This is a genomic window from Janthinobacterium lividum (assembly GCF_011601275.1).
GTDB lineage: Bacteria > Pseudomonadota > Gammaproteobacteria > Burkholderiales > Burkholderiaceae_D > Janthinobacterium > Janthinobacterium lividum_E.
On record NZ_JAAOLY010000026.1, the window covers coordinates 1 to 56,031 of the forward strand.

Here is a 56,031-nt window from a genome sequence, read left to right on the forward strand (position 1 = left end):
GACCATGTATGCCTGGCGCGACCAGGCCAACTACAAGCCGGTGTTTGGCGCGCGCGAAAAAGTGGCCGTGACGGACATGATGGCGACCCTCGACGCCGAGCACATCCCCTACCGCTTACATCCGGACAGCGGCCAGGTGCTGGTGCCCGACGCCATGCTGGGCAAGGTGCGCATGCTGCTCGCCTCGAAAGGCGTGACGGCGCAGCTGCCGGCCGGCCTGGAGCTGATGGACAAGAATGACCCGCTGGGCGTCTCCCAATTCGTGCAGGACGTGCGCTTCCGCCGCGGCCTGGAAGGCGAACTTGCGCAAAGCATCATGACGATGGACGCGATCGCTTCGGCGCGTGTCCATCTGTCGATTGCCAAGTCGACCTCGTTTGTCGCCAGCGACGGCGACAAGTCGTCGGCTTCCGTCGTGGTGGCACTGAAACCGGGCCGCACCCTGGCGCCGGAACAGATCGCCGCCGTCATCAACATGGTGGCCGGCAGCGTCGCCAGCCTGGCGCCCACGCGCGTGAGCCTGGTCGACCAGGGCGGCAACCTGCTGTCCGCGCACATCGACCTGACGGACGGCTTCGACGCTTCGGCCGCCGGCAATGAAGGCGCGAAACGCTTCCAGGATGAAATCCGCCACAACGTCATGGGCTTGCTGGGTCCCGTCATCGGCGAAGACAACTTCAAGCTCAGCGTGACGGCCGCCGTGAACAACGACCGCGTCGACGAAACGCTGGAAAAATACGGCGAAGCCCCGAAAGTAACGAGCGAGGCGATGCGCGAAGAGCAGGAACGCAACCGCACCGTGGCCGGCATCCCCGGCAGCCTGTCGAACCGTCCGCCAGCAGCCGCCGTGCCGGCACCGGCCGACGCCGCCGGCGCAGCCCCTGCCGATGGCGCGCCGAAGCCGTCCGACGATGGCACGGCCCGCAAGAACGCCACCACGCGCCAGTACGCCTACGACCGCAGCATCACGCAGATCAAGCGCAGCCGTGGCCGCCTGGAAAAACTCAGTGTGGCCGTCGTCCTCAACAGCGCCGCCGCACCGAATCCGAAAACGGGCTGGACCCCTGCCGAACTGGGCAATATCGAAAAAATGCTGCGCAGCGGCCTGGGCATCAACGCCCAGCGCGGCGACAGCCTGAGCCTGACGGCGCTGGCCTTCCCCGCCAAGCCGCCTGTGGCGCAGTGGTGGGAAGAGCGCGATACCGTCGTCGACTTCAGCGGCTGGCTGCTGTACGCCCTGGGCGCCGTGCTCGGCTACTTCCTGATCCTGCGTCCGCTGCTGCGCCTGCTGACCTCGCGCCTGGCGCCGCCGCCACTGAAGCAGCTCGATCCAGCCCTGGCACTGGGCGGCAGCAACGCCGCCGCCGGCGCCAATGGCGCCGCCGCTGCCGGCGCGCCGGCCTTGGGCGTGAACGGCAGCCCGCTGGCGCTCGAAGGCGAAGCGGCCGCGCCTGGCAACATGCCGGTCGTGCCGCTGCTGGAAAACTATGATTTGCCGCCGCCAGGCTCGGCGGTCGACGTGATGGTCGACCACCTGAAAGTACTGGCGGAAAAAGAACCCGAGCGTGTCGCCGAAGTCGTCAAACAATGGATGCAGAAAAATGGCCGAACTCAACAACAATAATCCCTCCGACGGCGCCGAATACGAAAGCGTCAGCCTGAATCCCGTGGAACAGGCCGCCATCGTACTGCTGAGCATCGGCGAAGAACAGGCGGCCAACGTGCTGCGCTGCCTGTCGCGTGAAGAATTGCTGGAAGTCACGCAAGTGATGTCGCGCATGAGCGGCATCAAGGTCGAATCCGTGAAAACGGCCATGCAGACCTTCTTCGACGACTACCGCCAGCAAAGCGGCGTGCACGGCGCCTCGCGCAGCTACCTGAAGCGCTCGCTGGACATGGCGCTGGGCAGCGATATCGCGAATAGCGTGCTGAACAACATTTATGGCGACGCGATCCGTCCAAAAATGGCGCGCCTGCAGTGGGCCTCGCCAAAATGGCTGGCCGAATACATCGTCAACGAGCACGTGCAGATGCAAGCCGTGTTCCTGGCCTTCCTGCCGCCCGCGCTGGCTGGCCAGATCCTCGACGCCCTGCCCGCCGAAGGCCGCGACCTGGTCTTGCTGAACCTGGCGCGCCTGGACGAGATCGACCGCGACCTGCTGGTCGAGCTTGACGAACTGGTGGGCCGCTGCCTGGGCACGCTCGACACGCAAAGCACCAGCGTGGAAGGCATCCGCCAGGCCGCCGAGATTCTCAACCGCATGCCGGGCAACCGCGCCGCGCTGGTCGAACTGCTGCGCGCGCACGACCCGGACGTCGTCTCGGAAATCGAACTGAGCATGTACGACTTCCTGATCCTGGCCACGCAGAGCGATGTCACGCTCACGCGCATCCTGGAAGACGTGCCGATGGAACAGTGGGCCATCGCCCTCAAGGGCGCGGAACCGGCTATCCGCGACGCCGTGCTGAAAACCATGCCGCGCCGCCAGGCGCAGAGCTTCGAAGACATGATGCGCCGCTCCGGCCCCGTGCCGCTGTCGCGCATCGAACAGACGCGCCAGGAAATCATGGCCACCGTCAAGGGCCTCGCCGATGCGGGCGAGATCGAAGTGCAACTGTTTGCTGAAGCGGTGATCGAATGAAACACTTCCGCTCGTATCGTTTCCCGCCCCTGTCGCAATTCATCGCCGCCGGCCAGCGTGCCTCCAACGAGGACACGGATGGCCAGTGGCAGGCGTCCGTCTCGGAAGGCTTCGAGCAGGGCCAGCGCGACGGCTACGAAGTGGGCCTGGTGCAAGGCCAGCAGGATGGCTACGACACCGGACGCAACGATGGCATGGCGCAGGGCCGCGAAGAAGGCCGCAATGAAACCCTGGTGGCGCTGGACCGCCTGGCCCGCCCCGTCGACGCCATCTTGCGCGACCTGAAAAAAGTGCGCGCCGATTACCGCGAAGCGCAGCGCAAGGAAGTGGTCGACCTGGTGGCCAAGGTGGCGCGCCAGGTGATCCGTGCGGAACTGGCGCTGCAGCCGGTGCAATTGCTGGCCCTGGTCGACGAGACCCTGGCCTCGATGCCGCCCACGCGCGAGGAAATCGACGTCTTCCTCAATCCGGAAGAATTGAAACGCATCAGCGAACTCGATCCGAAGCGCGCCAAGCGCTGGAACCTGATCGCCGACGCGCGCCTCGACGCGGGCGAATGCCGCATCAAGGCGGGCGACAATGAGGTCGACGCGGGCTGCCATCAGCGCCTGTCGGCCTGCATGGAACAGGTCAGCAGCCACCTGGCGCTGGCCGCCGAACACGCGGATCAGGGCGCGCCTGCATGATCGCCGACACGCTGCGCAGTTTCGAGATCGGCGATATCCCGGTCGCGACCCCGACCGGCCGCCTGGTCGGCGCTTCCGGCCTGCTGCTGGAAAGCGCCGGCTGCCGTTTGCACACGGGCCAGCGTTGTCAGATTGAAACTGTGAGCGGCGAGTGGCTCGATGCGCAAGTCGTCGGTTTCCGCGAAAAACTGTCCTACCTGATGCCCTTCAAGAAAGCGACGGGACTGACCACCGGCGCGCGCGTGCTGCCCCTGCCCGACAAGGCCAGCCTGCAGATCGGCCCGTCGTGGCTGGGCCGCATGGTGAATGGCCTGGGCGAGCCGATCGACGACCTGGGCCGCCTCGGCGGCGAGCACGTCCTGGAAGTGACGCCACCGAAGATCAATCCCCTGAAGAAACAACCGGTTGTCGAGCCCCTGGACGTGGGCGTGCGCGCCATCAACAGCATGCTGACCCTGGGCAAGGGCCAGCGCGTGGGCCTGATGGCCGGTTCCGGCGTGGGCAAGAGCGTGCTGCTGGGCCTGATCACGCGCCAGACGGTGGCCGATGTCGTCGTCGTCGGCCTGATCGGCGAACGGGGCCGCGAAGTGCGCGAATTCGTGGAAAAGTCGCTCGGCGCCGAAGGTTTGAAGAAGGCCGTACTGGTGATCGCGCCTGCCGATGAATCGCCATTGATGCGCATCATGGCCACCGAACTGTGCCACTCGATCGCCGCCCATTACCGCGACCAGGGCAAGCACGTGCTGCTGCTGGTCGATTCGCTGACGCGCTATGCGATGGCCTTGCGCGAAGTGGCGCTGGCCCTGGGCGAGCCGCCAGCCACGCGCGGCTATCCGCCGTCGGTCTTCTCGAACTTGCCGCAACTGGTGGAAAGCGCCGGCAACGGCGCCCACCCGGAAGGCAGCATGAGCGCCATCTACACGGTGCTGGCCGAAGGCGATGACCAGCAGGACCCGGTGGTCGATACGGCGCGCGCGATTCTCGACGGCCACATCGTGCTCACGCGCGAACTGGCCGAGCGGGGCCACTACCCCGCCATCGACATCGCCGCCTCGATCAGCCGCTGCATGGCGCAGGTGATCACGCCCACGCACATGCAGGCGTCGCGCGCGCTGAAAGCGTCGATGGCGCGCCATGCGCGCGTGCGCGACCTGATCCCGCTGGGCGCCTATGTGCCCGGCGCCGATCCGATCACCGACCGCGCCGTGCAGCTGCACGCGCCCATCGAAGCCTTCCTGTGCCAGGGCACCAAGGAAGAAGCGCCGATGGGACCGTGCATCGAACAACTTGAACAGATCATGGCCTAGGAGCATACGTGAGCGACGCGCATACCATCCGCAACCTGACCACCCTGGTCGGCCTGCGCAGCACCGAAGTGGAACGCCTGCAAGGTGAAATGGCGGCGCAGACGGCCGTGCGCGAGCGCTACCAGAAAAACCTGGAGCGCCTGACGGGCCTGTACACGGATAGCGGCCCCAGCGGCGCCCTGCCCCTGGCCCTGTCCGTCAACTGCGGCAACTTCAAGCAGGCCGTCATGCAGATGGCCGACCAGCACCGTACCGACTTGCATTTGCACGAAGCCAACATGGCCGTTTCGCAGCGCGCCCTGAATACGGCCTGGGCCAAGCGCGAGGTGCTGGACCAGGTGCTGACGCAAAAACAAAAGCATGTTGCAAATGAGCAACACCGAGTCGACGCCAAGCGGCAAGACGAGCTTGCGACGCAATTCTGGTTCCGCGGGCAGGTAAAATGAGGTTTGTGTAAGTTTCTTTCAGGAAAACTTCACGAAACGGGAATGGGGGTCGCCTTGTACCGGTATATCCCTTTATTCAGGAGTCTGGCATGGCAAATGTAATTACCGCACCACGATACGATCCGCTGGTCACAGCACAACAACTGGCGACCAAAGCGGTGGCCGCGCAAAAGGCTGCCTTGGCGGCTCAGACGACACTTGCCAGCAATACCTCTAGCGCGCTGGGTAACCTGAAATCGGCCATCTCGGCATTCCAGCTGGCGATGTCGTCCATGACGTCGAGCAAATCGGTACTGAGCCAGTCCGCCACCTTCAGCAATACCGCGTATGGCAGCGGCACGGCCGGCATCAAGGCTGCACCGGGCAGCTACGCCTTCTTTGTCGAACAGCTGGCCACGGCCAGCCAGGCGTCGTATGGCGGCTTGAGCAGCACCATGCCGGCCAACGGCGGCAACATGACCATCCGCATCGGCGACCCGGCAGCGGCCGTGACCGCCGACAACGCCTTCGACATCGACCTGAGCGCCGCCAACAAGGATGGCGACGCCTACCTGACGCCGCAGGAAATCGCCGCCGCCATCAATGGCAACAGCAAGAATAATGCGCGCGTCACCGCTTCCGTCATCAATGTCGGCAACCAGGCGCAACTGGTGCTGACATCGAATCTCACCGGCGTCGCCAATGCCGTCTCGATCGACACCAATAGCGTGACGGATGCGGCGCTGAAGACAACGCTGCAGAGCGACATGAAAACCCTCGTGGCGCCCAAGGATGCCATCGTCTGGCTGGGCGCCCAGGGCACGGGCACCAAAATTACCCAGGCGTCGAATACCTTCACCAACGTGCCCGACGTGAAAATGACGTTCACCAAGGCCATGACGGCTGGCGAAAGCCCGGTTACCGTCACCGTCGGCACCGACAGTGCCGGCACCATTGCCAATGTGCAAGCGTTCGTCGACGCCTACAACAAGCTGAAAAGCGTGATGGATGGCCTGGCCAGTCCCGGCAATCCGGAGAAAGGTATCGCTGCCGGCATTTTTGCGCACGACTCCGGCCTGAACGCCCTGCGCTCGAGCATGGGCGATGCCTTGCGCCTGAACGTCGACGGCGTGTCGCTGGTGGCGTATGGCATTACCGCCCAGCGCGACGGCACGATCAGCCTGAATACGGCCAAGCTGACGGCCAAGCTGGCCGACAACCCTGCCGGCCTGGACAAACTGTTCGGCAACAACAGCCTGTCGGCCCCGGCCGGCGTGCTCGGCGGCCTGGACAAGGTGCTGGGACAGTGGAGCAATGTCACCAAAGGCCAGATCACCCAACGCCTGGCGGCGACGGACAAGTTGCAGAAAAGCCTGGCCCAGAGCAGCGAACGCCTGACGAACCAGTACAACACGGCTTACAGCCGCTTCCTGGACCAGTATTCGCGCCTGCAGGTATTGCAAGAGCAAATGACGCGCAATTCCGACATGTTCGATGCCATGTTTAATGACAGTAAATCCTAAGGCGGACGTGCCTGCCGCGCCGCCACAGTTAACATAGCGAGAAGATAATAATGTTGAACAATGAAGCTTACGGCAGTTACCACGCCGTCAACCTGGACTCCCAGACCGCCCGCGCCACACCGGTCGAACTGGTACTGGTGCTGACGGACGGCCTGCTGGAAGAACTGGCGCGCGCGCGCGGGCACATCGTGGGCAAGCGCTACGAGCAAAAGGCGATCAGCCTGGACAAGTGCACGCAAATCATCAACGGTTTGTCGAGCTCGCTCGATTTCGACAATGGCGGCGAAGTAGTCGTCAACCTGGCGCGCCTGTACGACTATTGCGTGGCGCGCCTGTACACGGCCGGCATCAAGCTCGACCCTACCCTGATCGACGAAGTGACGACCTTGATGACAACCATCAAGCGCGGCTGGGTGGGCGTCCAGGCCAACAATGCCTAGGCGCGCCGCGCTGCAGCAGCTGAGCCGGCAATTAAGCGCGGCGCTTGCGCAGCCGGACTGGGCGGCGATGGAACAACTGTCGGCCAGCCTGGCGAAAAACATCCCGTTGCTGGCCGAACGGGGCGCATGGAATGCGCAGGAACAAACAGAATTGTTGCATTTGCGCAAAATTCACGCGCAAGCGGTTAAAATTTGCTCTGAGGAAAAAGAACGCCTGGGTCAACACCTGGGTGCATTACAGGCAAATAAGGAAGGTTGGGTCGCCTACGCCGCGCTCGGCGAATACGACTCGGACGGGAATCAAGCATGATCATGAACTTCAACACGGCGCCGGCCGCTCCGGCACGGGCGGCTTCGGCAGCACCTGCACCAGCAGCGGCGCCAGCGCAGCCACAGGCCGCCGCTTTGCCCGGCACGCCCGGCTATGGCAGCAATGGCGCCGCCCCTTCCGCCCTGCCCCTGTTTGCGCAGGTGCTCGATGTGACGGGCGTGGAGACGGCCGACGCCGGCACGCCTGCGTCCGCGCCCGCGCCCGCCAAGGATGGCGATAGCGACAGCCAGGCCGACAGCAGCCTGCCAGCCATGGTCGCCCCCGTCATCGGCTTGCCGGTGACGATGCTGCCGCCAACGGATGCGGCCGCGGCCGAAGCGCGCGCCGCCGCCCAGGCGCAAACACAGACATCAGTGCAGGCGAACGTGGCGCAAGCCAACCCGGCACTCAACATCAGCCTGCATCCAGCGGCAATCACCATCACGGCACAGGGAACGGCGCAACCGGCAAGCCGCGATACGCGCGAACCGCTGGCCGCCGCCAACCCGGCCGCGCCCGCCAAGGGCAGCGCGCCGGCACAGCCGTTCGAATCGCTGCTGCAGCAAGGCGCGCCGGCAACAGCCGTCGCCGCCCCTGCTGCCGCGCGCGAAGGCGAACGCAGCGCCGCGACGCCGGCCCCAGCCACGCCCAATCCGGGTTTGACGGGCGCCATCGGCAATACGGCTGCGGCGGCGCCATCCGGCGACACCATCAAGCTCAACGGCCCTGCCCAGCAATGGCAGGAACCGCTGCGCGAAGCGCTGGGCGAACGCCTGCAGACGCAGATCGGCCGCAACAGCGAACACGCGACGATCCGCCTCGACCCGCCCATGCTGGGCCGCATTGAAATTTCCATCCGCCATACGGCCGGCGCGCTGCAAGTGAACGTCACGGCGTCGAACTCGGAAGTGTTGCGCCAGTTGCAAGGCATCGGCGAGAACATGCGCAGCGACCTGGCGCAGCGCCAGTACACCGAGGTCGCCGTCAATATCAGTGCCACCCCGCGCAGCCCCGCCGCCCAGGCGTTTGCCGAAGGCGATGCGCGCGGCCAGCGTCAACCGGGCCGCCAGCACGATGATGCCGAACCGGGCCGTGCCTTGTCCGATGGCAGCACTGCCAGTACCACTTACGCCATGCACGAGCGAGAGAGCGCCTGATGAATACGAAAATGAAACTGATCGCCGGCTTTGTCGCCGTGGCGGTGCTGGCCGCCGGCGCGGCTGGCGGCGCCATGTGGTATTTGGCCAAGCCGGTCGCAGGCCATGCCGATGTCGCCGAAGCAAAAGCCCCGCCGCCGCCCGCCACGGGCAAGAAGGCGCGCAAGTTCCTCACGCTCGACAAGGTCATCGTGATGCTGCGCCGCGGCCCTGGCGATGGCGAAACACATTACCTGTCGGCCGACCTGGTGATCGCCACCACCGAGGAAAAAGAAAAGCTGACCAAGGACCACTTGCCGCTGATGCGGTCGATCGCCGTCAGCACCCTGTCGAGCTTTCCGCTGGACAAGGCGCAGACAATGACCGTGGAACAGTATGCCGAGCAGATCAACAAGGCCTTCAACGTCAGCTACGAGCGCGAACAGATGGAAAAACCGTTCACCGAAGTCATGGTCGGCAAGCTGATCATTGAATAAGCCAACACGCCAGCCGACCTAGTGGGAGATCCCTTGGCCTATGTAGAGCAATACCAGGAAGCGTATGGCGCCGGCGAATATGCCGCCGCCAGCGCTTGCGCGGCCGTGCTCAGCGTTGCTGAAGAGCAACAACATCTGGTGGCGTACTCCCCGCTGGTGAAACGCATCGTGCGCCAGCTCAATTCGCAGGTGTCGGGCGCCATCGACCGCGACGACATGGAACAGATCGGCCTGATGGGGCTGCTCGAAGCCCTGCGCCGCTACGGCGTGCCGGACCAGTCTTTCGGCAGCTATGCCAGCCTGCGCATCCGCGGCGCCATCCTCGATGAACTGCGGCGCCAGGACTGGCGTCCGCGCGCCGTGCGCCAGGAAAGCCACCGCCTGCGCGACAGCGTGCGCGCCCTGACCCGCCGCCTGGGGCGCGAGCCGCTGGACGCGGAAATCATGGCCGCCCTGAAGCTGACGCCGGAAGCCTTCCAGGAATACCAACTGGCGGAAAACGCCGAGCTGATCGCCAGTTTCGACGAAGTGCTGCAGGAAAGCCTGGGACAGGCCGACAGCGCACCAAGCCCGGAAGAACAATTGATGGTGCGGCGCAGCCTGGAGCAAGCCTTGCGCGCGCTGGACGAACGCGAGCAGCGCGTGATCCAGATGTATTACGAATTCGAACTGAGCTACAAAGAAATAGCCGCCGTGCTGGACCTGAGCGACGCCCGCGTCTGCCAGCTCAACAAGACGGCACTGGGCAAGATGAAAGCCATGCTGCAAGACGCATAAGTTTCACTATCCATCAAATTGACGCAGCACAATGACGCAGAAAGGCAGTTGACATGGTAATTATCGGTATCTTAATCGTGATGGGGTGTGTATTCGGAGGTTTCGCCCTGATGGGCGGCACCGTCCACGCGATCTGGCAACCGGTCGAGCTGATCATCATCATCGGCGCCGCCGTCGGCGCCCTGGTGCTGGGCAACCCCAAGCATGTACTTGGGGAAATGCTGCATCAGATGCGCAAGATCGTCACGCACAAGAAGCAAGGCTCGGAATTCCAGCGCCAGTTGCTGCTGCTGATGTATGAACTGCTGCAAACGGCCGCCGGCGGCCTGAAGGCGCTCGACGCCCACGTCGAGGCGCCGCGCGAAAGCGCCCTGTTCCAGCGCTATCCGCTGGTGCTGGAAGAGCCGAAGCTGCTGGCCTTCATCGTCGACAACTTCCGTTTGATGGCGATGGGCAAGATCAACGCGCATGAACTCGAAGGCGTGCTGGAGCAGGAACTGGAAGCCATCCACGACGAATTGCTGCAACCGTCGAAATCCTTGCACAAGATCGCCGAAGCCATGCCCGGCTTCGGTATTCTGGCCGCCGTGCTCGGCATCGTGATGGCCATGAATTCCGTGGCCGACGGCGCCGATGCGGCGGAAATTTCGGAAAAAGTGGGCGCTGCCATGGTCGGCACCTTCATCGGCATCTTCTTCTGCTACGGCGTGCTCGATCCGATGTGCAACATGATGAAGCAGTTGGTGGGCGAGGAAGGCTCGACCATGGAATGCGTGAAGGTCGTGCTGGTCACGCACGTGGCGGGCAAGCCGCCGCTGCTGGCCATCGATGCGGGCCGCCGTCTGGTGCAGCTGAACATCAAGCCGAGCTTCGCCCAGCTGGAAAGCTGGATCAATGCGCTGGAAGATGGCGGCGCCGAACAAGAGCAAGGCCAAGGCCGGGGAGGCCGCCGTGCTAAAGCCGCATGAGAAACATGAACAGGCCATCATCAAGCGTGCCGGACGCAAGCATGACGACGATGGCCATGGCGGCGCCTGGAAAGTAGCGTTCGCCGACTTTTGCCTGGCCCTGCTGTCGCTGTTCCTCGTGCTGTGGCTGATGGCCGCGCGCGAGCAGCAGGCGATGAAGGAAATCATGATGGATGCGTCGGCCAGCAGCCGCCAGGGCGAAGGCCAGGGCGTCATGCCGGAACAGAGCGGCGGTCCGCGTGGCAGCCTCATCGAGCGCTTCCCCATGCCCCGCAAGGGCTCGGGCGACACGCGCACGGAAGGCAAGCAGACGCAGGAAGGCAAGGCCGGCGCCGCGCCGCAAAACCAGACCAAGGTCAGCTACCAGTCGCCGGAAGACTTGCTGTCGCTGTCGCGCGCGCTCGACAAGCTCAGCGATGAAGCGGGACTGAAGAGCAACCTGCAATCCGTGATCACGCCGTACGGCTTGCGCGTCATGTTGCATGATACGGACAAGCAAGGCATGTTCGTGCGCGGCAGCGCCGTACCGACGGACCGTTTCCGCAAGCTGCTGCGCCAGATGGGTCCTGTGTTTGCGCAAATGGAAAACCAGATGCTGATCGTCGGCCACACGGACTCGATGCAATACGCCAATACCGGCTATGAAGGCTTTTCGAACTGGACCCTGTCGGCCAACCGCGCCATGTCGGCGCGCGCGCAATTGCTGATCGGCAGCATGAGTCCGGACAGCGTGCTGCAAGTGGTGGGCATGGCCGACCGCGCGCCGCTGGACGTAAAAAATGCCAGCGCCGGCATCAACCGCCGCATCGAACTGTTAATATTGACGCGTGGCCAGGCCGACAGTATCGCCGCCATGTTCGGCATGGCCGGGCAAAAGCCGCAAGGCGACGAGCTGCAAGTGGGTGAACCGGACTCCGGTACCCTGCAACGCCTGCGCGATAAACTGGGCCTGCCCGCAAAGAAAGATCGGGACGAGCATGCAAATTAAGGGCAAGGGACAACGTATGAAAATCTCCTCCGGCAATACCGGTGCTGCCGTGCGCAGCAGCGCCGTCGCGCCTGCCGAGGCGATCGCCGAGAACGCCGGCGCCTCGGGCGCCATGGGTGGCTCGTCGGCCGGGGCGGAACTGCAATCGGCCGTGCTGCAACCGGCCATGGCCGCCCTGCGCGCCATGCCCGAGATCGACCACGAGCGCGTGGCCATGCTGCGCGATGCGCTGGCCAAGGGCGAATTGCCGTTCGATCCATCGAAGCTGGCGGGCTTGATCCAGCGTTTCCACGGCGGCGAATCGTGACCGCGCCACGCAAGGGCATCACGCGCCAGGAAGCCGTGCGCCGCGTGCTGCAAGGCATGGCGGACGACCGTGCCGGCTATGCCGCCCTGCAAACCTTATTGGAAGAGCAATTCCAGGCCACCCTGCACCACCAGAGCGCCCGGCTGACCGCGCTGGCCGACCAGGTGGTCGCCGCCGTCGAACCGCTCGATGCGCGCCGCCGGCAACGGGTCAGCCTCGTCACTGCCCTGCTGGGCCCGCAAGGCGATATGGCGCAATTGTTTGCACTGTTGCAAGAAGGCGCGCGTACGACCGCCCAGCGCGACTGGACCGCGCTGGAACAGATGGTACTCGAATGCAAGCGCCTGAATACCCGCAACAGCGATTTATTAACAGAGCAGTACAGCATCATGCAGCGCGTGCTGCATGGCGAGGAAGATACGTATGCGCCAGGCTGATTTCCTGACCACCCGCGCCACGGCGGCGACCCCATCGACGGCGGCCACATCGGCCGTGCAGAGCAATATGCGCGCGACCGATGCCACCAGCTCCAACGGCAGCTTCAGCAGCGTATTCCGGCAGGTGCAGGGCGAAGTGGTCCGCTTCATCGAACAGGGCGGCGGCAGCGCCACCAGCCTGAGTCCGCAAGGACGCGCCTACCTGGAGCAGAGCCAGCCCGTGAATGTGCTGGGCAGCATCAACCAGGGCGGAGAAATCGGCGAAACGCAGCAGCAATTCCTCGCCTCGATCAAGCCGTGGACGCAAGAAACGGGTACCCGCCTGGGCGTGGCGCCGGAAATCGTCGCCGCCCACGCGGCGCTGGAATCGGGCTGGGGCCAGCGTCCGCTGCGCCAGGGCACGGGCGCGGACACGAATAATCTGTTCGGCATCAAGGCCGGCGGGAAATGGCAGGGCGACGTGGCCAGCAACGTCACCACCGAATACGAAGCGGGCAGTGGCACGGCCCTGAAGAAAACCGAGCGCTTCCGCAGCTACCCGGACCAGGCCAGCGCCTTCCGCGACTATGCGCAAGTCTTGCTCGACAACCCGCGCTACCGCGCCGCCCTGAACACGGGCGCCGATGCGGGCGCCTTCGCGCAGGGTTTGGCGCGTGGCGGCTATGCCACCGATCCCAACTACGCCGCCAAGCTGACGCAGCTGGCGACGCGTCTGCAGCGCACGGCCGCCGCGGACTGATCTTCCTTAACGGCCGGCAATATCGGCCGGTTCCACCACGCCCGCATCGACCACTCTGGCACGTATCACCGTGCCGCTGGTGGCGTTGCGCACGCGGATCACCTCGCCCAGCGCGCCCGGGTCCATCGCTTCGCCGGCCATGCTCACCTCCACCTGTTCCTTGCGCGCCACGATATTGACGGCACTGCCCCGCTTGACCAGCACGGGCGACGCCAGTTGTCCTTGCCGCAACACTTCGCCGGCACGCAAGCTGCGCCGGCTCGACAGGCCAACGGCGCCGGACAAGGCGGAAATACTGTCCGGCACCATCGTCACGTCGCGCCGCGCCAACGTCACGTCGCCCGATTGCAGCGGCGTATTGGCCGTCACGGGCACGCTGGTGACGGCCACCTGGGCCGTGATGCCGCCGCGCGCCAGCATTTCGTAACGCCATCCGTTGCTTCCAGGACACACCGCGACAAAGCGCATGCGCTGCGCCGAGCGGCTGTCCGCCGTTTCCAGCGCGACGGGCGCCGCGCACGCGGGCACGGGGCGCGCGCTTTTCACGACGGTCACTTGAAACTGCGGTTCCAGCAATCCCGCCGAGGCTGCCTGCTGCGCCAGCTGCTCGCGCGCCAACTGTTCCACACGTGAAAATATATTGTCGGCTGGCAATTCTGCGCGACCTGCACTACTATATAGGCTGGCCAATAAAAAGATGCCTGGAAGCAGTATTTGACGACATTGCGCCTTGTTCCACATCACGGAATAGTTCTCAAAGTAAATCATTGCTAACCTTAATCAAAGATACTGAAGCGGCATGACCTTACCATGCGTCAACATGACCAGGCTGGGATTTTACCTCTGCACCAACTATTTTCTGGCCCGAACCGCAAAAAGCACGATCGAATTCAATACAAAGGATGACCATGGGGATTAATTTCAAGGATGCGCTGGGCGTGCACGCCGATGCACTCGCGCTGCGTGCCGACCGTACCCGCGTGTTGGCGGCCAACATCGCCAATGAAAACACGCCCGGCTTCCAGGCCATGGACATGGATTTCGGCAGCGCCCTGCAGCAGTTGCAGGATAACGAAGCGGGCCTGCTGTCGACCGATGACGATGCCAGCGCCCTGTACCGCGTGCCCTACCACCCCAGCCGCGACGGCAATACCGTTGAAATCGGCGTCGAGCAGGCGGCGTTCTCGCAGAATGCCACCGACTTCCAGACCAGCCTCACTTTCGTCAACATGAAACTGAAGGGTCTGTCCAAGGCCATTTCCGGACAATAAGGATCAGCATGAGCTTCCAGGATATTTCCAAGATCGCCGGTTCGGCGATGGCGGCGCAAACCGTGCGCCTCAATACCATCGCCAGCAACCTGGCCAATGCCGATTCCGTTGCCGGTTCCGAAGGCGAAACCTATCGCGCGCGCAAACCCGTGTTTGCGGCCGTGATGGATGGCCCCGGCGCCAGCGGCGCGGGCGGGCGCGTACAGGTGCTCGACGTGGTGCAAAGCGACGAGCCGCTGCGCAAGGTGTACGAACCGGGCCACCCGATGGCCAATGCCGATGGCATGGTGTTCTATCCCAACGTCAATCAGGTTGCCGAGATGACCGACATGATGTCGGCCTCGCGCGCCTTTGAAACCAATGTCGAAGTTCTGGGCCGCATCAAGTCGATGCAGCAATCGCTCCTCAAATTAGGTGAAGCATAATCCATGGAAACCAATCTCTTTACAAATAACACCAGCGGCAGCAACAGTAACAGCAACGGCAATGCCGTCAAGTCGCAAAGCAATGCCACCCAGGACATGTTCACCAAATTGCTGGTCGCCCAGATCAAGAACCAGGATCCGCTCGCGCCGACCGACCCGAGCCAGTTCGTCAATCAATTGACGCAGCAGGCGCAGACGGAAGCGATGCAGAACCTGGCGTCGCTGACCAGCGCCAATGCCAGCGTGCTGCAATCGATGCAGGTGCTGGCCCTGGGCGCGCAAGTGGGTTCCGAAGTGATGGTCAACAGCGAAACGGTGCAGCTCGACAAGAGCAAGGTCAGCGGCAGTATCGCGCTGGCGGCCAGCACCACCAAGACCACGGTGACCCTGAAAGGCCTGGACGACAAGGAATACAAGATCGAGCTGGGGCCCCAAGGTGCAGGCACCGTGCCGTTCGCCATCGATCCAGCGGCCCTGGGCTTGCCTGCCGGTACCTACAGCATAAAGGTCAGCACCAGCGGCGCCGAAAAACCGACGGTCGACATCGCAGGCAAGCTCAACAGCGTACGCCTGTCGTCCGGCGGCAGCATGATCCTGAGCGTGTCGAACCTGGGCGAAGTCAACCCTGGCGCGATCACCGGTTTTAACGGCAAGACGGCCTGATCCGCCCTTCCCTTCGTTTCCAGCACACTAATCTCGTCCTTCACTAAAGGAAGTCAACATGAGTTTCGACATCGCCCTGTCCGGTATCCAGTCCATCAACCAGCAGTTGAACAGCACCAGTAACAATATCGCCAATGCCAGCACCTACGGCTTCAAGAGCAGCCGCGCCAACTTTTCCGCCATGTACGCCGGTTCGCGCGCGACAGGCACGGAAATCGGCTCGCTGACGCAAAGCATGTCGCTCAATGGCGGCGTACTGAACACGGGCCGCGCGCTCGACGCGGCCATCGACGGCCGCGGCTACTTCGTCTCGCGCGATGCGCAAAACACCATGAGCTACAGCCGGGTCGGCATTTTCTCGGCCAGCAACAGTGGCTACCTGGTCGATTCGAACGGCAAGATGGTGCAAGGCTATGCCGCGATCAAGGGCAGCACCACCCTGGGCACCATGGGCGACATGCAGATTCCGACGGGCCAGATTCCCGCCGTGGCGACGACCAAGCTCGCGTATGCCGCCAATATGTCGTCCGAATGGACCATCAAGGCTGTGCCCTTCAACAAGACCAATGAACTGAGCTACAACAGCGGCAAGTCCTCGATCGTCTACGATTCGCTGGGTGCGAAGCACTCGCTGGGCCAGTACTTCGTCAAGACGGCGACGGGCGTGGACGTCCACTACACCTTCGACAACGCCGATGTGACACCGGTGACGAGCATGACGTTCGACACATCGGGCAAGCTGGTGACCGGCACGTCCGCCGCGCCAGTGCTGCCGACGCCGGCTGGCGCGGCGCCGTTGTCCGTCGCCATCGACTACACGGGCACCACCCAGTTCGCCGGCGAAGCGACGACCTCGACCGACCGCGCCGACGGCTATGCCTCGGGCACCTACATGGGCGTGGAACTGGCCGAGGACGGTTCCGTCGTGGCGAAATACACGAACGGCCAAAAGCAGAGCATTGGGGTGATCGCCCTGGCCACCTTCCCCGACGAAGGCGCGCTGACTGCCGTCAACGATACCAGCTGGGTCACCTCGACCACTTCCGGCACCGCCATGTATGACCGCCCGGGCGTCGGCATGACCGGCAAACTGGTGACGAGCTCGCTGGAACAGTCGAACGTCGACATCACCTCCGAACTGGTGGGCCTGATGACGTCGCAGCGTAATTACCAGGCCAACTCGAAGGTCATCTCGACCGAGAACGCCATGCTGCAATCGCTGATGCAAGCGCTGTAATCCACGATACGCAAAGGTAAAGAGCAATGGATGCGCTGATTTATACCGCCATGAGCGGGGCCGACCGAGCCCTGCGGGCACAGCAGGTACACGCCAACAACCTGGCCAATATCGAGACGGGCGGCTTTCGCGCCAATCTGGAAGTGTCCACTGCCCAGCCGCTGCAAAACGGCTATGGCTACGACGACCGCCACATGACGCAGACGCAGTCGAGCGCCGTCGGCACGCGCACGGGCGCCATCAAGGAAACGGGACGCGAGCTCGACGTGGCCGTGACGGGCCCCGGCTTTCTCGCGGTGCAATGGCAAAACGGCGAAGCCTACACGCGCGCCGGCGCCATGGACCTCGATGAAACGGGCGCGCTGACCATCAACGGCCGGCCCGTGCTGGGCGAAGGCGGCCCCATCACGATTCCCGAGCACACCAGCCTGTCGATCGGCGCCGATGGCACGATTTCCATCCAGGTGCCGGGGACGGCGCAAATGCAGACCGTCGACAAGCTCAAGCTGGTCAACGCGGAAGCGGGCGAGCTGACGAAGAACGAGGCAGGTCTGATTGTGGCGCGCAGCGGCGAAGACTTGCAGGCCGACCCGGCGGTGCGCCTGCGCGACCGCCACCTGGAAGGCAGCAACGTCTCGGCCGTCGAGGAAATGGTCGCCACCATGAGCCTGAACCGCAGTTTCGAGATGCAGATGAAAATTTTCAAGGCCAGCGACGCGATGACTGAGTCCGGCAACCGCCTGCTGGGCGCCTAAGCCCAACGCCAACCAATTACCAGGAGCAAACCATGAATCCAGCAATGTGGATCAGCAAGACCGGCGTGCAGGCACAAGATGCCAAACTGCAAGCCATCGCGAATAACCTGGCCAACGTCAATACCGTTGGCTTCAAGCGCGACCGCGTCGTCTTCGAAGACCTGTTTTACCAGGTCGAGCAGCAGCCGGGCACGCAGCGCGCCGACAATACCCTCTCGCCATCGGGCGTACAGCTGGGTAACGGCACCCACATGGTGGGCACGCAAAAGGTATTTACCACCGGCAGCCTGCAAACGACGAGCCGCGAATTCGACGTTGCCATCACCGGCAACGGCTTCTTGCAAGTGCTGCGCCCGAACGGCGAAGCGGCCTACACGCGCGCCGGCCAGTTGGGCATCAATGAAAACGGCGTGATGGTCAACGCCCAGGGCTTGCCGCTGGTGCCGCAGATCACCGTGCCGAACAATGCCACGGCGATCACCATCGGTGAAAACGGCATGGTCACGGCCACCGTGCCGGGCAATGTCAACGGCACCCAGCTGGGCCAGCTGAACCTGTCCAGCTTCATCAACCCGACGGGCCTGCTGGCACTCGGTGAAAACCTGTTCCAGGAAACGGCATCGAGCGGCACGCCGACGGAAGGCCGTCCCGGCGAAGGCGCCCTGGGCAAGCTGAAACAGTTTGCGCTGGAAGGCTCGAACGTCCAGGTGGTCGAAGAGATGGTCGACATGATCGCTGCCCAGCGCACCTATGAAATGAACACCAAGGTGCTGTCGGCCGCCGACAATATGCTGCAATACCTGGCGCAAGCGGCACGCTGATGACGGTCGCCATGAAAGCCACGGCAGCCATGCTGCTGGTGTTGATGGCCGGTTGCGCCAGCCAGCCTGCCGCGCCGGTGGCGCCCAGCTTTTCCGATACGCCGTTGCCCGTGGCGCCGCGCAGCGCTGCGCGCGGCGGCGTGGGCGGCGGCGTTTTCAATCCCGACGCGGGCCTGGACCTGATCTCGGACAGCCGCGCCTTCCGCGTCGGCGACGTCGTCACGGTGGCCCTGCAGGAAACCACGCAGGCCAGCAAGAAGGCTGGCACCTCGTTCAACAAGGGCTCGTCCGTCGGCGTGAATGCGGCCAACATCCTCGGCAAGACCTTCCCCAAGACCGGCATCGACCTGTCGGCCGACCGCAACTTCGCCGGCGACTCGACCAGCACGCAGCAAAATGCGCTGTCCGGCGCCATCACCGTGATCGTGCAGGAAGTGCTGCCGAACGGCTTGCTGCGCGTGCAGGGCGAGAAAACGCTGACCCTGAACCAGGGCGAGGAATTCGTGCGCCTGCGCGGCTACCTGCGCGCGGCCGACATCGATTCGAACAACCAGGTCTCGTCCTTGCGCATCGCCAATGCACAGATCGCCTATTCCGGCCAGGGCACCCTGGCCGAAGCCAATACACCAGGCTGGCTGACGCGCTTCTTCGTCGGCCCATGGATGCCGTTTTAAGGTGACCTCATGAAATTTCGTTCCGCCCTGCCCCTGGCAGCCATGCTGGCCGTGCTCTCCGGCTTTGCCCTGCCCGCCAGCGCCGCGCAAGTGTTGCGCAACCTGGTCAGCATCGAGGGCGTGCGCGACAATCCGCTGGTCGGCTATGGTCTCGTCGTGGGCCTGAACGGCAGTGGCGACACCACGCAGGTGAAGTTTTCCAGCCAGTCCGTGGTCAACATGCTCAAGCAGTTCGGCGTGAAGATGCCGGACGGCGCTGAAGCGAAAAGCAAGAACGTCGCCACCGTCATGGTCAGCGCCGTATTTCCACCAGGATACCGCCGTGGCCAGGCCATCGACGTCACCGTCTCGTCGCTGGGCGATGCGAAAAGCTTGCGCGGCGGCACCTTGCTGCTGACGCAGCTGCGCGCGGCCGACAATGAAACGTATGCTCTGGCGCAAGGCAACGTGGTCGTCGGCGGCTTGAACGCCACCGGCAAGAGCGGCTCGTCCGTCACCGTCAACACGCCCACTTCGGGCCGCATTCCCAACGGCGCCAACATCGAGCGCGAAATCCTCAGCGATTTCTCGACCAAGCCGACCGTCACCCTGAACTTGCGCCACCCGCATTTCGAGACGGCCATCAATATCGTCGAAGCCGTCAACCGCCGCTTTGGCGCCGTCGCCACCACGCGCGACGCCACCAGCGTGGAAGTGCTGGCGCCGGAAAATCCGACCCAGCGCGTGGCCTTCATGGCCAAGCTCGAAGCGCTCTCCGTCGATGTGGGCGTCGATACGCCGAAAGTGGTGTTCAATTCGCGCACCGGCACCGTGGTCATCGCCGAGGGCTTGCGCGTGAAGGCGGCCGCCGTCACGCACGGCTCGCTGAAAGTGGTCATTTCGGAAAGCTCGGCAGTGAGCCAGCCGGCGCCGTTCGGCCGCGGCCAGACCACCGTCACGCCGCAATCGAAGGTGTCCGTCGACCAGGGCAACGGCAATATGTTCAAATGGCCGGCCGGCGCCAAGCTGCAATCGATTATCGACGTCGTCAACAGCCTGGGCGCTTCGCCCGATGACATCATGGCAATTTTACAAGCCCTCGACCAGGCAGGCGCCATCGAAGGCGAACTGGTGGTGATCTGATGCTTAATATCAACGATAGCAGCAGCGCCCTGCCTTCGGCGCTCGACGACCGCTCCCCGGCGGCGGCCGCGCCGGCCGATCCCCGCTATGCGGCCAAGGCTACCGAGGCGGCCGTCAAGTTCGAAGCCTTCTTCATCTCGCACATGCTGCGCCAGATGCGCTCGGGCACGCGCGAGATGGCGGGCGAAGACAGCGTCTTCAAGGACCCCGTCAACAGCGACATGCTGGAAATGGCCGACAACCTGGTGGCCGACAAGATGGCCGGCCAGCGCGCTTTCGGCATTGCCGACGCCATCCTGCGCCAGCTGCTGCCGGCGGCCGGCGCCCCCGTGGCGGCCAAAAGCGCTGTCAAGACCGACAATATTGCAGCGCCGCTTAATAAATCCGTCTGAAGCGTCGCCTGTACCAGGTAACAACGATTCACTGCCTGCCCACCCGCACGCGCCACACTCTTCACGAAAGAAACTTGCCCAATGAGCATCATCAGCAATGCATTGTCAGGCAGCATCGCCGCCCAGGCCGCACTCAATGCGGCCAGCCAGAACATCGCCAACCTGCAAACGGCGGGCTACACGCGCCAGGGCGTGCTGTTGTCTTCGCTTGGCGCCGGCGTGGGCGTGCGCTCGGCCGGCAATGGCGTGGAAGTGTCCGCCCTGCTGCGTTTTGCCGATGCCTATAAAAGCCAGCAAATGTGGCGCGCCGCGTCCGACCAGGGCGCCCGTTCGCAGACCCAGCCTTACCTGACCCAGCTCGAGCGCGTGATGGGCGACGATGTCTCCAGCATCAGCAACGGCATCGACGGCTTTTTCGCCGCCCTGAATGCCTCGGCCGTCGACCCGACGTCGACGCCACTGCGCCAGCAGATCGTCACCTCCGCCGATGCCATGGCGCAGCGCTTCAACAGCATCAGCACCGTCATGAGCAACCAGCTGCTGTCGCTACAGCAGCAACGCTCAGCGATCGTGCCGCAAGCCAATACCACCCTGGCCAATATCGCCGCGCTGAACCAGCGCATCAGCACCTCCACGGCGTCGGGCACGAATGTGTCGTCGCTGATGGATGCGCGCGACCAGCTGATCGATGGCCTGGCCTCGCAAATGGGCATCGAGGTGCTCGACCAGCCGGACGGCTCGCGCAATGTCTCGCTGAAGTCGGGCCAGCCGCTGGTCATCGGCAGCATGGCCGGCACCCTGAGCAGCAACATGACGAACACCGGTGAACAAATCCTGAGCCTCGATTTCGCCAAGTCGTCGTACGTCCTCGATCCGGTGGCCATCGGCGGCCAGATGGGCGGCCTGGGCGAGTTCGAGCAAAATACCCTGAAACCGCTGCAGCAGTCGCTGCAAGACATGGCCACCCAGCTCACCAGCAAGATCAACGCGCAGCTGGCACTGGGCAAAACCATGACCGGCACGGCCGGCGGCCCCCTGCTGGCCTACGCGAATGGCAAGCTGAGCATTACACCCGGCTTCAACGCCAAGGACCTGGCCCTGTCGCTGACGGGTGCGGCCGGCGACAGCGGCAACTTGCAGAAATTGATCGAGATCAAGAATCAACCGATCACCGTCAGCTGGGTGGGTTCTGTCCTGATGAGCGACGCGGACACGCAGCTGGTCGGCAAGCTGGGTATCTACAGCCAGCAAAACCAGTCCTTGCTGAAGACGGCCAACACGGTGCGCTCGCAAGCGATCGACGACTGGAAATCGACCAGCGGCGTGAACAAGGACGAAGAAGCGATGAGCCTGGTCGAGTTCCAGAATATGTATCAAGCAAACATGAAAGTCATTTCCGTGGCAAATACCTTGTTTGACGCCACTTTGCAAATGATGGGTTAAGGAGAAGATCATGCGTGTCGCCAGTAGCCAGTACCAATCGCTGATCAATATTTCGCTTCAGCAAAATCAGGAACGCATCAACTTCCTGACCCAGCAAATGTCGTCGGGCTTGCGCATCCAGCTGCCATCGGACGATCCGATCGGCAACGTGCGCATTTCGCGCCTGACGCGCGAGCAAGCCATGGTCACCCAGTACAAGGACAATATCGCCACGGTGAAAGTGCGCCTGCTGAAAAACGAAAACTACCTGTCGAGCATGGTCACCGACATGGGCCAGGCGCGCGATCTGCTGGTATGGGCCGCCGACGGCAGCAACACGCCCGGCGACCTGAATGCGATGACGCAATCGCTGACGGCCATGCGCGACAGCGTGCTGTACACGGCGAACCTGAAGGACCAGGAAGGCCGCTACATGTTTTCCGGCACGGCCACCGACCAGGCCGCCATCAAATACGACCCGGCGGCAACCATGGGCTCGCGCTACAGCTACGTCGGCAATACCGATACGCAGACCGTGGTGGTGGGCAATGGCGTGACGCAGGCGGCCAACGTCGACGTGAAGAACCTGGACGTGTGGCTCAACAAGATCGACCAGGTTATCAGCACCCTCAGCGCGCCGGGCGTCAACCCCAACGATCCGGCCGTGCGCGCCATCGTCAGCGACGGCCTCGGCGGCACAGATGATGGCATGGATTTGCTCTCCGGCAAGATCGCCATCTTCGGCGGCGCGCAAAACATCCTCACGACGCTCTCCGGCAACCTGGCCAATGTGTCGCTGTCGAACGACATGGCCCTGTCCGATTTGAAAAAGACCGATATGGGCGCGGCAGCCATTGAACTGACCGGCTACCAGACGGCCCTGCAGGCAACCTATAAAGCCTACGCCAAGGTTGGCACCATTTCCCTGTTTGATCTTCTCTGACCATCATGCAAATCGTTCAGACCTCCTCCTCTTCCGGCGTCAATGCCAAAGGCGCGGGCACCGCCCGCGTCGTCGATGACGCGTCCGCCGCCATCAACGGCAGCGCCAGCGCGCGCAGCGAGGCGCCAGCGGCGAAGAGGTCGACGGCGAGCCTGCAGCGTGGCCTGAGCAACTGGGATCACCAGTTGCAGGGAGAGATTTCCAACGCACAACAAACACTCGACTATCTGGAACGCAGCAGCAGCCAGCTGCAAGCGCTGAAAAGCGAACTGGCGGCCAAGCTGGCCGCGCGCCAAGGCCGCGAAGGGCAAGTCGAGGCCAGAGTACGCCAGTTCAGCAATACCTGGCGCCAGCGCGCCAGCGCCTCGGGCGGCACGCTCGACGCACAGCTCGCCTATACCAGCCCGCAGGCGGCACAGCAGAACTTCAGCATCCGCGGCCTGACCATGGCCAGCCTGCAGGAAGGCCCGCAGGAAGTGCTGGCGTTTTCCGTCGGCGGCGCGAACCAGTCCTTGCGCTCGGTCAATATCGAGCCTGGCCTGAGCGCGAATGAAATCGTCTCGCGCTTCGACCGCGCCCTGATGCCATCGGGCATCGGCGTCAAACTGGGCGAGAATGGCGAACTGGTGTTCAGCACGCAGGAAGCGGCCTGGGCCAACGTGCGCGACAGCCTGTCCGTGCGCGGCAGCGGCATCCGCTATCCGACCGGCCAGATGAGCCGCGTGCGCACGGATGCGGAACCGGCCGCCATCGCCCCGGAAGAATGGAGTACCGGCGACGTGGAAGCCCTGCGCGCCACCTTGCAGCAAGTGGTGCAGGCGCTGGCGCAGTTGCAGGCGGCGCGCAGTTCCGTCAGCCTGGCCCTGGCGCAAGCGACGGGACGGGTCGCCCGCGCGCAACCGGTGCAAGTGAACGTCAGCATGGATGCCTTGGCGGAAAACTTCACGCAAAAGGCCAGCGAGCCCGGCTATGAATCGCTGCTGGCGATCAGCTCGGCATTGGTCGGCATCAGCCGCGAGCGCGTCGTCGCCCTGCTTGGCCTGGAATAACCGCTTCCCGCGCGTACGCCGCCCTGGCGCACGCGGCAATAAAAAGGGCGCGGCCCTGGCCCAGGACGGTGAAAATCCGTAAGATGCTGCTGTCGCTTGCCTGTTCACCACTACGCCGGCGCCTCCCGTCATCCACTTCCGGAGCTCCCTTGATAAAAACCGCCGCCCGGCTGATCAGCTATGCCCTGCTGGGCAAATCCGGCAAGCAGCCCCTCGATATCGCCAAGGTGCGCAAGGTATTGATTTTGCGCAACGACAAGATCGGCGACATGATCGTCACCTCGGCCCTGCTGCGCGAACTGAAAAAAAACTATCCGCACTGGCAGATCGACGTGGCCGCCAGCAGCGCCAATCGCGACGTCATCGCCGATAACCCGCATGTGAACGACATCCTCATCTGGGACAAGCAGCCGCTGCTGCGCGACTTGCGCACCACCATCGCCGACCTGCGCCGGCGCCGCTACGACGTCATCTTCAATCCCTACAACCGCTTTTCGATTCCCTTGCTGCTGCGTATCAAATGGCTGGGGGCGCGCTACCTGACGGGCTTTGCCATTCCCAAGTACGGCACCTCGACGGCGAAGCTGGGCATGTTCGACCATACGGTGCCGTGCGACCGCAGCCGCCACATCCTGCACAGCTTTTTCGCCACCTTCGGGCAATTTGGTCTGCGCGACATCGACATGCGCTATGAACTGTTCGGCGTGGACGCGCACGCGGCACGGGTCGACGCCGCCTGCGACACCCTGCTGCGCACCCATGAAGGCTTGTTCTGCCTCAATTTCCAGGGCAGCAATGCGCAACGCACGGTCAGCGTGGCCGACGCCCAGCGCTGCTGCGCCGCCCTGGCGGCACGCTATCCGCGCCATGCGCTGCTGGTGATCGCCGCGCCGGGCACCGAGACCCGCGCCGCCGAGATCGTGCAGGGCTCCGGTCATGCCAACGTGATGAGCGCGCCGCCCACCGGCCACATCCTGGAACTGGCGGCCCTGATACGCCGCTGCGAACTGGTGCTGTCGCCCGACACGTCGGTGATTCACATCGCCTCGGCGTATGACAAGAAAATCGTCGGCTACTACATCCGCACCGATAACTACCGCTGGTTTTATCCGGCCAGTCGCCACTACCGCGTCATCCTGGCGCGCGGCCTGACCCTGGCCGCCGTCAGCGATACGGAAACCCTGGCCGCCGTGGAACAGTTGATGGACGGCGCCGGCCAGGCGCAGGAGACGCTTCAGGCCGTCGGCTGAGACGCCAGCAGGCGGTCCATCTGCCCCGCCGGCAGCGCGCGCGAAAAGAAATACCCCTGCGCATAGTCGCAGCCGGCGGCGCGCAGCAGGTCGCGCTGCGACGCCGTCTCCACGCCTTCGGCCACGACTTTCAGGCCCAGGCGCTGCGCCAGGGCAATGATCGCCTCGCACAAGCCCTGCCCGGCGCCATCGCCTCCCAGTTCGCCGACCAGCGAACGGTCGATCTTGAGAAAATCGATATCGGCCTTCTGTATGCATGCGAGCGACACCTGGCCGCTGCCGAAATCGTCGAGCGCCAGCGCCAGGCCCATGGCGCGGAACTGGCGCAGCCGGTCGACCACCTGGCGCGCTTCATCGAGCAGCACCGCTTCCGTTGTTTCGATGACGATGGCGTCCGGCGCCAGCCCCTGGCGCGCCAGATGCCCGCCCCAGTCCTGGTACGGCGCGGCGTCGCAGCGAAATTCCACGGCCGACTTGTTGATGCTGATCTGGAACGCGGAGCCATGCTCCTCCTGCCACTGCCGCGCCTGGCGCACGACCTGGCGGAACACCCACTCGCCGATATCGATGATCAGACCGTTCGCCTCGGCAAAGCCGATGAAATCGGCGGGTGCCAGCAAGCCGCGCAGCGGATGGCGCCAGCGCAGCAGCGCCTCGGCCCGCTCGATGCTGCCGTCGCACAGGCGGATGATGGGCTGGTAATGCACTTCGAACTGGTCCTGCGCCAGCGCCAGGCGCATCTCGCGCACCGTGCTGCGGCGCAATTCGGCCGCCTGCTGCAAGGCCGGCGTGAAATAGCTGTAGCCGTTGCGCCCCGCACTCTTGGCCGCATACATGGCCTGGTCGGCATGCCGCAGCAAGGTGTCCGGCGACTCGGCATCGGCCGGATACAGGGCCACGCCCACGCTGGCCGACACTTGCGCCGTGTCGCCGTCGAGCACGAACGGCAGGGCCAGCGCGGCCGTCAGTTCCTGCAGCACGCGCTCGATGCCGCCCAGCTGCCCTACGCCGGCGAGGATGACGGTAAACTCGTCGCCGCCCAGGCGCGCGACCGTATCGGTGGTGCGCACGCGCTCGCTGATGCGCCGCGCCGCCTGGCGCAGCAGCATGTCGCCCTTCTCGTGGCCGAGGCGGTCATTCACCTGCTTGAAATGGTCGAGGTCGATGAACAGCAGCGCCAGGCAAGCACCCTCGCGTTTGGCGTGGGCCGCCTCGTGCTGCAAGCGGTCGAGAAACATGTGGCGGTTCGGCAAGCCCGTCAATTGGTCGAAATTGGCTTGCCGCCAGATGCGCTCGGACGCCGCGCGCTGCGCCGTGATATCGCTGACCAGCGCCAGCGCGCCCAGGTAGGTGCCGCTGGAGTCGAAGATGGGATTGGTGGCCAGGGTGGCCCACAAGGTGCTGCCGTCGCGACGCAGGAATTTGAATTCGTGGCGCTCGACGATGCCGTCCTGGCGCCGCGCAATATTGCGCTCCAGGATGGCGCGGCCTTCCTCATCCATGAAGGCCGCCAGCGGCTGGCCCAGCATATCCTCGATCTGGCAGTCCAGCATGTGCGCCATCTTCGGATTGACAAAGCTGGTCAGCGCCTGCGCATCGATTTCCCAGATGCCCTCCTCGGCACTGTGCACGATACGCCGGAAGCGCTCTTCGCTGCGTTCGAGCGCGGCCAGCTTGCCCTCGGCCTGCTCCAGCACCAGCCGCAGCGCCTGGCCGTTCGGGTCGGCGCTGCCCAGCAGGCTGACGGGCAAGCCCGCCTCGCGCACGCCGGGACGCGGCGGCGGCAGCTGCACCTGCAGCTGGATGCGCTCGGGCTCGCTACTATTGAGCACGCGCTCCACGAACTGTTCGTAATCGCGGCGGAACGCCTCGTGGACATAGGAACGGAACAGCACGTGGCCGGGACGCCCGCGCGCCAGGCCGAACAGCTCGGCCGCCACCAGATTGACCTGCAGGATCACACCATCGAGGCCCAGCACGAAATAGGCGACGGGCGCCAGCAGGTATAAATCGTTGAAATAGGCTTGTTCGCGTTCGGCCTTCATCCGTTCAGGACTGAAGACGCCATCGTCAAGCAGGGGCGCGACATGCCGCGCCGCGCCGTCGTGGCCGGGCGGGAAGGAATCCGGAGCAGGTACCGCTTGCGGTGGTGTGTCCATGGCTGTCCTTTGCAGCGCCGCCCTGGAAAACAGGTGGGTGCAGTAGCGAGACTAGCACGCACCACGCGCAGTGTCGAGCCATGCCTGTCACAGATAACGTTTCTACAACAGAGCCGCTCAGCGGCCCATGCCCATACGGCGCCGGCGCAAGCCGAAATCATGGCCCACCACCAGCAAGGTGCTGGCCACCAGGCTCGACAACCCCACGATCAGCTGGATCAATTTATCGTCAGGCAAGACCCACAAGGACGAGTCCGGCGCCTCGCAGCCCGTGGCCGCGCTGATCAGCGGAGAGACCCAGGCCGCGTCCGGTGTCACGTCGAGCACGACGGCGCCGTCGGCGCTCGTCTGCATATAGATATCGCCCCCTTCGGCCAAGGTGAAGCAGATGCCCACGCCCGTCTCCGTGGCGCGGATATTGTCCTGCATGCTGCGGTTATGTTCCTCGATCCACACTTCCACGTCATACGGCGTTTCCAGGTGTTCCCATGGACGGGGGCGGAAACGGGGACGTTCTTCCCCGCTGGCGGGGGTGTCGGGAACGTCGGGGATGTTGCTGTCTGCTGCGCCTTGCATGCTCGTTGACCTTTTCTGCGGTGATGCGGCGGGACCGGTTGCCCGCCAGCCGCCATTATCCACCGTTCGCGGCGCGCATGGTATTACCCTGCTCGATTCATCAGAAAAACTGACGGCTATCGACTTTAAAGATCAACATACCTGACTTAAAATGGCCGCCATCTCTTCTTTACAGGCTTTACATGCAAGGCATCAAACGCAAAATCGTCTACGTCACCGCCTTTGAAATCATCGGCATGGCCATTTCCACGGCCTGGCTGACCCTGCTTTCGGGCGAGTCGCCCACCAGCACTGGGCCGCTGGCGATCATGATCACCACCATCGCCGTGATCTGGAACCTGCTCTACAACACGGCGTTCGAATACTGGGAAATCCGCCAGGTGTCGCGCACGCGCACCGTCTGGCGCCGCATCCTGCATGCGATCGGCTTCCAGATCACCCTGGTCATTTACCTGATCCCGCTGATCGCCTGGTGGCTTAACATCAGCCTGTGGCAAGCGTTCGTGCTCGATTTCGCGCTGATGCTGATCATCCCGTGCTACAGCTTCATCTTCAACTACTTCTTCGACGGCCTGTTTGGCGTGCCCCTGTCGGCGCAGCAGCCGAAGGAAGAGCCAGCGAATGTTCAGGCCGCTTCGCTGAGCAACTGAAGAAAGGACCGCGCCGCCATCCCCAGCGGCCGGTCCCTCATCCACACGAGGTGGATCGGCACGACGAGGCCATTACCCGTATTCTTGAACGCCACGCAGCGCACCCGCCCCGCCGCCAGCGAGTCCTGGATGGCCGAGGCGGCGAAGTTACCCCAGCCCAGTCCCGCTTCCACCATCGCCAACGCCATCGGCAAACTGTCCGTGCGCCAATAGGACAGTCCCACCACGGGGCGCGCATCGGCCAGGTCGAGTTCGCGGCTGGCCACGATGATCTGGCGCAAATTCACCAATTCCTCGATATACAAGGGCCGGCCCGCCGCATCGGGCGGATGCTGGGTGGAGATAATCGCCAGCAAGGCGTCGCTGCCCACCAGCTGGAACTGTTCTTCGTGATTGATGCGCCCGCCAGCAAAAGCCATGCAGGCACTGATGCGGCCCCGGTGCAGCATGTCAAGCACGTCGTCCTGCGGCGCCGTCAGCACTTCGATGTCGAGCAGCGGATGACGCTGCGACAGTGCGCGCACGGCGGCCAGAAAAGGCGTATGGTCGAGCTCGGCCGCGATACCCAGCGAAATGCGGCTTTCCAGTCCCTGCGACAATTCCTGCACGTGCAGGTGCAACTGCTTCAACTGCTCGGCGATCAGGCGCGCATGGGGAATCAGCGCCGTCGCGGCCGGCGTGGGCACGGCTTCGCGCGCACCCCGGTCGAACAGGGCGATGCCCAGTTCAGCCTCGATATTGGCCATCGCCATGCTGACAGCCGACGGCGCCCGCCGCAAGGCGCGCGCGGCGGCCGAGAACGAACCGCCGTCGACGACGGCCAGGAACAGTTCGATGTTATGGCTTGAAAGTTTCATGGGGAATATGGAAAGTGCGGTGGAAAGTGCGGCACTTTTGCGCGCAAGGGCGGTCAAAAGGGAACATCATGGGAGGAAGCGTATGCGCCATCGACTACCCTACCGCCGCAGCGGCTATGTCTCGGACTTTACCCGCTTTATCGACGGATATCTGCAAACGCACCCGGAAGTACGGGAAAACCAGCGCCGCGGCTGGCGCATCTGGTGGGAGCGCCCGGCCAAGCTGCATGAACTGGAACTGATCCACGCCGACAGCGTGCCGGAGCCGCCCTACCACTACGACTAAAACGCCTGACAAAACCGTAGCGAGCGGCAGTGATTTGTGGCCGAGAAGCGCAGCTGTGCTATAGCACAGCGAGCATCGCAAGCCGCAAAGCGCGCCGCGCAGCAGGTTTGGTCAGGTGTTTAACCTTTCCAGGTGCGCTGCAATCCTGTATCCGCATGAATCCAGCCGCCACGGGGACCGCTGCGGTAATAAAAGCCCACGCCGCCCTGCTTGAAGCTGCGCACGAGCGAACCGAGCACTTCCGCATTCAGATTCGCCACGCGGATATCGGCGGCGCGGCCCGAGATGTGCAGCGACTGGCGCGCGGCTGGCACGCCCGCTTCGCGCAGGCGGCTGTTCGATTCGGCCGTGCGGTAGCCCGACAGGATCTCCAGCGGCTGCTCGATGCCGTAGCGGGCCACGAACGCTTGCGTACCCCACAGAGTTTCCAGCAGTTTCGGGTCGATGGGCGCCGTCTTCTTGCCGTTCACGTCGCGCAGCAAGTGGCACAGTTCCTGGTAGGCGGAGTCGATGACTTCACCGTCCTTCCAGTACAGCAGCTTCGCCTTTTCATTGCTGGCCGGGCGCACCACTTCCAGGGTGCGGGGCTTGAGCCAGAATTCCAGGTCCAGCGCCTGCGCGTCGAAGATGTCGGGAGGCGGCTCCATCTCGGTGATGGCCTGGCGCGACTGCGAGGTGATCGAGCGGTCGACGCTGGCCAGTTGCGTCGGCTGGGGCGGCACGCCCGTACGCGGCGCGCGCGGCTTGGCGCTGGCCGAAGCCGAGGCGGGAGCGGCCGTGCGCGAGGCGCAGCCGATGAGCGGGGTGGCTACCAGGCCCAGCGCGGCCAGGCCCATACCATGATGTAGAAAATTTCTGCGCGATGCCATAGTCAGTCCAATTTAACGATGGGAATACTATAGCGTATTGTGCTGCGAAGAAAAACCCTCAATGCCTATCGTGCCACCCTCATTTCAGCATCCGGCGCCCTATGCGGCGGCCACGCTGGCCGCGACGTCGCGCTTTGCCTGCGCCAGCGCCGTCAAGGGCTTGTCCAATAAATATCCCTGGGCCACGATGGGCAAGCCCGTGATGGCGGCGACGCGCTGCAGCGCGGCCAGCGCCGCCGGCGTGTCGAGGCGCTTGAAGATGACGCGAATTTTCGCCGCATGGCACACGGTGACGAAGCTGGCGACGGCCTGCTCGTCGCTGAGGTTGCCCGCGTCGAGCTTGAACGCATGCGGATGCAGGCGCTCCAGCATGCCGGTCGCCTCCTGCACGCTGGTCACGTTGATGGCCAGGCGGAAACCGTTGCGGCGGTAATTGTCGGCCACGTAATTGAGCAGCCAGCCCTGGTTCGGCGTGACCGTCGGCAATTGCAGCACGATGCGCTCGATGGGCAGGCCCAGCGCGTCGAGGATGCGCTGGAAGGCGTGGCCGTGATTGCTGCTGACGGCGCTCAGCAGCCGGTCATGCACGTTCAGGTACAGGTCCGACTGCTCCGCTTCGCTCTGGCGGAAAAAATTGATGGCGTGCAGCATGCGGCACAGCCGGTCCAGCTCCACGGATTCGTCGTCGCTGGCCGCGTGATCGAGCAAACGCCACAGCGACAAGCCCTCGTCCGCCTTCGACACGCTGCGCGCCAGGCCTTCGAACGCCAGCAGCTTGCCACTTTCCAGTTCGCGCAGCGGCTGGAAGGCGCTCGTCATGGTGCAATTGAAAAAGCGCCCCAGCGCCCTGCCCTCCCCGTCGAGCCAGACGCTGGTGCCGGCCTGGGTTTGGTGCGACAGGCGGGCCAGGTAATTTTTCAGGACGGGAAATGGCATACGTGCTCCTTCATCGGGCTGCGCCAGCTGCCCTCATGGGGAAGACGGCGCCAAAGTGTGCAGAGTAAGGCAGCGCCAACCAAAGGAGAACGAATGGTTTCGCCATTTGATATGCGCCCAGCACATAAGGGATGCAGCAGCCAGCGCATAACCATAGTCGGAAACATTCGTTCCAGCCACCTGCCCCGGCCTTTACTGTGGTCATGTACCAATACCATCAGGAAGGGTCGCCATGTGCCAGTTACTCGCAATGAACAGCAGCAAGCCCGCGGCGCTGGGATTTTCCTTTGCCGGCTTTGCCGAACGGGGCGGGCGCACGGACGAGCACCGCGACGGCTGGGGCATCGCCTATCACTCCAGTAGCGGCTGCACCTTGCTGACGGATCATCTGGCGGCCATCGATTCGCCGCTGGCGGCCCAGGTGCAGCAGCATCCCGTGAAGGCGAAAAACATCGTCGCGCACATCCGCAAAGCGACGCAGGGCCGCATCGCCCCGGAAAACACGCACCCGTTCGCCCGCGAGCTGTGGGGCAAGACCTGGTCGTTTGCCCACAATGGCGACTTGAAAACGTGGCACGCACCGGCCAATGCGCACTACCGCGCCAGCGGCGACACGGACAGCGAACAGGCGTTTTGCCACCTGCTGGCCCGCTTGCGCACGCAGTTTCCCCTCGGTGAACCCGCGCGCGCAGACTTGCGCGCCGCCATCGCCGAAGTCGCCAAGGACATCGCCGCCCACGGCACCTTCAATTTCATCCTGTCGGACGGCGAACTGCTGTTTGCCCACTGCTCCACGCATTTGCATTACGTGATACGCGAATACCCGTTTTCCGTGGCGCAGCTGATCGACTGCGAGCGCAGCATCGACTTTCGCCAGCACAACCATCTGGACGACCGCATCGCCGTCATCGCCACGCATCCACTGACGCAAAACGAGGATTGGCTGGCGTTCGCGCCAGGCGAACTGAAACTGTTTGCCGGCGGCACCTTGCTACCGGCAAACGATGCCACGCAGCAAGGCGTGTATATCCAGATCAGTTACTGAAGGGAATGATGCAAAGGGAGGCAATGGCCCGCCGCCGGATGGGCTTGCTGAGGCATTGACGGGGCGTCAGGCCGAATTGCAGTTGCAAAAGCGTTTGCGCTTGGGGTCGCCGCTAGCAATGCCGGCGGCGTCAATCTGCTTCCAGCAAAAAATCGTTTCCACACCGTATGGCGAACGCACATTGCCCGCCTCGATATAGCCCTGCTTGACGAAAAAGGCCTGGCTGCTGGCCGTGCTGTGCAGCTGGAGGGCCTTGATGCCCCACTCGCGCGCCTGCGCTTCCAGCTGCCCCACCAGCGCCTTGCCGGCGCCGCGGCCTTGCGCCTCGGGCAGCAGGTAGCACAGAGCCAGCTTGCCGGCCCGCGTCAGCAAACCGACGCCGACCACGGCGCCCGCCTCGACTGCGACCAGCGAAAAATTGGTGGGCGACGCGAACCAGCACGCCACCATCTGCGGTGTTTTATTGCCCAGCCAGGCTTCCAGGATGGCCGGATCGTCCCGATGATCGAGGCTGCAGCATTCGACGATGGAGCGTCGTAATACGTTGCACGCCTCGAAAGCGTCGGTCGATGTTGCAATACGAATTTCAAGACTCATGTACGCTCACAAAATATTCCAGTTGCCGATGCAGACGGTTTTACCCCTGTATCGTGCGATTCGACTATACACCAAGCGGCGCATTCGGGTTTTTTGCCGCGCGCCACAGGCCGGTTTTGCCTATGGCGCCATGCTTGCAGACTAAGTGCTGATGCGCATCTTGCCCACGAATGTTTCCAGAAATCGATATCTGTTTTTTAGCGCAAACGGGAATCGAATCTAAGCATATTACGAAAAATTCGTTTCTTTTCCGGCCGGAATTTTAGACTATGTCTATCTATTCTCACAACAAGAGTTCAACATGACCCACTCCAACGCCGTAACGACTGCCGCAGCAACGCTCACCCAACGCTCGCGCCGCTGGTTCCTGGCCAGCGCCCTGGCCGCTTCCGCTGCCGCCATGAGCCTGCCGATGACCGTGTCCGCCGCCGAACCCGTGGTCTTGCTGAACGCTTCGTACGACGTGATGCGCGAATTGTTCAAGGATGTGAATCCCGCATTTATTGCTGATTGGAAAGCCAAAACGGGCGAAACGATCACCATCAAGCAGTCGCACGGCGGCTCAAGCAAACAGGCGCGCTCCGTGGCCGACGGCCTGGAAGCGTCCGTCGTCACCATGAACCAGGCCAATGACATCGACATCCTCGTCGACCGCGGCCTCGTGGTGGCCGACTGGGCCAAGAAATTCCCGAACAATGCGGCGCCGTTCTATTCGACCATGGTGTACCTGGTACGCAAAGGCAACCCGAAACACATCAAGGATTGGGACGATCTGGCCAAGCCCGGCATCAAGGTCATCGTACCGAACCCGAAAACCTCTGGCAACGGCCGCTACACCTACTTGGCGGCCTGGGGCTATGCCGTGAAAAAAGGCGGCAGCGAAGCGCAGGCGCGCGACCTCGTTACCAAGCTGTTCAAGAATGTACCCGTGCTGGACGGCGGCGGCCGCGGCGCCACCACCACCTTCACGCAACGTGAAATCGGCGACGTGCTGGTGACGTTTGAAAATGAAGTGCAACTGGTGCGCGCCGAATTCGGCGACAACTTTGAAGTCGTGTATCCAAGCATCTCGATCCTGGCCGAGTCGCCCGTGGCCGTCGTCGACAAGGTCGTCGACCGCCGCGGCATCCGCAAGGAAGCGACGGCCTACCTGCAATACCTGTACTCGGAACCGGGCCAGGAACTGGTCGCCAAGCACTACCTGCGCCCCCGTTCGGCCGCAGTCGCGAAGAAATACGCGGCCAGCTTCAAGCCGATCACTCTGTTTACCATCGATGACGTGTTTGGCGGCTGGAAACAAGCGCAAAAGAAACACTTTGACGACGGCGGCGAGTTCGACAAGATTTATCAGAAATAATCTTCGCCGTATCAATAAAAAAACCGGGACATGTCCCGGTTTTTTTATTGCTGTGCGCCTGCCTGCCATTCGAGCGCGCTGAACAGGCTGGCGATCTCGCTGCTGCGGTGCGTGCCCGTCTTGGCCAGGATGGCCTGGATCTGGCTGCGCACGGTACTGATGCGCACGCCCTGGCGCTGGGCGTACGCGGCTGGCTCCATGCCGTCGGCCAGGGCCAGCGCCAGCGACCACTCCGCGCCCGTCAAGCCGCATGGCCGCTCGGCCGCGCCGGGCCAATGCCGCCGCCCGCTCCTGAACAGCGGCCGCAAGGACAGCATGGCCAGGCTGGCGCCATCGCCGTCTGCCGGGCCGATACGCACGGGCAGCGGCAGGATACCAATTTCCAGCGCCGGCCGGCCGTCTGCATCGCTCGCATACAAGGGCGCTGGACGGTGGCACGCCATTCCGAGGCAAGCTTGCCGCACGCGCGGCGCCAGTTGCTGTTGCAGCTGGCTCACACACACAGCGACCTTACCGCCGTGCAAGGTGATCACGGCGGCGAGCGGCGACGTGGCGGCCAGCAAGCGCTGCGCCGCCAGGTTCATGAAAACCAAGTGCAGGCAGGCATCGACCAGCAAGATGGCGCGCGGCAAGGCATCGAGCGCCTCCCAGGCCAGCGCGCCATGCGCCTGGGCTTGCTGCGCCGTATCGCGCAGGCGAAACACATTTGGCAGATGCTCGAGCACGCGCTGCAGCTGGCTGTGCGTGTTCGCGTCATACGGGCCCTGGCCGGCGGCGCGGTGCGCGGACAGGATGGTGAGCGCGCCGTTGTCGCGCACGACGCCGCTGCACGAATAGCGCACGCCCGCGCGCAAATAGAAATCCTGGAAATACTCGCTGCGCGCCACCGTCTGCTCGCTGAAATAATCCTGCATCAGATGCATGCGCCCGGGCGGCCCGCGCGTGAGGACCGCATAGCCGGGATCGAGCGCATGGTAGTAGCGCCGGTAGCCATCCTCCCAGGCACTTTGGTCCAGCCCGGTCACATAGCCGCGCGAGGGTACCGCGCCCGTTTCCGCCTTCAGGAAACAGCAAGCGACTTCGCCACCGGCCAGCCGGGCGAACGCGCGCATGGCCACGCTCCACTGCAACGGTTCCAATGCCGCCCGGTAAAAGGCGGCGATAACGGGATCGGCGCCATCCTTGTCCATCGCGTCCCTTGCCTGTAATTGCCCCGCACCTGTAAAAAACCGCCGCCGCTTCCTTCACTTGAAGGATGTGCGACACCGCTCCGACAAGCACCATGGCGTCGACGGCTACCGCCATGCGCATGCCATCGCCAGTGTTTTTCCGACTTCGCCCTCATCAAGGAGCAGCATCATGCATTCAATTGATACCCGTTGCCATACTCTCCACCTGGTTCGCGCAGGCAATCACTTGCGCCTGGCCGCGAGCGCTTCCCTCCTGCTGGCACTATCGGCCTGCGCCAACCTGCACACCATCCACCGCACGACCGACTTGCCAGGCGATGGCATGGCCGTCCACCTCGACGCGGCCCAGCGCGTGATTCATGTCACCAAAAACGGAAAAGCCTGTGCCGAGCCGACACCGGATGCCCTGCAATCGTATGCCTCCTCCTTCGGCGGCACCCTCAGCGCCGGCCCCGACAGCGCCGCCATCTCAAATGCCCTGCGCGCCAATGCCGCCAGCGTGGGCTTGCACTCGCAAAGCATTACCCTGATGCGCCAGCAACTGTTCAACATTTGCGAATACGCGCAAAACGAATGGCTCAACGATGCTGACGTCATGCTGCTCATGGAACGTTCGCAAGACCTGACCCTGGGTATCCTGGCCATCGAGCAACTGACTGGCGCCGTGGTGGCGCGCCAGCCCGTGCTGGAAGACGATACCGACATGGCCGCAGAGGCACAGCGGCGCCTCAAGGCATCCCAGGATGCCCTGGCAACGCAAGCGAAACTGGATCTTGCCATCAAAAAAGAACAAACTTTGCAAGCCAAGGCCGGTGCCGCCGCTCAAGTCAAGCCAACGGCCCTGGCCACTACGGGCAAGGATGTCGTCATGCTTAAGACCGCCCAGAATGGCGCAAGTTCCGCCAACGCCAATGACGGCAACGCCGGGCAGGTTGAGGCGAACGCGGCGCTGCTGGCTCAGGCACAGGCCGAGCGCGTCGCGCTCGAAGAAGAACTGGCCGACAAGCTGGCGCAAAGCCAGCCCGGCGCCAATGGCAAGACGGGCATGCTCGACCCGCAGCGTGGCAGCACCATCAATGCAGGAACGGCAGAGCACCTTGCCAGGGCCAGTACCGACATCGTCAGAATGATCTTGAACAAGGGGCACTTGACGGATATGTGCATCACCTTCATCAATCATCCGAAGAAGTATGTGGAACTGTGGCAGCACTACAAGGAAGTCATGGCCCAATGCAAATCGGTGCTGGCGGCAGACCTGCGCACGGACACTACGCAGCCTTACAGCTACGTCATGCCTGGATTAAAAGATAAGCTGCAGCCCAATCCAGACCAGGAAAACTGGGTTCCTATCGTTATCCCTGCGAAACGCGAGCCCGACGGCAGCAAGGTTCCCCAAGAAAACAAGCCGACGCGAAAATAAGGCAGGCCAGCGCAAACCTCCAGGATGTTGCAACCAAGTATAGGCGAATAATGTGCTTGGGTCAGCGCAGGCGCACGCTTTGCGCATATCGATATGCGCATCGATTCGTGGTCAAAAGCGTGCGCGGGCCGTACTCTGGCCTTGTCGCGCCGCATGGCGTATTACGGGCACAAAGGAAATATCATGGCTATCTCGGAAGTGAATGTACGCAACCAGTTTCGCGGCAAGATCAAGGAAATCATCTTCGGCCCCGTGGTCTCGGAGGTGGACGTGGAAACGCCGCACGGCATCGTCACGTCGGTGATCACCTCGCGCTCGATCAAGGACCTGGATTTGAAAGTGGGCAGCGAAGTCATCGCGCTGGTCAAGTCGACGGAAGTGTCGATCGCCAAGATCCAGTAAGCGCGCGTTTTTCCATGCACGCTAATCGCGAAACAGATACGTAAACGTGCGGCTGACGGGCAGCTTTTCCGTGCTGCCGCGCACCAGCACCTGCATGCGCTCGGCGTCGATGCGTTCGGCCGCCTCGATGGCTTTGACGTTGACCATGGTGCCGCGGTGGATTTGCCAGAACTGTTCCGGATCGAGGCCGCCCAGCAAATCCTTGAGTGGCGTGCGCACCAGCGCTTCCGAGCCGGCCAGCACGACGCGCGTGTACTTGGTGTCGGCCTGGAAGAACAACACGTCGTCGATGTCGATCAGGCGGATCTGCTTGCCCACGCTGGCCTTGATCCATTTCAACTTGTCGCGCGGTGCGGCCGGCAAGGCGGCGCGCAGCGACTGCAATAAATTGGCCATGTCGGCCGGCTGGGCGCCGAGCTTGTCGCGCAGGCGGGCCAGCGCCCGCCGCAGGCGCTCGGCCTGCACAGGTTTGAGCAGGTAGTCGACGGCGCCCGCGTCGAACGCATCGACGGCGTACTGGTCGTAGGCCGTGACGAATACCACATGGGCGCGCTTGCCGATGCGCTCGGCCACTTCCAGGCCCGACAGGCCCGGCATGCGGATGTCGAGAAAGACCACGTCCGGCTCATGCTCGAGGAAACCGTCCCAGGCATCGTTGCCGTTTTCCGCCACCAGCACGACGTGCGCTTCGGGCCAGGCTTGCGCCAGCAGCATGAGCAGGCGCTCGCGCATCAGGGGTTCGTCTTCGGCAATCAGGATGGTGGTATTCATGCGGCGGGTGCTTTCAGGCTCGATGCAATTTTGATGGGTAGCAATATTTCAGCGATCACGCCGCCCTCTTCGCCGTCGCGCAGGCGCAGGCTGGCGGACGGATCGGACAGCAACAGCCGGCTGCGCACGTTTTCCAGGCCCAGGCCGCCGCCCTGTGCGCTGCCCGTGCCGCTGGCCGGCAAGCCCATGCCCGTGTCCTGCACGCGCAGGCGCAGCATGCCGTCCACCCGCAGCGCCGACAGGCGGATCTCGCCGCCGCGCAGCGATGGTTCTATACCATGCTTGATGGCGTTTTCCGCCAGGGTTAGCAAGATCATGCTGGGTATCGTCGCGTGCGCAAACTCGGCCGGCAAGTCCAGCGCATAGCGCAGGCGCGAGCCCATGCGCGCCTGCATCACGCGAAAATACGCGGCCACCATGTCGAATTCGCTTTGCAAGGGCACTTGCTCGCTGCGCATCTCCGCCAGGCTGGCGCGCAGGAAGGCGATCAGGTCGGCCGTCAATGCCGCGGCACGGCCGGCGCCTTGCGCTCCCTGCTCGGCCAGCTGCTGCACGGCGCCCAGGGTATTGAACAGGAAATGCGGCTCGATCTGCGCGCGCAGCAGGCGCAGCTGCGATTCGCTCAGCTCGCGCGCCAGGCGGTCGCGCTCGGCATCCTGCTGCAGTTGCAGGGTCAGTGCTTCGTACTGCCGGTTGCGCCAGGTGGTGACGATCCCCAGCGGCACCATGTAAAACAGGCAAGCCACGAGCAAGGCCGTGCCGCCCACGCGCAGCAAGCGCTCGAAGGCCATGTCCATGAAACCGGTATCGCTCAAGCCTGCCAGCAGCACGCCAACCGCCACCCCGGCTACGCAGGTCGACACGATCAGCAAGAGTTTCTTGAGCCTGTTGCGCACGGAACTGCGGTAATTGAACCACACGCCCACCAGGCCCCACGCCAGCGCAAAACCCAGGCCGTTGCTGAAGATGAGGGCCTTGAGCAATTCGAACCTGGCCGGCAGCAGCAGGTGCAGTGCGACGCCGATGACGCTGAACAACAGCATCAGCTTGCCCGCGGCGATGTAAAAACCGGCGCCACGGTACTTGAGCAGGAAATCGTGCAGCTGCTGGCGCTCGATCGGCGTCAGCTTGACCAGCTTCATGGCGACGTAGCGGCGCGCCCGTCCCTGGACCCGCTCCGCCATCGCCGGGTGTTTCAGTACCAGCAGCGATTCCTCATCGACGCTGCGGTACCAATCCGTATATTTTTTTAACACGATGCGTTCTCCGTGGTGATTCAGGCATGAACGCAGTCTACGGCGCCCCTGTTGCAGGGCATAGCGCGGGGCGACGAAGCACGAAGCGGCAGGGATCAACGACGAAGCGCGCGGTGCCTGCCAGGCCCTCGCTGCCTATATTGCTCAAATCATACGAAGTTTCCAAGATGAAATCAATAATTGCGCAACAATTTTCACTACGGCAAGAATAGCCGTTTTTATTTGCCAAATTGGCCGCAACGCCGCCTGTTGCGGGCCTGTACCGTAGACATCGCTTGATCTTTAATGGTATTGTTTAAGCTTGGCAAATATTGCCTCCGAGATACACGCCGCGTCCCCGCGCGGCCCCGTCCCGGATTTGCGCGCAGCGCCCACGATGGCGCCCCAAAACTGCTTTTCCACATACAATCCCATGCTCAAAAAAATGTTCGCCGCGGTGCTGATGACGCTTTCGACAGCGGCCATCGCCGTGCCCTTCGGTTCCCAGTCGATACTGGTGGTCGAAGACGGTACAGGCAAAGTCTTGCTTGAAAAAAATTCCAACGTGGTGGTGCCCATCGCCTCGCTGACCAAACTCATGACAGCCATGGTCGTGCTCGACTCCAAGGCGAACATGCAGGAAGAAATCAGCATTGACCGCGAGGATGTCGACACCTTGAAACACAGCACCTCGCGCGTGCCCGTGGGCGCCACCCTGAGCCGCCACGACGTGCTGCAACTGGCGCTGATGTCATCCGACAACCGCGCCGCCGCCTCGCTGGCGCGCACCTTCCCCGGCGGCCCGACGGCATTTGCCGTGGCCGTCAACGCCAAGATCAAGGCCCTGGGCATGCGCCAGACCGTGATCGAAGAGCCGACGGGCTTGTCGCCCAACAACCAGTCGACGGCGGCCGACCTCGTCAAGATGGCCGTGGCCGCCTCGCGCTACCCGGAAATCAGCCGCATCACCACGGATTCGAAGGACATCATCCAGATCAAGGGCCGCGACGTGGAATACCACAACACGAACCGCCTGGTGGGCGCCAAGGGCTGGGACATCGGCCTGTCGAAGACGGGCTACACGAATGAAGCGGGCCGCTGCCTGATCATGCGCATCAAGTCGGCCGGCAAGTTCGCCACCATGATTTTGCTCAACGCGCGCGCCAATTCCGTGCGCGCCATGGACGCCGTCAATATCCGCCGCATGCTGGCGGCCGAGAACGGCATCGAAGAGCCGAAGGTGATGCGCGCTTCCGTCAGCCGGCATAAAAAAGCACCAGCGAAACCGTCGAAGCGCCGCCGCGCCCGCTGAGCTATAAGTTAACCCTTGACTGCTGTGGTCAGCCCCGACGGGTCTGACCCCGGAACTATTTCGCTTGCCGGTTGGTCATCACCACGCCGGCTATCGTCACCGCCCCGCCCACCAGCATCGAGGCGAGCACCGGCTCGCCCAGCAGCGCCGCCGCCAGTACGATGCCGAACACGGGCACGAGGTTGTTGAACACGGCCGTGCGCGACGGGCCCAGCGCTTTGACGCCCTCGTAATACCAGACAAAGCCGATCACTGTGCCGAACACGCCCAGGTAGCCGGTGGCTGCCCACACTTGCCAACCGAAGCTGCGCCATGGCACGGTGGGAAATTCCACGGCCGCCCCCACCAGTAAAAAGGCCAGGCCCCACATCGCCGCATACGTGGTGGCGGCAATCGGGCTCAAGCCCTTTAGCGCGACTCTGCCGATCAGGGTGTAGGCGGCCCAGCTGGAAATGCCGCAAAACATGAAGATCTCGCCGGCGCCGATGCCGCCGCCGTTACCATGCAGCACGCCGGCGAGGTCGCCGCGCGTGATGACGATGGCCGTACCGCAGAACGCCAGCATGATCCCCAGCCACTTGAAGGAGCCGAGCCGTTCGCGGAACAGCATGGCCGAGGCCAGCGCCGTGACGATGGGATTCAAGGCCACGAACAGGGCCGTGCGCCCGGCCGGCATGCGCGACAGGGCCGCCAGGAAGCACAGGTTGTACAGAAAGATGCCCGTCAGGCCCAGCGCGGCCGTCGTCATCACCTGCTTGCGGTCCAGGCGCGGCAAGCCCCCTTCCAGTTTCCATGCGAGCACGACGAGCAACAGCACGGCCACGCCGAAGCGTCCGCTGGCGGCCGTCATGGGCGGCATCTGCTGCGCCAGCACGCGTCCCGCGATAAAGGTACCACCCCAGAACAGGGCGACGAAAATGAGTTTGAGATAGACGAGCGGCGATTGCACGGAAGGCAAGGCGGCTGAAGGGATGGCGGTAGTGCGCATGGAAAGTCCTATGATGTCGCTTGTGCAGCGGACGCTGCAGATATATATTAATACTAATATCAACTCATGAAATAATGAGTAAATACTCATATTTCAAAGAAACCACACCATGACCTTCACGCAACTGGAAATTTTTACCCTGGTGGCCGAACTGCACGGCTTTTCCGCCGCCGCCGCGCAGCTGGGCATCAGCCAGTCGGCCGTCTCGCACGCCTTGAAGGCGCTGGAAAAGGAGATGGGCGTGGACCTCATCGTGCGCCACCAGGCCTCGGCCGAGCTGACCGACGTGGGCCGCCAGCTGCTCGTGCGCGCGCGCGAAATCCTCGGCTTATCCGAAGCCATGCGCCAGGAAGCGGCCGACGTGCTTGGCCAGCGCCAGGGCAGCCTGCGCATCGGCTCGTTTGGACCCACCTCGTCCTTGAATCTGCTGCCCGCCATCACGGCGCAATTCCGCCTGCGCTATCCGGGCATCGACTTGCGCATCGACGAAGGCGCCGACCATGAGGTGGTGCAGTGGATACGCGAACGCCGGGTCGACGTGGGCTTCGTCGTGCTGCCCGACGAGCGTTTCGATACGGCGCCGCTGGTGGAAGACCAGATGATGGCGCTGGTGCCGCGCAGCCATGCGCTGGCAAGCGAAAACTCCATCACCCTGGCGCAGCTGTGCGAGGGGCCGTTCATCATGTCCGAGGCGGGCTGCGCCTGCCTGATCGAGCCGCTGTTCGCCAACGCGGGCTTGCAGCCGCAGGTGCCCTACCGCATCAGCCAGGTGATCACCATCCTCGACATGGTCAGCCGCGGCGACGGCCTGTCCATCGTCGCCGAACTGGCCCTGCCGCAGCGCCTGCGCGAGCAGTATCCTGAGCTGGTCGCCCTGCCCTTGAATCCGCCCGTCAGCCGTAAGGTGGGCCTGGCCGTGCGCGACCGGCGCCAGAACACGCCGGCCACCAACGCTTTTTTCGAGGTGGCGAAACAGATGGCGCCGACCCTGGCGCCACGGCGCGCCTGGAAACTGGCTTAAAACGTCTCCCACTCCTCGCTGCGCTCCGCCTTGACGGCAGGCGTCCTTGCCGCACTGCTCGCGAGGCGCGGCGCGGCAGGTGCGCGCACCACCGGTTTGACAGAGGCCGGCGCCTGCCCCTCATCGAGCTTGAACACACCCACCACCTGCGCCAGGGTATTGGCCTGGTCTTGCAGGCTTTCGGCAGCGGCCGCCGCCTCTTCCACCAGGGCCGCGTTCTGCTGCGTCACCTGGTCCATTTGCGCGATGGCCTGGTTCACCTGTTCGATGCCGGAACTTTGCTCGACGCTGGCGGCCGTGATCTCGCCCATGATGTCGGTGACGCGGCGCACGCTGTCGACGATTTCCTGCATCGTCGCGCCAGCCTCGTCGACAAGGCGCGCGCCCGAATCGACCTTGCTCACCGAATCGTCGATCAGCAGCTTGATTTCCTTCGCTGCGCCAGCGGAACGCTGCGCCAGACTACGCACCTCTGTTGCCACCACGGCGAAGCCCCGTCCCTGTTCGCCCGCACGCGCCGCTTCCACGGCCGCGTTGAGCGCCAGGATATTCGTCTGGAAGGCGATGCCGTCGATGACGCTGATGATGTCGACGATCTTCTTCGACGAATCGTTGATCGACGCCATGGTATCGACCACCTGCGCCACCACTTGCCCGCCCTTGCTGGCCACGCCGGACGCCGATTGCGCCATCTGGTTGGCCTGGCGCGCATTGTCCGCGTTCTGTTTCACCGTGCTGGTCAGCTCCTCCATCGAGGCGGCCGTCTCTTCCAGCGAACTGGCTTGCTGTTCCGTGCGCGACGACAGGTCCTGGTTGCCGGCGGCGATTTCGGACGACGATACTTTCACCGATTCGCTGGCCGTGCGGATTTTCACGAGAACGGCGGCGATCTTGTCGATGAAGCGGTTGAAGGCGCCGGCGATCTGCGCCAGTTCATCCACGCCGGAAGCGTCGAGGCGGCGCGTCAGATCGCCCTCGCCCGAAGCGATGTCGTCGAGCGCGTCGCGCACCAGTTCCAGGCGCTTGAGCATCTTGAACACCAGCAACGACAGCAGCAGCGCGGCCAGCCCCGTCAGCAGCGCGGCCGTGACGGTGGCCGTCGTCAGCATCGTCCGCAAGGCTTGCATGGCTTCCTGCTGGTCGAGCACCACGGCCAGCAGCCAGTCGGTGCCGGCCACGCGCGTGACGTACAGCATGCCGTCGCGGTCGTTCAGGCGCACGGCGTCGCTGGTGCGCGTACTTTCCAGGCGGTTGACCTGCGCGGCCGACAGCGCCGCATCGAGTTTCGCCACCGGCTGCAGGCTCAGGTCCTTGTTCGCATGGGCGATGATGGTGCCGCTCTGGTCGACGAGGAAGGCAAAACTGTGCGGCGTCGGCTTGATCGCCACCACGTTGGCGATCACCGTATCGAGCAGCACATCCGCGCCCGCCACGCCGACCAATGCCTCTTTCGGCCCGACGGGCGCCGTGAACGACACCACGAGTTTGTGGCTGGCCGCGTCCACGTACGGCGGCGTTAGCATCGGCACGCCCGCCTTGACCGTGTCCGTGTACCAGGCGCGCGCCGTGGGATCGAAATCGGCGGGGCGGCCCGGATGGGTAAACACGGAACGCTTGTCCGCGTAACCGATGAACACTTCCGCAAAATCGCCAGCCTTTTCCGCGATCTGGAAAGCGCGCAGCGGATCGGGCGTCTCGGCCGACATGACGACTGAGGCCATGACCTTTTTCTTGCCATCGACCCATTGCGCCAGCACGGCCGACTGGCTTTGCAGCAGCTGCTGCATCTGCTGGTCCGACGACGCCAGCATGCTGCTGCGCGTGGTGACGTAATTGGCGGCCGACAAGGCCAGCATGGACAGAACGACGATGGCCACGCAAATGAGCACCAGCCGCGTGCGAAGGGAAGACAACATGATGGACTCCTGGTTTTGATTTTGATGGTATGACACAGCGTTGTCGCCCTGCCAGCCGCCTTTGCATTTTTACACAAAAATCGGAACAATATTATTCAATATTCGGAATAATATACACTTATTACATCAAAGCAACACCATCATCTGTTGACGCTCTACTACGGTTGCCTCATAGTTAAGTTTTAATGAGGAGCCCACATGCGTTTGCACCGTCTCATCCTGGCCTGCGCCAGCTTCATCACCGGAGCCGTCTTTGCCTCGCCGCAAGCACCCGTGCAGGGCGCCGACTACCTGGTGCTGGCCACGCCGCAGCCCGTGCAAACGGCGCCGGGCAAGGTGGAAGTGATCGAGTTTTTCATGTATCACTGCCCCGCCTGCAACGCGCTGGAACCGAGCCTGGCGCGCTGGGTCAAGGACAATGCCGCCACGGTGTCATTCCGCCGCATCCATTTGCCGCGTCTGCCGGAAAATGATCCGGAAGCGCATCTCTTCCTGACTCTGGAAGCGCTGAAGAAAGAAGAGTCTCTGCATGCGCAAGTCATGCATACCTGGCATGTAGAACGCAAGCGCCTGGCCAGCGACAGCGATAACCTCGATTGGGCGCTGAAAAATGGCCTGGACAAGGCTGCCTTCGAAAGCGCCTACCAGTCGTTTGGCGTGCAGACCAAGCTGAAAAACCTGCCGCGCCTGGCCGCCAGCTACCAGGTGGACAGCACGCCCACCCTGATCGTGGGCGGGCGCTATTTAACCAATCCGTCGATGGTCGCCGGCGCCAACCCGGCCTTGCCGCGCCAGGGCGTGGAGCAAGCGACCCTGCAAGTGGTGCAGGCGCTGGTGGCCAAGGCGAAGCTGGCGAAGTAAATCAGCCGATCAAGCCGCGCAACCCGCTGGCCCGCTGCGTGCGGCGCAAGATCGCGTCGTACAGCACGGCTTGCGTAGGCGAGACGAGGGTAAAGAAGTCGCGCGCGCGAGTGATGCCCGTGTAGACCAGTTCGCGCGCCAGCATGGCACCGCCCTCCTGCGGCAGCACCAGCACCGTGTGGCGAAATTCCGAACCCTGCGATTTATGCACGGTCATGGCGAACGCCGTTTCCACGTGGCGCAAGCGCGTGGCCAGCACGCTGCGCACGTTCTCGCCTTCCAGGAAGTACACGCGCAGGGATCCCGGCCGCGCAGGGTCGCGCAAGGTCAGTCCGATGTCGCCATTGAACACGCCAGTGCCGTAATCGTTGCGCGTGACCATCACGGGACGGCCCACATACCATTCGCCGCGGCGTATCAGGCCTTCCTTTTCCAGCCGCAGCTCGATGGCCGTGTTCAAGCCCGCCACGCCCCACTCGCCTTCGCGCACGGCGCACAGGATGCGGAACGATTCAAAACTGTGCAGCACGGCGCGCACCCAGTCGTCATGCTGCGCGTACGCGGCCTCGCCGGCATTCACCAGCGCCAGGTAGGGCTGGTAGCCGCCCGGCGCATCCGCGCGGCCGCGCAAGGCCAGGCGCAGCACCTCGTCCGGCTGCGCGCTCACGCTCCACGCCAGCTGACCGCCGCTGTCGCCGGTAAAACACGCTTTGGCAAGATCGGGCCTGCCGCCATTCACGGCCAAGGCCAGTTCGCCGATCGGACCGCTGAAACGATGGCTGTGGCGCAGCATCACCGTCTGCTGCGCCAGCGCGCCTGCCGCCCCCGCAAAGGCGGACGGAATGGCTACGCCGCTGGCCGCCTGCGCATACGCGATGGTGGCGGGAGTGTAGCCGCCCGCCTGCGCGTCGTGGCACAAGTCGCCCAGCACGGCGCCCGCCTCCACGGACGCCAATTGGTCCTTGTCGCCAAGCAGGATCAATATCGCCTTGGGCGGCAAGGCGTCGAGCACGGACGCCATCATTTCCAGGTGCACCATCGACGCTTCATCGACGATCAGCACGTCGACGTCGAGCGGGTTGCCCGCGTGGTGGGCAAAAGCGCGCGTATCGGGCCGCGCGCCCAGCAAGCTATGCAGGGTGCGCGCCGCACCCATGCGCCGTGCCAGTTCCAGCAGGGGCAGCGCACCGCCCGCCTTGGCCGCCAAGCCTTCCAGGGCCTTGTCGATCGACTGCTTCAGCCGCGCGGCCGCCTTGCCCGTGGGCGCGGCCAGCGCGATGCGCAGTTGCTCCGGCTGCGGCGAGACGGCAAACAGCAAGGTGAGCAAACTGGCCACCGTGTAGGTCTTGCCCGTCCCCGGGCCGCCCGTGATGATGGCCACCTTGCCGCGCAGGGCGATGGCGCACGCCACCTTTTGCCAGTCCGGGCCACCGTCCTGCGTCGGCTGGTCGAACAGGATGTCAAGCCATTGCCGCACCTGCGCCAGCGGCGGATTCGTTAAATCCTGCGCGCGCGCGGCGATTTTCCCGCCCACCAGCGTTTCATCGCGCCAGTAGCGGCGCAGGTACAGGCGGTCGCCATCGAGCACCAGCGGCTGGCGCACATCGGCCTCGCCCACCTGCCACACTTGCGGCGCGCCGGCCAGCAGCGCGCGCCAGCCCTCGACGCTATCCGGCAACGGACCGGAAACGGCCAGCACGCCATGCCACAGCTCATCGCTCCAGCCCAGCAGCTGCGACGGTTCGCTGGCCAGCTCAAACAGCATCAGGCAGCTGTGCCCCCGCCCTTCCAGCTCGGACAGCGCCACGCACGCCACGGCCACGGCGGGCGCATTCGGCGTCTGTTCGTCCAGGCTGGCGATAAAGCGGGCAAAGGCGGCGCTCAGGCGGCGCAGATGCCCGCCCTCTGCAACGCCGTCGATATGGCTGAACAAGGCATCCATCTGCAGGGTGTCCAACTGCACGTTATGCTGCATGGTGTTCCGTTTCTTCTAACAGTTGATCGAGGCCGTCCAGCAATTCCAGTTGCGGCGCCAGCCAGTAGCAGCCATGCGTGTCCGCATTCGCTATGCCGCGCAGGAACAGGAAAATGGCGCCGCCCAGGTGTTCGGCCGGGTCATACGCGTCACCCATGCGGCTTTTCAGCAGCCGGTGCAGGGCCAGCATGTAGATGGCGCCCTGGATATCGTAGCGGTGCTGCGCCATGCCGGCCGCCAGCGCCTGCGTGTGGTAGGCCGCGTCGTTGGCACCCAGCGCATTCGACTTGTAGTCGAGCACCCAGTAGCGGCCATCCCGTTCGATGACCAGGTCGGCAAAGCCTTTCAGCATGCCGTGCAGCTGGCGCCGCGGCAGCACTGGACGGGGTGCGCCGTCGAGCAGCAAGCGCGTGCACAGCTGGTCGAGCGCCGCCGTGGACAAATGCTCGCTGGGGAACCAGAACTCCATTTCGGACAGGGTGCTGTCCAGCTGCGACAGCGAGGCATCGAGCAGTGGCAGCGGCGTGATGGCGATTTCCCTGAGCCAGGCGATGGCGTCTTCCTGGCGATGGCCCCAGCCGGCCCGCTCGCAGCGCGCGGCCAGGCGGGTGTCGAAGTTGTCATCGTGGACGCTGTCAAAACCTTCGCCGCCCATCCACTCGAGCTGCTCGTGCAGGAAATTGCCGGGCACGGAACCGCGCGGGAAGCGGTGCCATGGCGCGTCGCCCATGTGCATCGGCGTGGCCACGGCCACCGCCGTGCCGTCTTCCAGCAAGGTTTCTTCCAACGCCCGCTGCGGCACGTGCGCGGCCGCCACGGCGCCGATCTGGCGCGTCAGCGACGTGAAGCTGCCCACCGACCAGTCGCGCTCGAATTCGCCCGCGAACACGGGTGCGGGGCGCAACTCGGGCCGCCGCTCCACCCGGTCCAGCACCGTGCAGGCGTCGGGCTGCCCCAAGGTGCTGACATAGATGGCGTCGCAATCGCCCGCCACCTGCTGCCAGCGCAGCAGCAACTGCTCGAACGGCAGCTTGTCGCCGCCCGTCAGCAGGTAGCCGAGCGCCGATTCGTGCAGGGTGTTCTCGCCCGCCTTGCGCGCCGCCTGGGCGGCCACGCCCAGCCACAAAAAGTGGCGCGCCCGCGTCAGGGCCACGTACAGCAGGCGCAAGTCTTCCTCGATGCGCGCCTCTTCCACCGCCGCCATCGCCTCGTCGGACAAGGACAGGTCGAGGCGGCGCTCGCCATCGTCGGCCGCATACTCGAAGAAGCTGCGGTTGCGTTTATCGACCTTGCGCGCCGTGACGGCAAACGGCAAATAGACGAGCGGGTATTCGAGTCCTTTGGACTTGTGCACGGTGATGACCTTCACCAGCTCCGCATCGCTTTCCAGGCGCAGCACGCGCTCGTCGCCGTTTTCGCCTTCGCCTGCGATCTGCTCGGCCAGCCAGCGTATCAGCGCCTGCTCGCCATCGAGCTGGCGGCTGGCCGATTGCAGCAGCTCGGCCAGGTGCAGCAGATTCGTCAAACGCCGCTCGCCGCCCGTCTGCTGCAGCAGCATGGCGGGCAGCTGCAATTCGTGGATGAAACGGCGCAGCATGGCCAGCACGCCCTGGCGCTGCCAGATCAGGTGCAGGGCCTTCAGTTGCTCGACCCGGCGCTCCCATTCCAGTTCATCGCTCGACAGGCGCGCCAGTTCGCCCAGCGACAGGCCGATGGTGCGCGTGGCAAAGGCGGCGCGCGCCAGCCCCCCGTCGAGGGGATTGGCCAGCGCCGCCAGCCAGCGCAGCACGTCTTGCGCTTCCTCGCTGTCGATGACGGAATCCTTGTCGGACAGGTAGACGCTGGCGACCCGGCGGCGCGCCAGCGCGCGGCGGACGGCCGCCGCCTCCTTGCGGTCGCGCACGAGGATGGCGATATCGGCCGGTTGCAAGCGCGCAAACCCGTCGGGACCGGTAAAACCCGCCTGCGGGTCGCCCAGCATGGCGACGATATGTTCGGCGCAATGCTGCGCGAAATACTCGCGGTAGCTGTCGCCGCGCAGCCCTTCATCGCTGGCGCAGGCGGCCAGCAGGGCCGGCAACGGGCCGCCGGCGTTCACCAGGTACTCGGCGCGGCCCTTGGCGTCGACGGCCTCGAACGGCAGCGGATTCTCGCCCCCTTTACGGTAGCGGAAAGCACCGGCCGGCACCTCGTCGCGCTCCGCGTGCAGGAACAGCTGGTTGACGGCCGCCACCAGCGGGGCCGTCGAACGGTAGTTGGTGCCCAGCTGATAGTGGCGTCCCGTTGTCGCACGACGCGCTGCCAGGTAGCTCTGGATGTCGGCGCCGCGAAAGCCGTAGATCGACTGTTTCGGGTCGCCGATCAGGAACAGGCCCAGCGCCGGATCGTTGTCGGCAATCCGGTACAGCAGGTTGAAAATCTGGTACTGGGCGGGCGCCGTATCCTGGAATTCATCGACCATGGCCAGCGGATACTGGTCGATGATGCGCTGTCGCAGGGCCGCTCCATTTTCGCCGGCCAGCGCGTCGTGCAGGCGCTGCAGCATGTCGGCAAAGCCGAACTGGCGCGACTGGCGCTTCAACTGGTCCATGCGCCGGGCGATGGCCGCCGCCGCATGCAGGTGCAGCTTGTGCGCCAGCGGCGTGATACCCGCCAGGGCGATTCCCAGCGCCTCCGTATGCTCGAAGCACTCGGGCACCTGCGCCGTGAAACTCTTGGCAAACGCATCCTCGATGCCGAACGGCGTCAAGCGCTCCCACGCCTTGGCCGTGATGGCGGGCAGCAGCAACAGCGGATCTTGCGCCCATTTACGCAAGCCGTCGAACCACTTCGCCAGGTTCTCCGGCTTCATCTTGACGCCATTAAAACACTTGGGATTGGCGGCGCGGTGGTCGTTGATCCACATGGCCATCTGGTCGACACGCTCGACCCAGCCCGCCTTCAGGGTGGCCAGCTGCGCGGCCAGGGCCCGCTGTTCGCGGGAGATCAGCGTGGACAACGGCTCCTCGTCCGCCATGCCCATGATGTCCGCGCGGCGCGCCAGCTCGCGCGCGCCTTTCTTCAGCGCGCCGACGTCGGGCCAGCAGGCCAGCAGCACGTCAAGCGCCTGCGGCGGCAAGGGATAGACTTGCTGGCGCCAGTAATCGTGGGCCGCATCCTCGAACAAGGCTTGCTCGTCGCTGACCAGTTCCTCGTCGAACAGGCTGCCGCTGTCGAACGCATGCTCGCGCAACATGCGCTGGCACCAGGCGTCGATGGTGAAAATGGCCGCTTCATCCATCGTCTCGGCGGCCAGCATCAGCCGGTGCGCGGCTTTTTGCCGCTCGCTCTCGTCAGGATAGGATTCGAGCAAGGCGTCGAGGAATGGATCGCTGCCGCCGGATTCGTGACGGAACTCATTGCGAAAATAAGCGGCCGCCTCGATCAGGCGCTCGCGCACGCGGTTCGACAATTCGCGCGTGGCGGCGCGGGTAAATGTCATCACGAGGATGTCGGCCGGCAGCAGCGAACGCGTAAAGCGGCTGTCGTCGTCGCCATGCCCCAGCACGAGCCGCACGTACAGCGCGGCGATGGTCCAGGTTTTACCCGTACCGGCCGACGCTTCGATCAGGCGCGAGCCATGCAGCGGGAACGCCAGGGGGTTGAGCAAATGGCTCGTCATTGTTCTTCTCCCGCGCCATCATCGGGCGCGCTGATCGGGTCGATCGTGATGTGTTCCTGCAGCCAGTCGGCCAGCGGGCCATACAGCTCGCGCGTGCAGTCTTCCCACGCTTCCTCCGCGGCCAGCGCGGAAAACTCGGGCCACAGGCGCGCCAGGCACAGTTCCGCTCGCTCGCCAGTCATGTCGAAGCCGCCGTCATACACGGCGCGCGGGTCGCCCTGCTGCACCAGCGCCAGCCCCGTCTTGCAGGCCGTGGGCAGCGGATGGTTCATGCCTTCGCGCCACAGCGCCAGCAAGGTGGCCAGCGCGTCGCGCGACGTGGCGGGATCGAGCGGCGCCATGCTGACGATGGCGTCGCGCGCCACCAGGTAGCCGGTGACGGGGAAACCGAGGGCGGCGGCGGCCAGCTGGCGCAACCACATCAGCATCAGCTTGTCGCCGCGCGCCAGGCCGCCCTTGTCCGTCACCTTCGAGGATATCTGCATCAGCCAGGCCGTATCCTGCCCGTTGCTGCACAATCTGTCGAGCCAGTCGTCGATCTGCAATTCGCCGAACGGCAAGTTGATGGCGCGCTTGTCGGCCGCGTACGGGAACGAGGCGCGCAAGGACAACCACGCGCTGCGCACGGGCACCAGCGCCTCGACCAGCTGCGCCTGCACTTGCCGGCCGATCAGGCCGATGGGCAGCACGCCTTCGCGCGCCAGCTTTTCCGCGCGCGCTTCCAGGCTGGCGCGCACGTCATCCAAGGCTTCCACGGCGCCGCCATCGTCCAGCATGGTGTCTTCCAGCAGATAGCGTTCGAGCGCATTCAGGCCGAACGGTTCTTCATCCTCGCCCAGCATGGCCGCATCGGCGAAATGCACGCTCAAGCGGCGGCGGAAAAAGTATTTGACGGGCTGGCGCAAGAAGCTGGCCAGCTCGCCCAGTTTCAAGCGCGTACCGGGATCGAGTTCGTAGGGCCCCAGCGCCAGTTCCGCGGACTGCGCCTGCGCCTGCGCATCCACATCCGCATGCGCGACGCGCCATTCGCGCGCGTAGGTCAGCAAGCCATCGGTCTCGAAATAGCGGCGGCTGAACGGCTGCAGCGCGTGCTCGGTCGTCAGGGAGACCAGGTGACGGTCCAGCGACCAGCCAGCCGCCAGGTAATCGCGCAGCTGCGACACGAGCACGGACGGCGGCTGCTCGGAATTGTCGCGCACATTGCGCCCCACCCAGCTCACGTACAGCTTGTCGCGCGCGGCCAGCAAGGCTTCAAGCATCAGGTAGCGGTCATCGTCGCGGCGCGAACGGTCGCCCGGACGCGCCATGCCGGGCAGCGCCAGCAAGTCGAAATCGGCCTTCTGCGCGCGGCGCGGGAAATCGCCATCGTTCATGCCCAGCAGGCATACGACGCGGAACGGCACGGCGCGCATCGGCATCAGGGTACAGAACGTGACGCCGCCGGAAACGAATTGGTGGTTCAGAGTCGGTTCGTCCAGCGCGCCCAGCCACGCCACGCGCAGCACGGACAGCGGCACCGACTCGACAAAGCCCGCGTGCTCGCAGGTTTCCAGCCAGCCTTGCAAGGCGCCTTCCAGCTGCGCCAGGGTCAGGCGGTCGCCCTCGTCGTCGGCGTCAAAGAAGGCGGCCAGCAGCGCGCGCGCCTGCACGCCCCACTCGGCCGGCGTGCGCGCGTCGGCCAGCACGGTACGCCAGTGCAGCAGCGCCTCGACCAGCTGCGCCAGCGAACCCGCCAGCGCCGCATCGAGACCGCCCACTTCCGCATACGGCTCGATGCCGCCAAAGCTGGCGCCACTGCCGCTGGCATAGCCGAGCAGCATGCGCCGCACGCCGAAGATCCACGCATTCTGTTCGCCGGCCGCGCCCAGCCCCAGGCCGCTGCGGTGATGCTGGTCCAGGCCCCAGCGCACGCCCGCCCCTTCGATCCAGGCGCCCAGGGTGGCCAGGTCGTCCGGCTGCAAGCCGAAGCGGGCGGCCAGCGCCGGCACGTCGAGCAGGTCGCGCACTTCGCTCTGGCGGCAGCGCTGCTGCGGCAGTTGCAGCAGCCACTCGAGCGCGACGAGCAGCGGATTGACGCTGCGGTCCTTCACGTCGCCGATCTCGAACGGGATGAAACGCTCGTCGTTGCGCCGGTACTGGCCGAAGACGGCGTGGATGGCGGCCGTAAAGGTGTCGATGTCGGGCACCATCACCACCACGTCGCGCGGACGCAGGCCCGTCTCGGCGCTGTGCGCGAACATGGCCAGCAGCTGGTCGTGCAGCACTTCGACTTCGCGCTGCACGCTGTGCGCCACGTGAAATTCGATCGAGCGGTCGGCCGCATCGGGCGGCGTTTGCTCATGTTCGGCCAGCGGACGCAGTTCGCGGATGGCCACCTGCACCTGCTGCAGCAGGGTCTCGCCCACCTCCTCGCCAAACAGGTCGATGCGCAGGCTGTCGTCGCGTCCTTCGGCTTGCGCGTGTTCGTCGAATTCGTCGAGCATGCGGATGAAGTCGCGCCCTTGCCTGCCCCAGCTGGCCAGCAGCGGGTGGCTGTGCGCATGCAGTTCTTCCAGCGGAATCTGCGCCAGGTCGGTGCCGTTGCGCTGGCGCTGGCGCTTGTTTTCCGCGCGCAGCAAGTCGCGCCCGTCGATGATGTCGCCCCAATAGAACTGGCAGGGATTGGGCACGGCCAGCACCACCTGCGTGTGGCGCGCCAGCGCGGCCAGCGCCTGCAAGGTCTGGTACGGCAAGGCCGACACGCCAAACAGCACCACCCGGCGCGGCAGCTTGCCAGCCGGCGCATCGCCGGCGGCAATCGCCGCCAGGAAGGCGTCGTGAATGTCTGCGCGGCCCGTGTCGCGCTCGACATCCTCGACGTCGGCCGCCACGGCACGCCACAACTGCGCCTGCCAGCGCTGGTCCTCCTTCAAAACGATGGATTCGCCGCGCGCCGTGCGCAACTGGTCGCGCCCCGCCGCCCAGTCGGCCAGCCAGTCGGCGCGGTAGACCTGGTACTGGTCGAACAGGTCGGCCAGGCGCTCGGCCAGCTGCAGCCGGCGTTCGCAATCGCCATCGGCCAGGAAGTAGCGCAGCGGCGCAAACACGGGGTCGGCCAGCAGCGACGGTAAAAGACGCATCAATCGCCACGTCAGCGGGGACTTGTCGAACGGCGACACGCGCGGGACTCTGTCGCGCCCCAGCATGCCCCGGTAGCTTTCCCACAGCAGGCGCGCCGGCAGCGCGATGCGCGTAGCGGCGCATACGCCCATCTCCTCGGCCAGGGCAATCTTCAGCCATTCAGCCACGCCGTTCGACTGCACCAGGAAGATATCCGTTTCCAGCGGCGCCAGCGGATGCTGGCGCAGCCACTGGAAGACGGCGGCGCGCAGCTGTTCCAGCTGGTTGCCGTGCAGGATAAGGAGGCCGGGCGTGACGGGTGTATGCATGCTGATCCGATGGGTTGCCGCGTCTCCGGCCGGGTGGCCAGGGACGTCAAACGCCTATTATCGCCGCTGCGTGCGTCAGGGGGCGTCGCTGGCGGCAAATTCCATGGAAATTTGTTCCGCCACCTGCGCCAGCGCAGGTCCCAGGGCCGCCAGCAAAGCGCGCGCCTGCTGCAGGTCGCCGCCCAGGCGCAAGCCTTCGATCGACGTGCACAGCCCCGCAAAGGCATGGGCGCCCACGGCCAGCGCCGACGATTTGCTGCGGTGCCCCAGGTCGGCCAGGCGCCCCAGGTCTTCCAGCGCCACGGCCTGCTCCATTTCGGCGATGCCGTCGCGCGCAGTGTCGAGAAACAGCTGGGTGTATTTGCGCATCTTCACGGCGTCATTGCTGAACGTGAGGGCCAGGGTGGCCAGGTCGAGGATGGCCGTATCGCGCAACTCCGGTGCGGCGCCCGGTGGCGCCGCTTTCGGCGCCGCCAGCCTGTCGCTTGCACGCGCTTGGCCCATGCCGCCGACGCCGCCAATACCCCCACGTAAGCGGAACCATTTCGCCAGCAGGTGAAACAGCAGATTCGGGGCGATCGGCTTGGTCACGAATTCATCCATGCCAGCCTCCAGGCAACGGGCACGGTCTTCGCTGCCCGCATTGGCCGTCATGGCGATCACCAGCAGGCCAGTGAGTTTCGGGTCGGCGCGGATGCGGCGCGTCGTCTCGAAGCCGTCCATCTCCGGCATCTGCACGTCCATCAGCACGCAGTCGTAGCGCTGGCGGGCAAGCAATTCCAGCGCTTCGCGGCCATTGCCGGCGACGCAGACGGTGGCGCCGGCGTCTTCCAGCAATTCGCAGCCCACCTGCTGGCTGAAGACGTTATCTTCGACCAGCAGGATGGACGCGCCGCGTATCACGCCCAATACTTCCGGCTCGACTTCGGCAATGCGCTCGTCGGCCGCCTGCGCGCTTTTTTCCAGGCGCGCCGTGAACCAGAAGGTGCTGCCCAGGCCCGGCTGGCTGTACACGCCCACCTTGCCGCCCATGAGCTCCACCAGTTGCTTGCTGATCACCAGCCCCAAGCCGCTGCCGCCATACTTGCGCGTGGTCGACGGGTCGGCCTGGTGGAAGGAGCGGAACAGCTGCGCCACCTCTTCCTGATTCATGCCGATGCCCCGGTCCTGCACCTCGAAGCGCAGCATGGCGTAGCTGCCGCGCTCCTCGGACTGGCGCACGCGCACGAAGATGCTGCCATTGTCGGAAAACTTGATGGCGTTGCTGGTCAGGTTCAGCAAGACCTGCTCCAGGCGCAGCGGGTCGCCGCGCC

At 64.3% G+C, this 56,031-nt stretch carries 55 protein-coding genes (1 of these 55 only partly in view); 39 read left to right on the forward strand and 16 right to left on the reverse strand.

Features of this window, described 5'->3' with window-relative positions:
* From fliF to GYK42_RS26475, 16 genes are all read left to right on the forward strand, one after another.
* Window positions 1-1,624: flagellar basal-body MS-ring/collar protein FliF (gene fliF / locus GYK42_RS26400; protein WP_166449915.1), on the forward strand; the 1,624-nt coding region annotated here is incomplete at its 5' end.
* Window positions 1,602-2,642 (forward strand): flagellar motor switch protein FliG, encoded by a 1,041-nt coding sequence (locus GYK42_RS26405; RefSeq protein ID WP_046684910.1) that lies wholly within the window; start codon window positions 1,602-1,604, stop codon window positions 2,640-2,642. The genes fliF and GYK42_RS26405, both read left to right, overlap by 23 nt.
* Window positions 2,639-3,328 (forward strand): flagellar assembly protein FliH, encoded by a 690-nt coding sequence (gene fliH, locus GYK42_RS26410; RefSeq protein WP_034787861.1) that lies wholly within the window; start codon window positions 2,639-2,641, stop codon window positions 3,326-3,328. The genes GYK42_RS26405 and fliH overlap by 4 nt, the downstream gene beginning before the upstream one ends.
* Window positions 3,325-4,635 carry a flagellar protein export ATPase FliI gene (fliI, locus tag GYK42_RS26415; protein ID WP_046684909.1) on the forward strand — a complete coding sequence of 437 codons (1,311 nt, stop codon included), beginning with the start codon at window positions 3,325-3,327 and terminating at the stop codon, window positions 4,633-4,635. The genes fliH and fliI overlap by 4 nt, the downstream gene beginning before the upstream one ends.
* 8 nt (window positions 4,636-4,643) lie before the next feature.
* Entirely contained in the window at window positions 4,644-5,081 is a 438-nt protein-coding gene (locus GYK42_RS26420) for a flagellar export protein FliJ (RefSeq protein ID WP_046684908.1), read from the forward strand.
* An 89-nt stretch (window positions 5,082-5,170) separates the two neighbouring features.
* On the forward strand, window positions 5,171-6,583 hold the full coding sequence (gene fliD, locus GYK42_RS26425) for a flagellar filament capping protein FliD (protein ID WP_166449916.1): 1,413 nt from the start codon (window positions 5,171-5,173) through the stop codon (window positions 6,581-6,583).
* A 50-nt stretch (window positions 6,584-6,633) separates the two neighbouring features.
* Entirely contained in the window at window positions 6,634-7,023 is a 390-nt protein-coding gene (fliS, locus tag GYK42_RS26430) for a flagellar export chaperone FliS (protein ID WP_034757830.1), read from the forward strand.
* Complete coding sequence (locus tag GYK42_RS26435; RefSeq protein WP_058048061.1) at window positions 7,016-7,333, forward strand: hypothetical protein; 318 nt, start codon at window positions 7,016-7,018, stop codon at window positions 7,331-7,333. Before fliS ends, GYK42_RS26435 begins: the two co-directional genes overlap by 8 nt.
* Window positions 7,330-8,490, forward strand: coding sequence for a flagellar hook-length control protein FliK (locus GYK42_RS26440; RefSeq protein ID WP_166449917.1), 1,161 nt, complete (start codon window positions 7,330-7,332; stop codon window positions 8,488-8,490). Before GYK42_RS26435 ends, GYK42_RS26440 begins: the two co-directional genes overlap by 4 nt.
* Window positions 8,490-8,966: a flagellar basal body-associated FliL family protein gene (locus tag GYK42_RS26445; protein WP_046684904.1), complete on the forward strand. Its 477-nt coding sequence runs from the start codon at window positions 8,490-8,492 to the stop codon at window positions 8,964-8,966. The genes GYK42_RS26440 and GYK42_RS26445 overlap by 1 nt, the downstream gene beginning before the upstream one ends.
* Before the next feature lie 33 nt (window positions 8,967-8,999).
* On the forward strand, window positions 9,000-9,743 hold the full coding sequence (locus GYK42_RS26450; RefSeq protein WP_046684903.1) for a FliA/WhiG family RNA polymerase sigma factor: 744 nt from the start codon (window positions 9,000-9,002) through the stop codon (window positions 9,741-9,743).
* A 53-nt stretch (window positions 9,744-9,796) separates the two neighbouring features.
* Window positions 9,797-10,711 (forward strand): flagellar motor stator protein MotA, encoded by a 915-nt coding sequence (motA, locus tag GYK42_RS26455; RefSeq protein WP_034757817.1) that lies wholly within the window; start codon window positions 9,797-9,799, stop codon window positions 10,709-10,711.
* Complete coding sequence (locus tag GYK42_RS26460; RefSeq protein WP_046684902.1) at window positions 10,638-11,699, forward strand: flagellar motor protein MotB; 1,062 nt, start codon at window positions 10,638-10,640, stop codon at window positions 11,697-11,699. Before motA ends, GYK42_RS26460 begins: the two co-directional genes overlap by 74 nt.
* 16 nt (window positions 11,700-11,715) lie before the next feature.
* Entirely contained in the window at window positions 11,716-12,006 is a 291-nt protein-coding gene (gene flgM / locus GYK42_RS26465; protein WP_166449918.1) for a flagellar biosynthesis anti-sigma factor FlgM, read from the forward strand.
* Window positions 12,003-12,443 carry a flagellar export chaperone FlgN gene (gene flgN / locus GYK42_RS26470; RefSeq protein WP_166449919.1) on the forward strand — a complete coding sequence of 147 codons (441 nt, stop codon included), beginning with the start codon at window positions 12,003-12,005 and terminating at the stop codon, window positions 12,441-12,443. The genes flgM and flgN overlap by 4 nt, the downstream gene beginning before the upstream one ends.
* Complete coding sequence (locus tag GYK42_RS26475; RefSeq protein WP_166449920.1) at window positions 12,430-13,182, forward strand: glycoside hydrolase family 73 protein; 753 nt, start codon at window positions 12,430-12,432, stop codon at window positions 13,180-13,182. Before flgN ends, GYK42_RS26475 begins: the two co-directional genes overlap by 14 nt.
* 6 nt (window positions 13,183-13,188) lie before the next feature.
* On the opposite strand, the gene flgA is transcribed toward GYK42_RS26475, so the two are convergent.
* Complete coding sequence (gene flgA, locus GYK42_RS26480; RefSeq protein ID WP_346768166.1) at window positions 13,189-13,809, reverse strand: flagellar basal body P-ring formation chaperone FlgA; 621 nt, start codon at window positions 13,807-13,809, stop codon at window positions 13,189-13,191.
* Window positions 13,810-14,090: 281 nt separating this feature from the next.
* Between flgA and flgB the strand changes: the two genes are divergently transcribed.
* The 13 genes from flgB to GYK42_RS26545 all read left to right on the forward strand — a co-directional run bounded on the left by flgB (window position 14,091) and on the right by GYK42_RS26545 (window position 25,206).
* Complete coding sequence (gene flgB, locus GYK42_RS26485) at window positions 14,091-14,453, forward strand: flagellar basal body rod protein FlgB (protein ID WP_034758109.1); 363 nt, start codon at window positions 14,091-14,093, stop codon at window positions 14,451-14,453.
* 8 nt (window positions 14,454-14,461) lie between these two features.
* Window positions 14,462-14,878 (forward strand): flagellar basal body rod protein FlgC, encoded by a 417-nt coding sequence (gene flgC / locus GYK42_RS26490; protein ID WP_034757795.1) that lies wholly within the window; start codon window positions 14,462-14,464, stop codon window positions 14,876-14,878.
* A gap of 3 nt (window positions 14,879-14,881) precedes the next feature.
* Window positions 14,882-15,541, forward strand: coding sequence for a flagellar hook capping FlgD N-terminal domain-containing protein (locus GYK42_RS26495; RefSeq protein WP_166449922.1), 660 nt, complete (start codon window positions 14,882-14,884; stop codon window positions 15,539-15,541).
* A gap of 58 nt (window positions 15,542-15,599) precedes the next feature.
* A complete protein-coding gene (locus GYK42_RS26500) occupies window positions 15,600-16,778 on the forward strand; it encodes a flagellar hook protein FlgE (RefSeq protein ID WP_166449923.1) in 1,179 nt (392 codons plus the stop codon).
* Window positions 16,779-16,804: 26 nt separating this feature from the next.
* A complete protein-coding gene (locus GYK42_RS26505; protein ID WP_046684898.1) occupies window positions 16,805-17,533 on the forward strand; it encodes a flagellar basal body rod protein FlgF in 729 nt (242 codons plus the stop codon).
* Between the two features lie 32 nt (window positions 17,534-17,565).
* Complete coding sequence (flgG, locus tag GYK42_RS26510) at window positions 17,566-18,354, forward strand: flagellar basal-body rod protein FlgG (protein ID WP_167389655.1); 789 nt, start codon at window positions 17,566-17,568, stop codon at window positions 18,352-18,354.
* 11 nt (window positions 18,355-18,365) lie between these two features.
* On the forward strand, window positions 18,366-19,028 hold the full coding sequence (gene flgH / locus GYK42_RS26515; RefSeq protein ID WP_046685514.1) for a flagellar basal body L-ring protein FlgH: 663 nt from the start codon (window positions 18,366-18,368) through the stop codon (window positions 19,026-19,028).
* Window positions 19,029-19,037: 9 nt separating this feature from the next.
* A complete protein-coding gene (locus GYK42_RS26520) occupies window positions 19,038-20,150 on the forward strand; it encodes a flagellar basal body P-ring protein FlgI (RefSeq protein WP_046684896.1) in 1,113 nt (370 codons plus the stop codon).
* Window positions 20,150-20,542 (forward strand): rod-binding protein, encoded by a 393-nt coding sequence (locus GYK42_RS26525; RefSeq protein WP_046684895.1) that lies wholly within the window; start codon window positions 20,150-20,152, stop codon window positions 20,540-20,542. The genes GYK42_RS26520 and GYK42_RS26525 overlap by 1 nt, the downstream gene beginning before the upstream one ends.
* An 81-nt stretch (window positions 20,543-20,623) precedes the next feature.
* Window positions 20,624-21,985 carry a flagellar hook-associated protein FlgK gene (gene flgK / locus GYK42_RS26530; RefSeq protein WP_046684894.1) on the forward strand — a complete coding sequence of 454 codons (1,362 nt, stop codon included), beginning with the start codon at window positions 20,624-20,626 and terminating at the stop codon, window positions 21,983-21,985.
* A 10-nt stretch (window positions 21,986-21,995) separates the two neighbouring features.
* Entirely contained in the window at window positions 21,996-22,907 is a 912-nt protein-coding gene (gene flgL / locus GYK42_RS26535; protein WP_166449924.1) for a flagellar hook-associated protein FlgL, read from the forward strand.
* A gap of 5 nt (window positions 22,908-22,912) precedes the next feature.
* On the forward strand, window positions 22,913-23,956 hold the full coding sequence (locus GYK42_RS26540) for a hypothetical protein (protein ID WP_240943851.1): 1,044 nt from the start codon (window positions 22,913-22,915) through the stop codon (window positions 23,954-23,956).
* 149 nt (window positions 23,957-24,105) lie between these two features.
* Entirely contained in the window at window positions 24,106-25,206 is a 1,101-nt protein-coding gene (locus GYK42_RS26545) for a glycosyltransferase family 9 protein (RefSeq protein ID WP_166449925.1), read from the forward strand.
* On the opposite strand, the gene GYK42_RS26550 is transcribed toward GYK42_RS26545, so the two are convergent.
* Window positions 25,191-27,365 (reverse strand): putative bifunctional diguanylate cyclase/phosphodiesterase, encoded by a 2,175-nt coding sequence (locus GYK42_RS26550; protein ID WP_346768167.1) that lies wholly within the window; start codon window positions 27,363-27,365, stop codon window positions 25,191-25,193. The two genes, GYK42_RS26545 and GYK42_RS26550, sit on opposite strands and share 16 nt — an antisense overlap.
* A 117-nt stretch (window positions 27,366-27,482) precedes the next feature.
* Complete coding sequence (locus GYK42_RS26555; RefSeq protein ID WP_166449926.1) at window positions 27,483-27,941, reverse strand: hypothetical protein; 459 nt, start codon at window positions 27,939-27,941, stop codon at window positions 27,483-27,485.
* Here GYK42_RS26555 and GYK42_RS26560 point away from each other — a divergent pair.
* Both GYK42_RS26560 and GYK42_RS26565 read left to right on the forward strand, forming a co-directional pair.
* Entirely contained in the window at window positions 27,940-28,086 is a 147-nt protein-coding gene (locus GYK42_RS26560) for a hypothetical protein (RefSeq protein WP_166449927.1), read from the forward strand. The two genes, GYK42_RS26555 and GYK42_RS26560, sit on opposite strands and share 2 nt — an antisense overlap.
* Before the next feature lie 37 nt (window positions 28,087-28,123).
* Entirely contained in the window at window positions 28,124-28,591 is a 468-nt protein-coding gene (locus GYK42_RS26565; RefSeq protein ID WP_166449928.1) for a PACE efflux transporter, read from the forward strand.
* Here GYK42_RS26565 and GYK42_RS26570 read toward each other — a convergent pair.
* A complete protein-coding gene (locus tag GYK42_RS26570) occupies window positions 28,567-29,448 on the reverse strand; it encodes a LysR family transcriptional regulator (protein ID WP_166449929.1) in 882 nt (293 codons plus the stop codon). The two genes, GYK42_RS26565 and GYK42_RS26570, sit on opposite strands and share 25 nt — an antisense overlap.
* Before the next feature lie 82 nt (window positions 29,449-29,530).
* Here GYK42_RS26570 and GYK42_RS26575 point away from each other — a divergent pair, with 82 nt between their 5' ends.
* Window positions 29,531-29,734 carry a DUF3460 family protein gene (locus GYK42_RS26575; protein WP_046684888.1) on the forward strand — a complete coding sequence of 68 codons (204 nt, stop codon included), beginning with the start codon at window positions 29,531-29,533 and terminating at the stop codon, window positions 29,732-29,734.
* 119 nt (window positions 29,735-29,853) lie between these two features.
* Here GYK42_RS26575 and GYK42_RS26580 read toward each other — a convergent pair whose 3' ends face one another.
* Both GYK42_RS26580 and GYK42_RS26585 read right to left on the reverse strand, forming a co-directional pair.
* Window positions 29,854-30,603, reverse strand: a complete 750-nt coding sequence (locus GYK42_RS26580; RefSeq protein ID WP_431190190.1) for a YcbK family protein — start codon at window positions 30,601-30,603, stop codon at window positions 29,854-29,856.
* Between the two features lie 99 nt (window positions 30,604-30,702).
* A complete protein-coding gene (locus GYK42_RS26585; protein ID WP_166449930.1) occupies window positions 30,703-31,539 on the reverse strand; it encodes an EAL domain-containing protein in 837 nt (278 codons plus the stop codon).
* Between the two features lie 232 nt (window positions 31,540-31,771).
* On the opposite strand from GYK42_RS26585, the gene GYK42_RS26590 reads away from it, so the two are divergent.
* On the forward strand, window positions 31,772-32,584 hold the full coding sequence (locus GYK42_RS26590) for a class II glutamine amidotransferase (RefSeq protein WP_166449931.1): 813 nt from the start codon (window positions 31,772-31,774) through the stop codon (window positions 32,582-32,584).
* Between the two features lie 66 nt (window positions 32,585-32,650).
* Here GYK42_RS26590 and GYK42_RS26595 read toward each other — a convergent pair whose 3' ends face one another.
* Complete coding sequence (locus GYK42_RS26595) at window positions 32,651-33,181, reverse strand: GNAT family N-acetyltransferase (protein WP_166449932.1); 531 nt, start codon at window positions 33,179-33,181, stop codon at window positions 32,651-32,653.
* 301 nt (window positions 33,182-33,482) lie between these two features.
* Here GYK42_RS26595 and GYK42_RS26600 point away from each other — a divergent pair, with 301 nt between their 5' ends.
* Complete coding sequence (locus GYK42_RS26600) at window positions 33,483-34,538, forward strand: sulfate ABC transporter substrate-binding protein (RefSeq protein WP_277346698.1); 1,056 nt, start codon at window positions 33,483-33,485, stop codon at window positions 34,536-34,538.
* A 44-nt stretch (window positions 34,539-34,582) separates the two neighbouring features.
* On the opposite strand, the gene GYK42_RS26605 is transcribed toward GYK42_RS26600, so the two are convergent.
* Window positions 34,583-35,728, reverse strand: a complete 1,146-nt coding sequence (locus GYK42_RS26605) for a helix-turn-helix transcriptional regulator (protein ID WP_166449933.1) — start codon at window positions 35,726-35,728, stop codon at window positions 34,583-34,585.
* Window positions 35,729-35,897: 169 nt separating this feature from the next.
* On the opposite strand from GYK42_RS26605, the gene GYK42_RS26610 reads away from it, so the two are divergent.
* The gene (locus GYK42_RS26610; protein ID WP_166449934.1) at window positions 35,898-37,148 is read left to right on the forward strand and encodes a hypothetical protein; all 1,251 of its coding nucleotides are present in this window, start codon (window positions 35,898-35,900) and stop codon (window positions 37,146-37,148) included.
* A gap of 183 nt (window positions 37,149-37,331) precedes the next feature.
* Window positions 37,332-37,550, forward strand: coding sequence for a TOBE domain-containing protein (locus GYK42_RS26615; RefSeq protein WP_034757699.1), 219 nt, complete (start codon window positions 37,332-37,334; stop codon window positions 37,548-37,550).
* A 21-nt stretch (window positions 37,551-37,571) separates the two neighbouring features.
* Here the strand turns inward: GYK42_RS26615 and GYK42_RS26620 are convergent, their stop codons facing one another.
* Window positions 37,572-38,321, reverse strand: coding sequence for a LytR/AlgR family response regulator transcription factor (locus tag GYK42_RS26620; protein WP_166449935.1), 750 nt, complete (start codon window positions 38,319-38,321; stop codon window positions 37,572-37,574).
* Window positions 38,318-39,577: a histidine kinase gene (locus tag GYK42_RS29685; protein WP_166449936.1), complete on the reverse strand. Its 1,260-nt coding sequence runs from the start codon at window positions 39,575-39,577 to the stop codon at window positions 38,318-38,320. The genes GYK42_RS26620 and GYK42_RS29685 overlap by 4 nt, the downstream gene beginning before the upstream one ends.
* Before the next feature lie 412 nt (window positions 39,578-39,989).
* On the opposite strand from GYK42_RS29685, the gene GYK42_RS26630 reads away from it, so the two are divergent.
* A complete protein-coding gene (locus GYK42_RS26630; protein ID WP_046684881.1) occupies window positions 39,990-40,868 on the forward strand; it encodes a serine hydrolase in 879 nt (292 codons plus the stop codon).
* 55 nt (window positions 40,869-40,923) lie between these two features.
* Here the strand turns inward: GYK42_RS26630 and GYK42_RS26635 are convergent, their stop codons facing one another.
* Entirely contained in the window at window positions 40,924-41,856 is a 933-nt protein-coding gene (locus GYK42_RS26635) for a DMT family transporter (RefSeq protein WP_166449937.1), read from the reverse strand.
* 109 nt (window positions 41,857-41,965) lie between these two features.
* Here GYK42_RS26635 and GYK42_RS26640 point away from each other — a divergent pair, with 109 nt between their 5' ends.
* The gene (locus GYK42_RS26640) at window positions 41,966-42,877 is read left to right on the forward strand and encodes a LysR family transcriptional regulator (RefSeq protein ID WP_166449938.1); all 912 of its coding nucleotides are present in this window, start codon (window positions 41,966-41,968) and stop codon (window positions 42,875-42,877) included.
* On the opposite strand, the gene GYK42_RS26645 is transcribed toward GYK42_RS26640, so the two are convergent.
* Window positions 42,874-44,793, reverse strand: coding sequence for a methyl-accepting chemotaxis protein (locus tag GYK42_RS26645; protein ID WP_240943853.1), 1,920 nt, complete (start codon window positions 44,791-44,793; stop codon window positions 42,874-42,876). The genes GYK42_RS26640 and GYK42_RS26645 overlap by 4 nt on opposite strands.
* A gap of 198 nt (window positions 44,794-44,991) precedes the next feature.
* Here GYK42_RS26645 and GYK42_RS26650 point away from each other — a divergent pair, with 198 nt between their 5' ends.
* On the forward strand, window positions 44,992-45,654 hold the full coding sequence (locus tag GYK42_RS26650; protein WP_166449939.1) for a thiol:disulfide interchange protein DsbA/DsbL: 663 nt from the start codon (window positions 44,992-44,994) through the stop codon (window positions 45,652-45,654).
* A gap of 1 nt (window position 45,655) precedes the next feature.
* Here GYK42_RS26650 and recD read toward each other — a convergent pair whose 3' ends face one another.
* The 4 genes from recD to GYK42_RS26670 form a co-directional block, all read right to left on the reverse strand.
* Window positions 45,656-47,629: an exodeoxyribonuclease V subunit alpha gene (recD, locus tag GYK42_RS26655; RefSeq protein WP_205711570.1), complete on the reverse strand. Its 1,974-nt coding sequence runs from the start codon at window positions 47,627-47,629 to the stop codon at window positions 45,656-45,658.
* Window positions 47,619-51,290, reverse strand: coding sequence for an exodeoxyribonuclease V subunit beta (gene recB / locus GYK42_RS26660; RefSeq protein WP_166449940.1), 3,672 nt, complete (start codon window positions 51,288-51,290; stop codon window positions 47,619-47,621). The genes recD and recB overlap by 11 nt, the downstream gene beginning before the upstream one ends.
* The gene (gene recC / locus GYK42_RS26665) at window positions 51,287-54,718 is read right to left on the reverse strand and encodes an exodeoxyribonuclease V subunit gamma (RefSeq protein ID WP_166449941.1); all 3,432 of its coding nucleotides are present in this window, start codon (window positions 54,716-54,718) and stop codon (window positions 51,287-51,289) included. Before recC ends, recB begins: the two co-directional genes overlap by 4 nt.
* Window positions 54,719-54,793: 75 nt before the next feature.
* Window positions 54,794-56,031, reverse strand: the 3' portion of a protein-coding gene (locus GYK42_RS26670; protein WP_166449942.1) for a CHASE domain-containing protein. Its footprint extends 1,807 nt past the window's final position; 1,238 of the gene's 3,045 nt are visible here — the last part of the coding sequence; its start codon lies beyond the right edge, outside the window; it ends in the stop codon at window positions 54,794-54,796.

What these genes read in the sequence shown, in the direction of transcription:
- GYK42_RS26405 (WP_046684910.1), top strand. Translation starts at nt 1,602, where the DNA reads ATGGCCGAACTCAACAACAATAATCCCTCCGACGGCGCCGAATACGAA.
- fliH (WP_034787861.1), top strand. Translation starts at nt 2,639, where the DNA reads ATGAAACACTTCCGCTCGTATCGTTTCCCGCCCCTGTCGCAATTCATC.
- fliI (WP_046684909.1), top strand. Translation starts at nt 3,325, where the DNA reads ATGATCGCCGACACGCTGCGCAGTTTCGAGATCGGCGATATCCCGGTC.
- fliD (WP_166449916.1), top strand. Translation starts at nt 5,171, where the DNA reads ATGGCAAATGTAATTACCGCACCACGATACGATCCGCTGGTCACAGCA.
- fliS (WP_034757830.1), top strand. Translation starts at nt 6,634, where the DNA reads ATGTTGAACAATGAAGCTTACGGCAGTTACCACGCCGTCAACCTGGAC.
- GYK42_RS26435 (WP_058048061.1), top strand. Translation starts at nt 7,016, where the DNA reads ATGCCTAGGCGCGCCGCGCTGCAGCAGCTGAGCCGGCAATTAAGCGCG.
- GYK42_RS26440 (WP_166449917.1), top strand. Translation starts at nt 7,330, where the DNA reads ATGATCATGAACTTCAACACGGCGCCGGCCGCTCCGGCACGGGCGGCT.
- GYK42_RS26445 (WP_046684904.1), top strand. Translation starts at nt 8,490, where the DNA reads ATGAATACGAAAATGAAACTGATCGCCGGCTTTGTCGCCGTGGCGGTG.
- motA (WP_034757817.1), top strand. Translation starts at nt 9,797, where the DNA reads ATGGTAATTATCGGTATCTTAATCGTGATGGGGTGTGTATTCGGAGGT.
- GYK42_RS26460 (WP_046684902.1), top strand. Translation starts at nt 10,638, where the DNA reads ATGCGCTGGAAGATGGCGGCGCCGAACAAGAGCAAGGCCAAGGCCGGG.
- flgM (WP_166449918.1), top strand. Translation starts at nt 11,716, where the DNA reads ATGAAAATCTCCTCCGGCAATACCGGTGCTGCCGTGCGCAGCAGCGCC.
- GYK42_RS26475 (WP_166449920.1), top strand. Translation starts at nt 12,430, where the DNA reads ATGCGCCAGGCTGATTTCCTGACCACCCGCGCCACGGCGGCGACCCCA.
- flgB (WP_034758109.1), top strand. Translation starts at nt 14,091, where the DNA reads ATGGGGATTAATTTCAAGGATGCGCTGGGCGTGCACGCCGATGCACTC.
- flgC (WP_034757795.1), top strand. Translation starts at nt 14,462, where the DNA reads ATGAGCTTCCAGGATATTTCCAAGATCGCCGGTTCGGCGATGGCGGCG.
- GYK42_RS26495 (WP_166449922.1), top strand. Translation starts at nt 14,882, where the DNA reads ATGGAAACCAATCTCTTTACAAATAACACCAGCGGCAGCAACAGTAAC.
- GYK42_RS26500 (WP_166449923.1), top strand. Translation starts at nt 15,600, where the DNA reads ATGAGTTTCGACATCGCCCTGTCCGGTATCCAGTCCATCAACCAGCAG.
- GYK42_RS26505 (WP_046684898.1), top strand. Translation starts at nt 16,805, where the DNA reads ATGGATGCGCTGATTTATACCGCCATGAGCGGGGCCGACCGAGCCCTG.
- flgG (WP_167389655.1), top strand. Translation starts at nt 17,566, where the DNA reads ATGAATCCAGCAATGTGGATCAGCAAGACCGGCGTGCAGGCACAAGAT.
- flgH (WP_046685514.1), top strand. Translation starts at nt 18,366, where the DNA reads ATGAAAGCCACGGCAGCCATGCTGCTGGTGTTGATGGCCGGTTGCGCC.
- GYK42_RS26520 (WP_046684896.1), top strand. Translation starts at nt 19,038, where the DNA reads ATGAAATTTCGTTCCGCCCTGCCCCTGGCAGCCATGCTGGCCGTGCTC.
- GYK42_RS26525 (WP_046684895.1), top strand. Translation starts at nt 20,150, where the DNA reads ATGCTTAATATCAACGATAGCAGCAGCGCCCTGCCTTCGGCGCTCGAC.
- flgK (WP_046684894.1), top strand. Translation starts at nt 20,624, where the DNA reads ATGAGCATCATCAGCAATGCATTGTCAGGCAGCATCGCCGCCCAGGCC.
- flgL (WP_166449924.1), top strand. Translation starts at nt 21,996, where the DNA reads ATGCGTGTCGCCAGTAGCCAGTACCAATCGCTGATCAATATTTCGCTT.
- GYK42_RS26540 (WP_240943851.1), top strand. Translation starts at nt 22,913, where the DNA reads ATGCAAATCGTTCAGACCTCCTCCTCTTCCGGCGTCAATGCCAAAGGC.
- GYK42_RS26550 (WP_346768167.1), bottom strand. Translation starts at nt 27,365, where the DNA reads ATGGACACACCACCGCAAGCGGTACCTGCTCCGGATTCCTTCCCGCCC.
- GYK42_RS26560 (WP_166449927.1), top strand. Translation starts at nt 27,940, where the DNA reads ATGCTCGTTGACCTTTTCTGCGGTGATGCGGCGGGACCGGTTGCCCGC.
- GYK42_RS26555 (WP_166449926.1), bottom strand. Translation starts at nt 27,941, where the DNA reads ATGCAAGGCGCAGCAGACAGCAACATCCCCGACGTTCCCGACACCCCC.
- GYK42_RS26565 (WP_166449928.1), top strand. Translation starts at nt 28,124, where the DNA reads ATGCAAGGCATCAAACGCAAAATCGTCTACGTCACCGCCTTTGAAATC.
- GYK42_RS26570 (WP_166449929.1), bottom strand. Translation starts at nt 29,448, where the DNA reads ATGAAACTTTCAAGCCATAACATCGAACTGTTCCTGGCCGTCGTCGAC.
- GYK42_RS26575 (WP_046684888.1), top strand. Translation starts at nt 29,531, where the DNA reads ATGCGCCATCGACTACCCTACCGCCGCAGCGGCTATGTCTCGGACTTT.
- GYK42_RS26580 (WP_431190190.1), bottom strand. Translation starts at nt 30,603, where the DNA reads ATGGCATCGCGCAGAAATTTTCTACATCATGGTATGGGCCTGGCCGCG.
- GYK42_RS26585 (WP_166449930.1), bottom strand. Translation starts at nt 31,539, where the DNA reads ATGCCATTTCCCGTCCTGAAAAATTACCTGGCCCGCCTGTCGCACCAA.
- GYK42_RS26590 (WP_166449931.1), top strand. Translation starts at nt 31,772, where the DNA reads ATGTGCCAGTTACTCGCAATGAACAGCAGCAAGCCCGCGGCGCTGGGA.
- GYK42_RS26595 (WP_166449932.1), bottom strand. Translation starts at nt 33,181, where the DNA reads ATGAGTCTTGAAATTCGTATTGCAACATCGACCGACGCTTTCGAGGCG.
- GYK42_RS26600 (WP_277346698.1), top strand. Translation starts at nt 33,483, where the DNA reads ATGACCCACTCCAACGCCGTAACGACTGCCGCAGCAACGCTCACCCAA.
- GYK42_RS26605 (WP_166449933.1), bottom strand. Translation starts at nt 35,728, where the DNA reads ATGGACAAGGATGGCGCCGATCCCGTTATCGCCGCCTTTTACCGGGCG.
- GYK42_RS26610 (WP_166449934.1), top strand. Translation starts at nt 35,898, where the DNA reads ATGCATTCAATTGATACCCGTTGCCATACTCTCCACCTGGTTCGCGCA.
- GYK42_RS26615 (WP_034757699.1), top strand. Translation starts at nt 37,332, where the DNA reads ATGGCTATCTCGGAAGTGAATGTACGCAACCAGTTTCGCGGCAAGATC.
- GYK42_RS26620 (WP_166449935.1), bottom strand. Translation starts at nt 38,321, where the DNA reads ATGAATACCACCATCCTGATTGCCGAAGACGAACCCCTGATGCGCGAG.
- GYK42_RS26630 (WP_046684881.1), top strand. Translation starts at nt 39,990, where the DNA reads ATGCTCAAAAAAATGTTCGCCGCGGTGCTGATGACGCTTTCGACAGCG.
- GYK42_RS26635 (WP_166449937.1), bottom strand. Translation starts at nt 41,856, where the DNA reads ATGCGCACTACCGCCATCCCTTCAGCCGCCTTGCCTTCCGTGCAATCG.
- GYK42_RS26640 (WP_166449938.1), top strand. Translation starts at nt 41,966, where the DNA reads ATGACCTTCACGCAACTGGAAATTTTTACCCTGGTGGCCGAACTGCAC.
- GYK42_RS26645 (WP_240943853.1), bottom strand. Translation starts at nt 44,793, where the DNA reads ATGTTGTCTTCCCTTCGCACGCGGCTGGTGCTCATTTGCGTGGCCATC.
- GYK42_RS26650 (WP_166449939.1), top strand. Translation starts at nt 44,992, where the DNA reads ATGCGTTTGCACCGTCTCATCCTGGCCTGCGCCAGCTTCATCACCGGA.
- recD (WP_205711570.1), bottom strand. Translation starts at nt 47,629, where the DNA reads ATGCAGCATAACGTGCAGTTGGACACCCTGCAGATGGATGCCTTGTTC.
- recB (WP_166449940.1), bottom strand. Translation starts at nt 51,290, where the DNA reads ATGACGAGCCATTTGCTCAACCCCCTGGCGTTCCCGCTGCATGGCTCG.
- recC (WP_166449941.1), bottom strand. Translation starts at nt 54,718, where the DNA reads ATGCATACACCCGTCACGCCCGGCCTCCTTATCCTGCACGGCAACCAG.